We start from the raw sequence: 57,671 nt of genomic DNA, 5'->3' as shown, positions 1-57,671 counted from the left end.
CGCTGAGATCGCAGACGATTATGCAGCAAAATATCCGACCATTGTCAAGGCAATCCATCAGGAGAACGGAGGACACGGACAGGCGGTAAATACCGGAATCCGTAATGCCACAGGTCTCTATTTCAAGGTTGTTGACAGTGATGACTGGGTAAATCAGGATGCATATTATGAGATCCTTAAGACTCTTTATGAGCTGACACGTGGAGCGGAAACAGTAGATCTTCTGATCAGCAATTTTGTCTATGAGAAACAGGGAGCGACCCGCAAGAAAGTCATGCAGTACAGACACTGTTTCCCGACGAATCAGATTTTTGGATGGGACGAAGTGCGCCATATGAAAAAAGGTCAGTACCTTCTGATGCACTCCATGATCTACAGAACGAAACTTCTCCACGATTGTGGAATGGAGCTTCCGAAGCATACATTTTATGTAGATAACCTGTTTGCTTTTGAACCTCTTCCGTATGTGAAGAATCTTTATTATCTGGATGTGAACTTCTACAGATATTTTATCGGAAGAGATGATCAGTCTGTCAATGAGAAGGTCATGATCAAGAGAATCGATCAGCAGATACGTGTAAACAAGCTGATGGTAGATGCATATCTGAAAGCCAGTGTAAGCAACCGCAGGCTTCGCATGTACATGTTCAGTTATCTGGATATTATTACAACAGTTTCTTCTATTATGCTGGTAAGAGCCGGCACAGAGGAATGTCTGGAAAAGAGACAGGAACTTCAGGATTACATTAAAGACCAGAATATGGGACTTTACAGGAAACTGAGAAGAAGTCTTTTCGGAAGAGTATCCAACCTTCCGGGAAGAGGTGGAAGGAAGATGTTCGTGGCAGCATATAAGATCTGCCAGAAGTTCTATGGATTTAACTAGGAATAAAAAAAAGCAGCCCCGGAATTTCAGGGCTGCTTTTTTATAAATTCTGTTCCAGGTTCTGTTTCCGGTTCTTCTTATGAATATGGCTCATGGCACGCTGCTCATCATATTCTTCTACTCTCTGCGGATAGAAGAGAAGGTGTCCGAACAGTGCCAGTGTTGTTCCAAGACATACATCAATTACAGAATGCTGTTTGATGAACATGGTTGAAAGAACAATGAGAGTGGACAGGATCAGAGATCCTATCTGGATCCACTTCTTATTCTTTAATGCCTGGCAGTGGCGGATGGCGAAATAAACTGCAAGTGAGTTGAATACATGAATACTTGGCAGGATATTGGTCGGTGTATCTGTTTTATAGATACCTGCCACCAGCTGGGTGAAAATATTATTCCGGGGGAATACAGCCGGACGGAGATGCTGGATATTCGGGTAAATATAAGAAACTACCAGAAAAACTGTCATGCCCATCATCAGGTTGAAGATCAGCTGGAAATATTCTCTTTTATTTTTATTTAAAAACAGAAAATAGGCAACTGTAAGTATCACGTACGGAAACCACAGAAGGTACGGTATAATAAAGATCTCACAGAACGGAATCATATCGTCAAAAACAGTATGTACAATGTGGTAGGAATGTACAGGTCGCTGTTCCAGATAATTAAACAGGATAAGATATACGATAAAATAACTGAGGATCACAAAACCGTGCCTGTATTTTTTTATCTTACTCAACATAACGCTTCCTTTCTTGAAGTATGGCCGGGTGTAGCTCATTAGTCGGATTGTTTACGCTCCGGTTTGTTAAGTATCCACCTGCTACTATAACACAGGCATTATGATTTTTAAAGGTTTCTTTTCGATTGACACAGAAAATTCACGCTGGATTCCGCCGGATTCTCCGTCTTTATGCACAGGAAGAGGATAGTCACTTGTAATATGTACATCCCTGCACTTTAAAATATGTACGCCTTTGATCTTCGTATGTCCGCCCCAGAGTGCACTGGGCAGACAGAAAAGCATCTTGAACCTGGAAATGCCTGAAAGAACGATCACATCCAGAAGTCCGTCATCCGGTCTGGCATCAGGACAGAATTTAAAACCGCCTCCTTCGTATTTCTGGTTCATTGCAGTCGCAAACCATGTTTTCGGGAATATCCGTTCGCCCTCCGTATCTGTCTGTACTGTGACTGTAAAAGGAGTGAGGAATAGAAACTGTTTCAGTGCCACCATGAGGTAGGTAAGTTTCCCAAGATGAAGACGGTTGAGAAATTTTTTGCCAGGGGTGATAAGTACTTCCTGGCATATTGCTGCATCATAACCCATTCCTGCACTGATGCCGAAACGGTAGGCATGCGGCCCAAGCTGGATCTTCGGAACATCCATGGAAACAATACGTCTTTTATTTAATATGATGCGAAGTGCTTCTTCAGGGTTCCTGGGAAGCCCCATGCTCCGGCAGAAATCATTGCCTGAACCAGTAGGGATGAAGCCGAAGATCACACTGTCCAGATCTTCAATTCCTGTCAGAACCTCGTAAATAGTTCCGTCACCGCCAACAGTGACCAGTGTCGCCGGCTCATCCGGAGTTCCTGACGCGCTGATCTTACGTGCAAATTCTGTAGCGTGTCCCACATACTCTGTGAGATAATACTGATATGAAATCCCCTGACTCTCCATGATGCTGCGAAGATGGTTCCAGATCTCACGTCCCTGGCCCGATCTTGAATTGGGATTCACAATAAAAGAATACATATGAAAACCTCCAAACTGCTGTCAGCTTTATCATAACATTGAAGACAGCGTTTTACAAATTAAAAATTCTTAAAGAATTCTATATTTTACATAAATTTAACGATTTTCCACGCATGGATTTTACCAAGAAAAATTATACTGGGAAACAGTGAAAGAAAAAAGATTCGGAGGAAAATTATGATATATCTGGTAGAGGATGACGAGAGCATCCGTGAACTTGTTGTATACACGCTAAACAGTCAGGGCCTTGAGGCTCAGGGGTTTGAGCGGCCTTCACTTTTCTGGAAAGCAATGGAAAAGGAGCTGCCGTCACTGGTACTTCTGGACATTATGCTTCCGGAGGAGGACGGCCTTTCCATTCTTAAAAAGATCCGGATCCGTCCTGATGTGCGGAAGCTTCCGGTGATCATGCTCACTGCGAAAGGCAGCGAATTTGATACAGTGGTGGGGCTGGACAGCGGAGCAGACGATTATATTCCGAAGCCTTTCCGTATGATGGAGCTGATCTCCAGAGTTCGGGCACTGCTTAGAAGATCCGAGGATAACGGAGCTGAAGAATACCGGATGGGCAATCTTTATGTATGTCCGGGAAGACATGAGGTGACAGTTGACAGAGAACCTGTGAACCTGACTTTAAAAGAATATGAAATGCTTTGTCTTCTTTTAAAAAACAGCGGCACAGTGCTATCCAGGACTCAGCTTCTTAATCAGATCTGGGGATATGAGTTCGATGGAGAGAGCAGAACTGTGGATGTGCATATACGAACCCTTCGCCAGAAGCTTGGCACAGCCGGAGATATGGTGGAAACCATCCGGGGAGTAGGATATAAGATCAGCGGAAAAACTGCATAACAGGAAATAAAAGAAGAGCATTTCGACGGAAAAAAGGCCATGGCACTTTTCTGGACGAAGTGCTTTTTTCATGCTATAATAGGTGAACCCTGAAGCATATCTGAAAAATGCTTTAAAGAGCAAGAGGTGAAATATAAATATGAAATCATTAGTTATCGCGGAGAAGCCGTCCGTTGCCAGAGATATCGCCAGAGTTCTCCACTGTAATCAGAAAGGGAACGGAACCCTTGAGGGAAAGGATTATGTAGTGACCTGGGCACTGGGCCATCTGGTAACACTGGCTGATCCGGAGGAATACGATAAAAAATATACGAAATGGGAGCTTACAACCCTTCCCATGATGCCTGAGAAGATGAAGCTGGTGGTGATCCGCCAGACATCCAGGCAGTATAATGCAGTGAAGACACAGCTTTACAGGAAGGATATCGGAGAGATCATCATTGCCACAGATGCAGGCCGTGAGGGAGAACTGGTTGCCAGATGGATCCTTGCCAAGGCAGACTGCCATAAACCTATCAAACGTCTGTGGATCTCATCTGTAACGGACAAGGCAATCAGAGATGGATTCGCACACCTTAAGAATGGTCATGATTATGATAATCTCTACCGTGCTGCACAGGCAAGGGCAGAGGCAGACTGGCTGGTTGGAATGAATGGAACAAGAGCACTGACCTGCAAATATAATGCACAGCTTTCCTGTGGACGGGTGCAGACACCGACACTTGCCATGATCGCAAGGCGTGAGCAGGAGATACGGGAATTCAGGCCGGAAGATTATTACGGGATTATCTTACAGGCAGGGAATGTGTGCTGGACATGGAGAGACAAAAAGAGCGGAAGCCTCCGGACCTTTAAGAAAGAACGTGCACAGGAGATTCAGGCGAAAGCAGGAAAAAGCAGCCTCACAGTAACCAAAGTATCCAGAAAACCGAAGAAAACGTTTTCGCCGGGCCTTTATGATCTGACAACACTTCAGAGAGAAGCCAATCAGAAATATGGATTTTCCGCAAAGGAAACCTTAAATATCATGCAGAGACTGTATGAGAACCATAAGGTACTTACCTATCCGCGAACTGATTCCAGATATATAGGAAAAGATGTGGTTCCTACTATTAAGGAGCGTCTCCAGGCATGCGGAACAGGTCCTTACCGGAAACTTGCGGGAGCACTTGCCAATAAGCCGATTCAGGCCAATGCAGGTTTTGTAGATGATAAGAAGGTCAGCGACCATCATGCGATCATTCCTACAGAACAGTTTGTACAGCTGGACCATATGACCAATGAAGAACGAAAGATCTATGATATGGTCGTACGGAGGTTTTTAAGCGTGCTGTACCCACCGGCTGTATTCGAGCAGGTAAGCATGGAAGGAACAGCAGCAGGAGAGACTTTTGCAGCAAGTGGACGTATTGTGAAAAGTGCAGGATGGAGAGAAGTATACGAAGGCGGCTGGCAGGACGATGAGGAGGATGATTCCCGGGAAAAGCTGAAGGATCAGAAGCTTCCGGAGCTGAAAGAAGGAGAAAACCTTACAGTAGAATCAGCTTCACTTACTAACGGAAAAACGAAACCGCCGGCAAGATTTACGGAAGCAACTCTTCTTGGTGCTATGGAGAACCCGGTTCATTTTATGGAGAGCCACGACAAAAAGGCTGCCAGAACATTGGGGGAGACAGGTGGACTTGGAACTGTTGCAACAAGAGCTGATATCATTGAGAAGCTTTTTAACAGTTTTATGATGGAAAAAAGAGGAAATGATATATATATCACGTCCAAAGCGAAACAGCTTCTGGAACTTGTGCCTGAAGATCTGAAAAAACCTGAGCTTACAGCTGACTGGGAGATGAAGCTTTCCGATATTGCCAGCGGAAAACTCCGTCAGGATAAATTCCTCACAGGAATCCGTGAGTATGCCTGCGAGATCGTAGATGAGATCAAGAGCGGACAGGGAACTTTTCGCCATGATAATATGACAAACAAGAAATGCCCGAACTGCGGCAAACATCTTCTTGCAGTTAACGGCAAAAATGCCAGTATGCTGGTGTGTGAGGACAGAGAGTGCGGATACAGGGAGACTGTTTCCAGGACAACCAATGCGCGCTGCCCGAAATGCCACAAGCGTATGGAGATGCTTCTGAAAGGAAAAGAAGAGACCTTTGTGTGCAAGTGCGGATATAAGGAGAAACTTTCCTCTTTCCAGGCAAGAAGAGCCAGGGAAGGTGCAGGTGTTAATAAAAAGGATGTGCAGCGCTATCTTAAGAAGCAGCAGAAAGAGGCCAATGAGCCGGTGAATAACGCATTTGCACAGGCATTGTCCGGGATTAAACTGGATTAGATAACAGATAGAACATGTTCACGAAACAGCAGTCGAAGCCTGAAAAGCGCCGGCAATTCCGGAATAGTGCGATCAGGTGCATGCAGGACAGCAGAAAGAGAGGATTCGGATATGGGATTACAGGATGACAGAATGTCAGGAAACATTCAGGATATAGCAAGATTGATCACAAGACTTCTTCTTCAGGGAGATATGCCGCAGTATACACTTCCGGCAGCAGAAGCAGATTATACGGAAGCAGATCAGCTTTTTTCAAAAATCATAGGACTGGCAGACGAGGGAGATATCAACGGGGCAGAGAACGAGCTTCTTATGAACATGGAGGATGATGATCCGGAATATCTGGAACTTGCCCTTACATTTTATCTTTATCTCAATGATATGGACGGTGATTATCTGGATGACCATGATTATTCCAGAGAAGAGATCCTGGATGGTTTGAAGAGTCTTGCTGAAGACTGGGGAGTAACGGGCTTGGAGACCCTGGTGTAATGCGGCGGGAAGTTACGCTGGAGGAGATTTCCGACGGCCGTTTATACGAAGCAAATGACATGGTAAAAGCAGACTGCCAGGACTGCAAAGGATGTTTTGACTGCTGTACGGGAATGGGGGATTCTGTTGTGCTGGATCCTCTGGATGTATGGCGTTTAAGCCAGGGGCTTCATTTAAGTCCGGATCAGCTTCTTGCGGGAAAAATTGAGCTTGGCGTTACAGACGGGAATATTTTGCCACATCTTAAGATGACAGGAGCAGAGGAACGCTGCATATTTCTGGATGGAAACGGACGGTGCTCCATTCACAGCTTCCGTCCGGGTTTTTGCCGTTTGTTTCCGCTGGGAAGATACTATGAGGACGGCAACTTTAAATACATTCTTCAGATCCACGAGTGCAAAAAGACCAGCCGCAGTAAGATCAAGGTCCGGAAATGGGTAGATACACCGGATTTCAAAAATTATGAAAAATTTGTCTGCGATTGGCATTATTTTCTTCTGGATGTCCAGGAAGTTCTCTATGAGAGCGAGGACAGTGATCTGATCCGAAATCTGAACATGTATATTGTGAACCAGTTTTACCGGAAGCCTTATGATGAGAAGCGGGATTTTTATGAGCAGTTTTATGAGCGGCTTACAGCAGGTAAACAACTGCTCAGTCTGGGAGTATAATGCGTAGTTTGCTTTAATGCGGATATCTGCATATTATCCTGAAGATGTATGCAGAGTTTTTTATGCAGAGGAAAGAAAGGATTTTTTGACATATGAACTTAAATCAGCTCACATATTTTGTGACTCTTGCCCAGATCGAAAATTATACCAGAGCAGCCAAGAGGCTGGATATTACGCAGCCAAGTCTGAGCCATGCGATTTCCAATCTTGAAAAGGAGCTTAAGGTTCCCCTTTTTGAGCGTCACGGAAGAAATGTCACCATGACCAAATACGGGGAAATGTTTCTGAAATATGTGCAGGACTCCTTACATATCCTGAATCTTGGGGTGGAGAGGATACAGGAAGCGGCAAGGATTCCGGGAGGAAGTATTTCCATCGGGTACATCCATACCCAGGGACGCCGGTTTATCCCGGAGCTTGTCCGCGGATTTTTAAATGAACAGAAAGGAAAAAAGGTCGATTTTCATTTCCAGAATGCAGCTACAGGAACGCTGATCCGGGGGCTGAAGGAAGAAAAGTTTGATGTGATTTTCTGTTCCCGTGCTGAAGGAGAAAAAGAAATCAGCTTTGTGCCGGTAGCGGAAGAAAAGTTGGTGGCTGTAGTGCCGGAGAACCATGCCCTGGCAGGCAAAAATACAGTGACAATAGAAGAACTGGGACAATATCCACAGGTGACTTTTACTCCTACCAGCGGATTGTATTTTGTGGTACGGGAGCTTTTTGAAAAAGAGGGGATCGTACCGGAAACCGCTTTTGAAGTGGAAGAGGATGGTGCACTTGCAGGAATGGTGGCAGAAGGTTTTGGTGTGGGAATTGTGCCGGATGTGCCGGTGATCCATACCTTGCCTGTGAAGATCCTGAATATTGAGAATCTTCATTATCGCCGTTACATATATATGGGAATGCTGAAAAACAGGTATCAGGGCTCTCTTGTGGAGCAGTTCAGGGATTATATCTTCAGGCATTACCGGATCTATGAAGTGATACAGTAGAATCTCTGTGAAAAAATTCTCATGAAAAATCTCTGCTTCTGTAATGAGGCGGAGATTTTTTTGAACACAGATCCAGGAGTGATTACTAAAAACCATAAAAATAATCTATAGATCACATGTATAAATTCGATGAAAGTTTAGGTTGAGATAAAAATGGCCAGTTGGTATAATAAGAACAGACACTTAGTTTAAAGTGATAAAGCGATGACGGAAATCCGTGATAAAATGAACGAAGTAAAGGAGATATTATGAACCAGTTAGAAGTATTAAGAGAGAGCCTTGGACAGTGCGATGAGATCATCCTGGATGCACTGCTTATGAGAAACAGAATCGTTGAGGACATCATGGTATACAAGGAAGCTCATGATCTTCCTGTACTGCAGCCGGAGCAGGAGGCGAAGCAGAAGGGATGGCTGGAAGCCAGAATGGAAGGTAGACGCCATAAGAAAGAAGTAAACGATGTTTTTGCAAGCATCACACAGAACAGTAAGAGAATCCAGTCCAGAAATCTCTTTAATTACAACATTTTCCTTATCGGATTCATGGGCGCAGGTAAATCTACAATTTCTGACTACCTGAAGAATGCACTGGCTATGGATGTAGTTGAGATGGATCAGTGTATCGTGGAGAGACAGGGAATGAGCATTTCCGATATCTTTGAGACTTACGGAGAAGAGTATTTCCGTGAGCTTGAGACCAACCTTCTTATTGAGATGCAGTCCAGATCTAATGTTGTAGTATCCTGTGGCGGTGGTGTCCCGATGCGGGAGCGCAATGTTGCTGAGATGAAAAAAAATGGCCGTGTCGTACTCCTTACTGCAAAGCCGGAAACTATTCTGGAACGTGTAAAGGATAATCATGACCGTCCGTTACTTGAGAACAACAAAAATGTTTCATTTATCGCTGACCTGTTGGAGAAGCGTCGTGCGAAATACGAGGCAGCAGCAGACATCGTGATCCAGACAGACGGAAAGAGTGAACTTGAGATCTGTGAGGAGCTGATTCACAGACTTCGTGAGACAGATGCGAATAAATAATCGCTGATCATAAAGCAGAATATTTTTTATATATAAAAAAGGACAGGTGTCCGATAAACCGTACAGAGATAAGGCGGGAATCGGGCAGCTGTTCTTTTATTATCGGATACAAATCGTAAATATCCATTTGATAATGAAGCTTTCGGACAGCAGATGACTGATCTGCCGTCCGCTTAATTGGTCTTATAAAAGATTTCTTTTGAGGTAGTCTCGATCACAAACTTCTTAAACGATTCCACAACCGGCGGATGATAAACATCTTTCAGCATGGCCATATAAAAATTTCTCTGCCAGCTTGGTGAAACAAGAGGCAGGATCTTAAGATCCAGAGAATGAAGGATAGGGATATCCGGGGCAATGCAGATGCCGAAGTCATTGGCAACAAACCCTGCGGCAACCTGATCCTCATCAATCTCAAAAGCAACATCCGGGTACTGGCCGATGCTCTTAAACAGCTGGTCAATGATCTGGCGCAGGCCGCTTCGCTTCTTGAAGATGATCTGCTTGTATGGAAGCGTTTCCTCCAGATGTATCTCGGATTTCTCAGCAAGAGGATGTTCCGGTGGAACGATGACGACCAGATCCTGCTTGGCAACCGGAATAAATTCAATCAGCGGTTCGTCGTCAAATTTGGAACAGAAGCCGATATCGTATTTCTTCTCTTTCAGTCCGGTGAGGATATCACCGGTAAGTACCTTATCACAGAACAGATTGAAATTGATCTTTTTTTCTTTGTTGGCATTAAGAAAGCTGCGGATGATCTTCGGCATAAAGTCAACACCCAGAGTTCTGAGAAAAGCCACATCAATCTGTCCTTCTCCCTTTCCTGCAAGCTGGAGACCGTTTACAGAGGAATCCAGCCGGTTCAGGGTTTGTTCAACATCCTCCAGAAAAGACTTGCCATACTTGGTGAGAGAAACATTCCGTCCGTTTTTTTCAAATAATTTCACTCCAAGCTCTTCCTCCAGAGAAGAGATCGCGTGACTTAAGCTGGGCTGCGTGATGGCCAGAACGTCAGCAGCTTTTGTATAATGCTCCAGATGAGCCAGTGTCACGAAATAGCGAAGATGATACAGGTTCATTTTTCAATACTCCTTTCGTAAGTTTAGCTGAATGTTTTACTTCGGACAGATCCCAGGTAAGTCTGACAGACATAAGAGATTTGCCGGGCCGTATGCTGTGACGGTGGCAGTACGGCTGAATCTGTTTTATATAGTATAACATGATATATTGATAAAATCTATGAATTCTCCTGGTACAATCAATTTGTTTTGTATTTAACAAAGTTATATAATGCTTATAGAAAAAAGATACAAAATAATTAAAAAAAAACCAAAAAAATTATTTATATTTTCAGGAGGAATTACCATGTCAAAAGAATTTCCAATTACAATCAGTTCCTGGACACTTGGGGATCAGTGCAAATTTGAGGACCGTGTAAAAGCTGCCAAAGAGGCTGGCTATGAGGGAATCGGCCTGAGAGCAGAAACCTACGTAGATGCCCTGAATGAGGGACTTTTCGATGAGGATATCCTGGCGATCCTGGATAAATATGACATGAAGGTAACAGAGGTTGAGTACATCGTGCAGTGGGCAGAGGAGCATCGTTCCTATGAGCAGAAATATAAAGAACAGCTCTGCTTCCATATGTGTGAATTATTTAACGTAGAACAGATCAACTGCGGACTGATGGAGAACTATTCCGTAGAGTACACAGCACAGAAACTTCGTGAGCTTTGCCACAGAGCAGGCAAATACATCATCGGTGTTGAGCCAATGCCGTACAGCGGAATCCCGGATGTGAAAAAGGGCTGGGCTGTTGTAAAAGCTGCTGACTGCGAGAATGCAAAACTGATCCTTGATACATGGCACTGGGTAAGAGCAAACCAGCCGATCGAGCTTTCCGTACTTGAGGGAATCCCGGCAGACAAGATCGTATCCATCCAGATCAACGATGTATGGGAAAGACCATATGCAACAACGATCTTAAGAGATGAGTCCATGCATGACCGTCTTGCTCCTGGAACAGGAATCGGAACAACTGTGCCGTTCGTAAAAATGATCAAAGAAAAAGGCATCAGACCAAATGCTATCGGCGTAGAAGTTATCAGCGATGCAAACCTTGAAAAAGGTATTGAGTATGCTGCAAAACATACATATGAGAACACAAGGAAGGTACTGGAAGAGGCTTGGCCGGAAGTATTGTAATTAATATAAGAAACTAATATTTCAGACGAACCCCTGTTTCCGACGTCATACCGGTGACAGGGCGTTCCAGTGAGAGAAACAAAAAGATTGTTTCAGAGGAAAGGAGAACGCATATGAAATTCAATGCGATGTTTCAGCCGATCGAGATCGGTCCTATGACAGTAAAGAACCGTTTTGTTGTTCCTCCAATGGGAAATAACTTTGCAAACACAGACGGAACAATGAGTGAGCAGTCCGCTGCATATTACAGAGAAAGAGCAAAAGGCGGATTTGGTCTGATCACCATCGAGGCTACTGTAGTTCATAAGGGAGCAAAGGGCGGCCCGCGTAAACCATGTCTTTATGACGACTCTACTATCGAGAGCTTCCGCAAGGTCATCGATGGATGTCATGCAGAAGGTGCAAAGGTGTCTATCCAGCTTCAGAATGCAGGTCCTGAAGGAAATGCAAAGAACGCAGGAGCACCGATCACAGCAGCAACCAGTATCCCGTCAGTGTGCGGCCGTGATATTCCGAAGCAGCTTACAACTGAGGAAGTTTACGAGCTGATCAAAGGCTACGGAGAAGCTGCAAGAAGAGCAATGGAAGCAGGAGCAGATGCTGTTGAGATCCATATGGCACACGGCTATCTGGTAAGTACCTTCCTCTCTCCAAGAACAAACAAGAGAGTTGATGAGTTTGGCGGATGTTTTGAGAACCGTATGCGTTTTTCCCGTCTGATCATCGAGGAGGTTAAAAAAGCAACACAGGGAAAAATCGCAGTTCTTGCAAGAATCAACTGTGCGGACGAGGTCCCGGGTGGACTTGATGTTCACGACAGTGCAGCGATCGCAGCATATCTGGAAAGCTGTGGACTGGACGGGCTCCATGTATCCCGTGCTGTTCATATCAAGGATGAGTTTATGTGGGCACCGACCGTTATCCACGGTGGATTCTCCGCAGCAGAGGTTGAGGAGATCAAACGTGCGGTAAATATCCCGGTGATCACAGTTGGACGTTATACAGAGCCGCAGTTCGCAGAGCTGATGGTAAAAGAAGGAAGAGCAGACCTTGTAGCATTCGGACGTCAGAGCCTTGCAGATCCGGCTATGCCGAAGAAGGCACAGGAAGAGCGTCTTGAGGATATGACTCCTTGTATTGCCTGTCTTCAGGGCTGTGTTGCAAACATGTATGCAGGAAATCCGGTATGCTGTCTGACAAATCCGTTCCTGGGTCATGAGGCAGAGCCGCTTGAGAAAGCTGAGAATCCGAAGAAGGTTATGGTTATCGGTGGCGGTGTTGCAGGACTTTCCGCTGCATTTATCGCAAAAGAGAGAGGACATGAGGTAACACTTTATGAGGCAGGAGATGTTCTCGGCGGAAACATGAGACTTGCTGCATATCCGCCAGGAAAAGGTGATATCACAAACATGATCCGCAGCTACATCCATCGCTGCCAGAAGGATGGCGTTAAGATCGTGATGAACTGTGAGGTAACTCCGGAGATTATCAAAGAAGAGAAGCCGGACAGCGTGATCATCGCAACCGGTTCAAAGACTCTGATCCTTCCGATCGAGGGAATCGATAATCCGGCTATCATCCACGGCTCAGACCTTCTGGATGGCAAGAGAGCAGCAGGCAAAAAAGTTCTCGTTGTCGGCGGTGGAATGGTTGGATGCGAAACAGCTGCATTCTTAGGCGAGCAGGAGCATGATGTAACTGTTATCGAGTTCCGTGATACCGTAGGTGCAGATGTGATCCACGAGCACAGAGTATATCTGATGAAGGATTTCGAGGACTACGGAATCAAGGAGATCACCGGAGCAAAGGTATGCAAGTTCTATGAAGACGGTGTAGAATACGAGACCGCTGACGGAGTACGTCACGAGTCAAGAGGATATGATTCTGTAATCCTTTCCATGGGATTCCGTAACTACAATCCTCTGGAAGAGAAGATCAAGGATCTTGTGCCTGAGACACATGTGATCGGAGATGCTATCCGTGCAAGACGTGCACTGGATGCAACAAAAGAGGCTTATGAGGTAGCTTCCAGAATCTGATCTGCCAGTCGCTGATCGTATTGATACAAAAGAAAATAACTATCCGATAAACCGGACAGTATAAAAATTAAAAAGATGGCCCGACAGACATCGGAGAAAAATAATCCGGTGTCTGTCAGGGGGAAAATGCAGGAGGTAAAAGAAATGGAACAGAGAATTAAAGGAACAACTGGTTTACTTGCACTGATCGGAAGCCCGGTAGGACATTCCGGATCCCCGGCTATGTACAACTTCAGTTTTCAGTACCATAATCTGGATTATGCTTACATGGCATTCGATATCAAAGAGGATCAGGTTCCGGCAGCTCTTGATGCAATGCGTCTGTTCAAAATGAGAGGCTGCAACGTAACCATGCCTTGCAAAAACAAAGTAGCTCAGTGTGTAGACGAGCTTTCACCGGCAGCAAAGATCATCGGTGCTGTAAACACAATCGTAAATGAGGATGGAAAACTTGTTGGACATATCACAGATGGTATCGGATTTGTCCGCAACTTAAAAGAGCACGGTGTTGATGTAAAGGGTAAAAAGATGGTAGTCCTCGGAGCAGGTGGAGCAGCTACAGCCCTTACTGTACAGTGTGCCCTTGACGGAGCAGCATCTATCGCGATCTTTAACCCCAACGATCCATTCCTTGACAGAGCAAAAGGAACTGCTGAGAAGCTTGCAAAGGAAGTACCGGACTGCAAAGTAAGCGTATATTGCCTTGATGATCAGGATAAACTGAGAGAAGAGATCGCAAATGCAGACATCCTTGCAAACGGAACACTTGCAGGAATGAAGCCACACGATGACATCACACTGGTTGACAAATCCATGTTCCATAAAGATCTTGTTGTTGCTGACTGTGTATACAATCCGGCAGAGACAAAGATGGTAAAAGAAGCAAAAGAAGCAGGCGTGAAGCTTGCAGTAGGCGGAAAAGGAATGCTTCTGTGGCAGGGAGCTGAGTCTTATAAACTGTACACAGGACTTGAGATGCCGACAGATGAGTACCAGAAATTCCAGGCTGAGAACGAAGGGAAATAAGAAAAATGAGCCAGACAGGTAAGAAAAATTTAGTGATTACTTCTATCGCGCTGTATTTTACATATTTCATCCACGGAATCGGAGCTTCCATCATGGGCCAGTACAAGCCGGAGCTTGCAGCTCACTGGGGAGCAAAGACTTTAAGTGATGGAACCATGGATGTCAGCATGGTAGTATCTGTAATTGCCGCACTTGGACTTGGAAGACTGATCTCACTTCCGTTTTCAGGTCCCCTGTCCGACAAATTCGGACGCAGATTAAGCGGAATCATCGGCGTGATCTGTTATGCAGCATATTTTATGGGAATCGCATTTGCTCCGTCTATGGGAGTTGCCTACGCCTTTGCCATTGTAGGTGGTATCGCAAACTCCTTCCTGGACACCTGCGTAAGCCCGACATGTATGGAGATTTACGTAAATAATCCTTCTGTAGCGAACCTGTTTACAAAATTCTCCATGTGTATCAGCCAGTTTCTGCTTCCTTTCCTCATCGGATTTGTAGCAGCGGCGAATATGTCCTACAGAACCATCTTTATTGTTGCAGGTGCTGCGATCTTTATCGATGGAATCCTGATCCTGTTCCTGCCATTCCCGGAGAGAAATGCGAAAGGTACAGTAAAGAAAGAAAAAACAAAATTAAAGATCACTCCGGCAGCTTTTGCAGCAATCCTCATCGGATTCACAAGCTCATCTACATTCATGCTGTGGCTGAACTGCAACCAGGAGCTTGGAAAGCTTTATAACTTAAGTGATCCTTCCAAGATCCAGTCCTTCTATGCAGTAGGAACCTTTGCAGCAATCCTGTGTTCCTCTGTATTTATCAAAAAAGGACTGAAGGAGATTAATATCCTGATTATTTATCCGCTGATCTCTTTCATCATGCTGGGACTGTGCTACTTTATCCAGAATCCGACCATCTGCCTCATCGGTGGATTTGTGATCGGTTTTGCAGGCGCAGGCGGTGTGCTTCAGCTGGCTGTTTCCACAACTGCTGAGTTCTTCCCGGAGAACAAGGGAACCGCAACATCCATGGTCATGATCGCATCCAGCGTTGCGAACTACACCATTTTGACACTGGCTGGCTACATTACAAAGACTGCCGGAACCAGTGCTCCGAGAATGATCCTGCTTCTCAATATGGCAGTGACATTCGTTGGAATCCTTCTTGCACTGTTCGTTAAGATGAACCGTGGAAAAGAAGCTTGACTGAATCAAGGAAATCCCTTGGGGTGAATATCCGTTTGACTACAGTAAAAAAAGTGAATCATTGTATGGATACAGACAATGATGACTGAATCTGTGCAAAACAAAGTTCCAATTCGGGAACAATTCCCGGATTGGACTTTACCGTTTCTGAAAATGTTTGTTAATTAACAAACTTACAAAATAAAAGATACTATATATGTATTATCAAAAAAAACGATAAAGGAGAATCGTTATGGCACGTGCAGCAAGACAGCGAAGAGAAAACGAACTGCCCTACATTCCGTTTGGGCCATTTCAGATTCGTTTTCCGTTTATTCACTATAAAATAGAGTCCGTAGAGTTTATCCAGGGCCTGATCCTCGGGGTTACGGCACTGGCGGCGGTTCCTTATCTGGAACAGTATCTGGGACTGCCTTATGAGCTGGCATGGAGCTGTGTGATCATAGAGACCATGCTGTATATGCTACACAGCTTACTTGGTGATCCGGTTGTACCGGGATGGATCACACCGACCCTTCCGCTGACTATCGTATTCCTGGAAGGCTTCCCTATGGGAAAAGAACGTATCCAGGCAATGATCGCCCTGCAGATGCTGGTTGGTCTTGTGTTCATATTTATGGGCATCACCAAGCTTGCGGATAAATTTGTCCATGCAGTACCAAATTCTGTTAAGGGTGGTATCCTTCTTGCAGCGCCGGTGACGGTTATGGCAGGACAGCTGGGAGAGGGCGGCAACATGCATAAGTATCCGCTGGCGATCGTTGCCGGTGTAGGCCTTCTGATCCTGATCAGCTTTTCAGATAAATATCAGGAGAAGAGAAGGAACAACAAATTCCTGGATCTTGTTGCCAGGTATGGAAATCTTTTCCCATATCTGATCGCCATGGTGGTAGGTCTTCTTGTAGGAGAGCTGGATGCGCCCGGTTTGGAACTGGGAACCTTTATCAAGATCCCGCAGTTCAAAGAGATCATCTCACAGGTAAGTATCTTTGGTGTGGGAATCCCGCCGGTCTCCATGTTTGTCAAAGCGCTTCCTCTGGCGCTTGTATGTTATGTTATCGCATTTGGTGATTTTGTTACCACAGAGACACTGGTTACAGAGGCGCGCCAATCCAGAGATGATGAGTATATTGATTTCAATTCCAGCCGTTCCAACCTGGTCAGCGGAATCAGGAACCTGATCCTTTCCGTCATTGCGCCGTTTCCTCCGCTTTCCGGTCCGTTATGGGTTGGAATGACAGTATCTGTTTCCATTCGTTACAAAGAGGGAAAGAAAGCTATGAAGTCTCTGATCGGCGGTATGGCATCCTTCCGTATTGCAACGTTTTTAAGTGTGCTGATCATTCCGGTTGTAAGTTTCTTCCGTCCGATCTTCGGAGTCGGTTCATCCATCACTTTGATGTTCCAGGCCTTTGTCTGTGCAAGGATCGGTATGGATTACTGCAGAACAGACCGTGACAAGATGATCGCAGGTGTTATGGCAGCTGTGCTTGCAACCCAGGGAACTGCATGGGCATCCGCGTGGGCCCTGGCTGTAGGCTTCGGTCTGAATATCTTCCTTTCAAACTGGGACCCCAGAAAGAAAGAGGAGAATGCAATCGAGGATAAAAATTGCTCAGAGGAATAACAAAGATATAAAAAACAGAAAAAGAAGAAGTGTGCCGGATGGGTCAGCACACTTCTTCTTTTTGTCATGAGATTTGTTGTTTTTAATTATTATTTAATAGATTTGCTATTATGGGATTAAAATTGCAAAAATTTGTTACATCATTGGGTTTAAAAATTGGTTTATAATTCACGTTCTGTTACAAAAATCTACTGTAGATCCTTTTTATGGGAGGTCACAGGATCACAGGCTTTTGTGGATAATGTCAAGAACCTGTTCAAGTTCGTTAACATTGATCTGTCCCGGTGCGGAAGCTTTGGTAGCTGCACCGAAGGTAAGGGCGGAACCGAAGGTTTCGCCGGCGAGACGACTGACAACACCTGTACCTGCCATGGACATGGTAATGATCGGGCGGTCGGCGAACTGCTCGGACATTTCCAGCGTGGCACTTAAGAGTGTAAGCACGTCCTGCTTGTTTCTTGGCATAACAGCCATTTTCGGGATATCTGCGCCATAGTCCTGCATCATGCGGAGACGGCGCACGATCTCATCCTTCTCAGGAGTTGCGTCAAAATCATGGTTGGAAGCGATGACCTTTACGCCATAGCTGTGTGCTTCCCGGATCATGCTTTTTACGATCTCCTCACCTGTGAAGGCTTCTACATCAATGAGATCTACATAGCCGCTTTTTGCGACAGCCATGTTGAGTGCTTTGTAAGCTTCGTTGGAGATCGCTTTTTCTCCGCCTTCCTTTGAAGTACGGAAGGTGAAGAGAATCGGAGTGTCCTTTAAAATGGTCTTGAGATCTTTTGCCACATCCAGAACCTTGTCTGTGTCAAAAACGTCCTCAAACCAGTCAACACGCCATTCCACAACGTCTACGGGGATCCTTGCGAAGGTCCCTGCCTCAAGGAGAATATCATCCTTTGTCTGTCCCACGATCGGGACACAGATCTTCGGTCTTCCCTCTCCGAGTGTGATATTTCTTACCTGAACTGTTTTCATAATGGTCCTTTCTGATACGACAGGAACAGATAGCAGTTTAGTCGTCGTATCTGATGTTAAGAATCTCTTTCATATGCTCGATCGGCATCGGTTCGCCGGTCCACAGTTCAAATGCAGCGGAGCCCTGGAAAAGCATCATGCCAAGGCCGTTCATTGTCTTGCAGCCAACTTCCTTTGCCATAGAACGCATAGCAGTTTCAAGAGGGGAGTAAGGCACGTCAACAACGATAAGCTCCGGGCGGAAGTAAGACTTGTCCGGAACAACGGACTGACCTTCCAGCGGTTTCATTCCAACACCTGTCGCATTTACGAAAATATAACTGTCAGCCATTTCTTTTTTCAGCTGGTCAAGATCTGCCAGATCATAGAGAACAGCATGGCTTGAAGTTCTGGTGTTGATCTTTTCTACCGTAGATACCGCACGGTCCCAGAATTCATCTTTGCGGTTGAAGATCACGATCTCGCCTACACCGTCAAGTGCTGCCTGGATCTCGATAGCAGTTGCGGCACCACCTGCACCTACGATGGTCATTTTCTTTCCGATGGCGTCGATGTTATTGTCTTTCAGTGCTGCCATAAATCCGATACCGTCTGTGATATGGCCTGTAAGATGACCATGATCATTAACGATGGTGTTTACAGCACCGCACATTTCTGCTGCCGGTGAAAGCTCGTCAAGGTACTGGCCTACCAGAGTTTTGTTCGGCATGGAAACGTTGGAACCTCTCATTTTCAGAGTACGGATGGCTTTTACAGCATCCTCGATCTCGTCTGCACCAACCTCAAATGCAAGATATGCATAATCATAGCCAAGCTTTGCAAAAGCTTCATTCTGCATGGCAGGAGAGCTGGAATGGCGGATCGGATATGCCATAAGACCAATCAGTTCGGTATGTCCTGTGATTCTTTCTGACATGGTAATAACTCCTCTCATTGGTAAAATCTGGATGAAGATTTGTCTTTTTTAAACCTCCCGCCACATAGGTCTGAAGAAGCTGCGGACATTCTCCGGACGACTGCGGGGGAGGAAGACGTGGAAAAACTATGTTACGGATCACCGAGTGAACTGTAACAGATTTATATACACTTTCCGGCAGAAGGATTGAAATACTCCCGGAAAGGGTATAGCGGAAAAATATTAAAGGTATCCCTTCTGCTCAAGAATGGTAAGGATATTGCGTCCTTCCTGGGTACCGTCAATGATTCGTCTTGCTCTCTGGCTGTCGCCGATGTTCATGATCTCAACATCCTCAGAAGAAAATTCCTCTGTGAGGTTCTGGTAAAGCTGTCCCTGAGCTCTCATTCCGAGACATACGAAGCCGTATTCAAATGGAAGCTCATAAGGCTCACCTTCGCCCCTGACAAGGAAGGAAGAATCCTTAACCTCAAGGAGAGCAGTTTTTGTAAGCTGATGTACATTGTGTTTTTTCATCATGGTCTTTGTGTCATTTTTGCTTACCGGGTCAAGATCACGTCCGATCTGATCCATCATCTCAACGATAGAGATGTCTGCGTTTCTGTCAGCAAAAAATTCCACAACATCAAGACCTACAGCACCGCCGCCTACAACAACAACCTTTTTGCCTTCCAGATCCTTCGGAAAATCATTAATGTGGCTGATCATACCAAGAATAGAATAAATATTATAGTCTTCGTTGTCAATACGATCCTTCAGTCCTGCAATCGGAGGCAGAAGCGGAGCGGAGCCTGTGGAGCTTACAATGATATTCGGATGGAACTTGCGGATGTTTTCCGGTGTTCCTTCTGTGTTTTTGAAGATGTAAAGATTATCAAGCTGTTCTGCACGATGCATGAGATAGTGCGGGAAATCAGCAAGACGGTTCTTTGCAGGGATCTTTGAGATCAGAGATGCAAGTCCGCCAAGTTCATTGCCTTTTTCCAGAAGGAAGGTATTGCATCCAACCTCTGCGGCTGTACAGGCAGCTTCCAGTCCGGCAGTGCCGCCGCCGATAACGACCACGTTGCAGTTTTTATTTATATGTTTTTTCTTATATATATCGCCCTCAAGAACAGATGGGTTTACAGTACAGCGGATCGGACGGTTTACACCGATACGGTTTCCGGCACAGCCAACGTTGCAGGAGATACATTTACGGAGGTCGCACTCATGACCTGTGGCAACCTTGTTTACCCATGCAGGGTCTGCGATCAGACCACGGCCCATACCGATCAGGTCTGCGTCACCGTCAGCCAGGATACGCTCAGCAACCTTCGGGTCACGGACATTACCCATGGAGATACATGGCTTGTTGAATTTTTCTTTTACGGCCTTTGCCATGTAGGAACGCCATCCGTCCGGGAGATAATTTGCATCGATCTGGTACTGGATGGAACCGTTAAGTCCGCAGGAAACATCGAAGATATCAACCTCTTCCTGAAGATAATCCAGGTATTCCAGAGTATCCTCCAGTGTATTTCCGCCCTCCATCAGCTCATCCGCACTGAGACGGAGCATGATCGGGAAAAAAGGTCCTACCTGTTTTCTTACCTCATCGATGACCATACGGCAGAAGCGGGTACGGTTCTCAACAGATCCGCCGAACTCATCGGTACGCTTGTTTGTGATCGGGGAGAGGAACTGACTGATCAGATAGGAGTGTCCTGCATGGATCTCTACTGCGTCAAAGCCGGCTGTCTGTGCACGTTTTGCAGCCTCACCGTATTTTTTTACGATGTGAAGGATCTCATCTTTGGAAAGAGGACGCGGGATCTCGCCGCCTTCTTTGGATGGAACGTCAGATGCGGAAACCGGCTGCATGTTGATCCTGGAAGAAACAGCGGAAGCTCCGGCATGGTTGATCTGAATCGCGATCTTTGTTCCGTATCTATGAATATTTTCACAGAATTTGAAAAGACGTGGCAGGTAGTTGTCATGATCGATACGCAGCTGTGTGGTTCCGTTGGAGCCCTGCGGGGAATCGATGCTTGCGTTTTCTACGATGATGAGACCTGTGCCACCCTTTGCACGCTGCTCATAATAATTGATATGAAGAAAACTCATTTCGCCGTTCTGTTCACCGTAGTTGGTGCCCATCGGCATCATAACAATACGGTTCTTGATAGTCATATTTTTAACGGTTAATGGGGAAAAAATATGCGGATAATCATTCTTCATCTGGAAAAACCTCCCTGGTTATTTTAAATAGAATCGTTTGTTTGTGTTAATTATATAACAGAATAATCTATAAAACTAATTCATAATACGGGTGATATAATAAAAATAATCTATAGATTTTTGCATATCATCTTTCAGGCTGCAGGTACTTGCATGCTTATAATATGAAAAAAAGATGTAGAAAGCTGACTGGTTACAGAGAACGGAGTGAACGGTAACAACAGTAACGCTAACTGGGAAATGGTACCGGATCCAGGGGTTTACATATATGATTTTAACGTGTTATCATAGTAAATAAAAAAGATACAGAAAACGGAGAAACGGGCAGGCTGAAACGGATCAAATGTAAGAATGTATTTCCGTGTTCTGTAAAAAGACAGGAGACAGATAAAATGGAATTCTGGGATATTTACGATGCAGATAAGAAACCGACAGGACGAACTATGAAGCGCAATGACTGGTGTTTAAAGGACGGAGAATATCATCTGACAGTCTTAGGTGTGGTAGCAAGACCGGACAAAACTTTCCTTATTACCAAGCGTGTGATGACGAAAGCCTGGGCTCCGGGCTGGTGGGAGGTTTCCGGCGGTGCAGCCCAGGCAGGAGAGGCTTCCCGTGATGCAGTACTCCGTGAGGTGAAAGAGGAGACTGGACTGGACGCCAGTGAGGCAGAGGGTGGATACCTTTTTACATATAAAAGAGAGAATCCGGGGGAAGGAGATAATTACTTTGTGGATGTGTACCGTTTTGTCATGGATGTGGAGGATAAGGATCTGAAGCTTCAGACAGAGGAGACAGACGGATATATGTTTGCAACCCTGGAGCAGATCAGGACATTTGCCGCAGAGGGGAAATTTCTGCATTATGACAGCATTAAGAAGGCGTTTGAGTTCTGAGCAAAATTCTGACTGGTTTTCGAACTGGATATGAAAATGAATGTTGTTTTTTGTGGATTTTGATTTTAAAAAACGTTGTTTTTTGCCTTGTTTTCGAAGAATTGTATTGACATTAAGATGTGCAGATAGTAAAATTTAATGTAGGGAAATTATAAGCCGGATATAAAAAAATCCGGCTTATCGAATAGTCAAGCGGATAAAGCAAGTCCCACCTGCTGCCTGTTGTTTTTTACAGAGGCAGGGGGATTCCTTGATTCGCTTAAATTGATTAATGAATCAGGAAGATAAATACGAAATTTTGAAAGCGAGGAATCATCAATGGCGGATGAACATAGAGATCAGATCAGAATCGTACAGGAGACCGTAGCCGGTAAGGAGATTACATTTGCTCATATCATGGGTGGTCCGGCACCTATCATATATCAGAAGCTAGGACTGAATCCGCAGGTGGATTATGGATCATCTGCAATTGGTATCATGAACATGACACCTTCCGAGTCTGCTGTGATCGCATCCGATATTGCTGTGAAGAGCGGTAATGTGTATCTTGGATTTGCAGACCGTTTTACAGGAACACTGATCATAACAGGAGAGATTTCCGATGTGCAGACTGCAATGGAGGAGATCGTGGATTATTTCCGTGATACGCTTGGATATGTAGTCTGCAAGATTACCAAGAGATAAGGAAGTGTATCATGGAAGAACGGATAACAAAGGAAGAACTGCTGGAGCGGTTGTTTCATGATGATTATGAAAATCTTAAGGGAAAAAGACTTCGGCTGACCCGTGTGCGGGTACCTGGAAAAGAGCTTTCCTTTGCGCATGTTTTTACACCAAGTGATAAATCAGTCTATGAGAATCTTGCATTACATATCGGTGTCCATGAAGGCGAGGACCACAGAGGAGATGCCATCGGTATGGTCAGAGTCACACCCTGGGAGGCTATTGTAGTTGCGGCAGATGTTGCAGTGAAGGCAGCTCATGTGGAAGTTGGATTTATGGACCGTTTCTGCGGGACACTGATCCTGACAGGCGGTTTTACGGAAGTGATGACAGCTGTGGAGGAAGTGGTGCGGTTTTTCCATGAGACATTGAAATTCAATGTCTGTAAGATCCACAGAAGCTAGAGCAGGACGGGATAAAAAAATGAAAAAAATTTTTCTGATGGGTCGAAGTGAAGCCGGCAAAACATCTCTGACACAGGCTCTTAAAGGGGAAGAGCTTCATTATCATAAGACCCAGTATACCAATACAAATGAAGATACCATTGATTCACCGGGAGAATATGCGGAATCCAAGCATTTCAGCGTAGGACTGGCCTGCTTTTCCTTTGAGGCGGATGTGATCGCTATCGTGCAGGCAGCCAATGAGCCATTTAACCTGTTCAGTGACGGCAGCAGGAACTTTCTCCTGCGGCCGCTGATCGGGATCATCACCAAAGTAGATTCTCCCCATGCCAACATTCCCATGGTCAGACAGTGGATGGAGAACATGGGATGTGAGAGGATCTTTATGGTAAATAACAAGACCAGGGAAGGTATCAGCGAGCTGATGGATTATCTGCAGGATGATCTCCCGAAGCTTACGCTTGAACAGGCGAAATTCAAGCAGAGCATTGGCCTTAACGAATGGGATCCCATGCCGGAAGGGGTGGAGTATCCGGAGAAGATACGGTAAAATAGTAATATTCACGAAAAATGAATAAAAATACAAAATTCAAATGGAAAAAGTAGCAATTTCTCCGGAACTGTGATATACTGTGATCGTTTGGAAGATTAGTGGACTGAAATGTAAGATCCCCAGAGCATGAAGCATAAAGAGGGCAGAAACGGGGCTCGCAGATATATGGTAGAAGAGCTGTATGTCGAGAACACCGGGTATCCGTATCTGACTTCATGTTCTGGGGATTTTTTATATTCTGTACGCGGATTTTCCGAATGTATGCAAAAGAAAAACAATAAGAAGGACAGGAGAGGAAAAGATGTTTGAATTATTTGAAAATCTGACCAACTGGCTCTGGGGACTGCCGTTGCTGATCACGATCCTCGCTACAGGCGTATATCTGACAGTACGTTCCGGTTTCTTCCAGTTCCGCCATTTTGGTTACATTGTGAAAAACATGTTCAGTAAAGAACGCCGTCAGGAAGGCGGAGATGACGGAAAGAGCCTGACACCGTTCCAGGCTATTTCCATTGCTATCGGCGGCACCGTTGGAGTATCCAATATGTCCGGTGTTGCAACGGCTATTGCAACAGGAGGACCTGGGGCATTATTCTGGCTCTGGATCGCAGCGCTTCTTGCCATGGTCATCAAGATGGCAGAGGTAACACTTGCTGTATACTACAGAGAGAAACAGCCAAACGGTGAGTACCAGGGAGGCCCGACCTACTACATGCAGAAGGGTCTTGGCGGAGAGAAAAAGCTTCCCTTCTGGAAACTTTTTGCAGTACTGTTCGGCGGCTGTATTTTCATGACATGGTTCATTACCTTGCAGAATTATACAGTATCAGAGGCTGTCGGAAGTACCTTCCACCTGCCGTACATCGTACCGTCACTTTTGTATGTGGCAGCGATCTATCTGATCATCATCGGCGGTGTAAAGAAAGTCGGCGTGATCTCTTCCTATATGACACCGATCATGTGCATGCTTTATATTGTAGGCTCTCTCGCAATATTGGTAGTGAATTTTGACAAGCTGCCGGAAACCTTTGGACTGATCTTCAAGGGTGCATTTACAACACAGGCGGCAGTCGGTGGATTTATGGGAGCCGGTGTTGCAACAGCAATGCGTCTTGGCTTTGCCCGTTCTGTATACAGCAACGAGGCAGGCTGGGGAACATCTCCTATGATCCATGCTTCCGCAAAGACAGACCATCCTGTAAAACAGGGACTGATGGGAGCATTTGAGGTATTTGCAGACACCATCGTAGTCTGCTCCATGACAGGTCTTGTTGTTATCATCACCGGCTACTGGAATTCAGGACTTCAGGGATCAGAGCTGACACTGACAGCATTTGAGTCCGGAATGGGCTCTGTTGCGAGAGCGCTGATCGCGATCAGTATTTTCCTTTTCGGACTGACAACATCAACCGGATGGTTCACCTACTACAGCGTGATCCTGAAGCACTGGCTGAAAAATAATCAGAAGGTTCTGAAGATTGCAGAGAAGATTTTTATCCTTGGAACACCATTATGGGGTCTTCTGGTCACAGTGCTTACTCTTTACGGAAACGGAACACCGGCACAGCTGTGGGTAATTGCAGACTTTACAACCGTATTCCCTACATTTGTAAATGTTGCCACATTATTTATCTTAAGTGGTACCTTCTTTAAACTGCTGAAGGATTACAAGGCGCGTTACATGGGAATCGGAAAAGTAGACAAGGATATGGCACTTTTCTACGAGGATAAAAAAGGAAAAGAGGAAAAATAAACAGTGGATACGATTTTTTTTAACGGATGTATAAGAACACTGGATAACAGTGAAAAAGTGGCAGAGGCTGTGGGAATCGAAAATGGCCGGATCGTTTTTGTGGGAACTGATAAAGAAGCGGAAGCTTTTTCCTGCAAAAAGCGGATCGACCTTAAGGGAAGGCTGATGCTGCCCGGTTTTGTGGATACACATATGCATATGCTGCATTATGCATTTGTGGAAAGATCTGTAAAACTGTTTGACTGCACAAGTGTTGAGGAAATGCTTGCCGCAGCAAAAAAAAGACTGGAGGAGAGCAAAGGTCAGAAGCTGACCTGGCTCTACTGCAGAGGCTGGAATGAGGAGCATTTTGATAAGCCACGCTATCCGCACAAGGATGAGCTGGATGCGCTCTCAACGGAAATCCCCATCATTATGGTGCGTGTCTGCGGGCATGTGGCTGTGTGCAACAGCTGTGGTCTGGAGCTTCTGAAAAAAATCCCGGAGTTTCCGGAGATTGAGAAGGAAGTTGATCTGGATACCGGACTTCTGAAGGAGAATGCGGTACAGTTTTATTCTTCCGTATTGGAAGCACCATCCCAGGAAGAAGTGGAAGGCTACATCAGATACAGTGCGAAGAAGCTGAATGAATGTGGATTTACAGGTGTACAGTCCGATGATCTTGCCTCCCTTCCGGGAAAAAACTGGCGTCGGATCATGGCCTCCTACAAGGCACTGGATGCCAGAGGAGAGCTGAGTATCCGCCATTATGAGCAGTGCCTTTTTGAGCGGGCGGAGGATGCGAAGGCTTTTATCGAGGAAGGATATCGTACCGGGCAGAGGGGAGATCACTTTACGATCGGGCCGATGAAGCTGATCCAGGATGGTTCCCTTGGTGCAAGAACAGCGGCCATGAATGAGCCTTACGAGGATGCACCGGGAAATACGGGGATCATCACATTCAGTCAGGATGAGCTTGACGATCTGTTTGCTTTTTTTGACAGGCATCAGATGCAGGCAGCGGTACACTGTATCGGCGATCGTGCCATGGATATGGTCATTGAGGCAGTTGCGAAATCTCCTTACCGGAAGGATAATAAAAAGGGCAGACATGGTATCGTACATTGCCAGATCACCAATCCGCGTATTTTGCAGGGGATGAAAGACCAGGATCTCTTGGCATATATCCAGCCGGTATTTATCGATCTGGATATGAACACAGTGGAACCTGCCATCGGTGCACACCGTATGGATAAGGTGTATGCATGGAAGAGTATGCTGGATATGGGAATCCATGCAAGTGGTGGTTCCGATGCACCGGTGGTAAGCTTTGATGCCATGGAGAATATTTATTTTGCAGTCACCCGCAAAAATATCAGCGGTCAGCCACAGGAAGGCTGGATCCCATCCGAAAAAATGTCCGTAGATGAAGCGGTGAAGCTTTTTACAAAAAACGCAGCTTACGCTTCCTATACAGAAGAAGAGAACGGAACCATCGAAGTGGGTAAAAATGCGGACTTCGTAGTTATCGAGAAGGATATCTATGAGATCGACCCGAATGAGATTAAGACCACGAAAGTGGATATGACGGTTCTTGGCGGTGAGATCGTTTTTGAGAGAAATACAGAAAAATAATGAAATAAAAATCAGAGTCTGACGGAACGGTCGGCCTCTGATTTTTTTACAGGCGAAGAATAAAGAAGTGGAAAAAGCAGGAGAAATAGATGAAGAGATATGCTATGATAGAATCATAACCTGACATGATGAAGGGGGAAAGCAAATGGATGTAGCTACCATGGTTGCAATCAATAATCTGAACATGATCAATATGATGACTATGCTGCAGGAAGCAAACAATATCGTGATCATGAATGAAAATGGAAAGGAATGGAAAGATATGGACGGATCATTATTAGAGCAGTATATGGGAAGAGAATGTGTGGTAAGCCTGTTTAACGAGGTCGGCGCGATCAAAGGAAAGCTGATGGCAGCAGATGCCCAGTGGGTGCAAGTGGATACTGTAAAGAAAGGAACACAGCTGATCAACCGGAATATGATCCGTAATATTACGTTTGATAAATGTGGAGGTGGATGGAGATGAATTTCTCTATTACAAACTGCCGAAGATTACCATTGTGCTCATAAAAGGAACCACAGCAGACAGGAAGGGATCGTTAATATAATGTGAGATAAAGAATGGTATGCAAAACGTGATCCAAAAACAGACGAACTTATGAAAATCGCAAAGATATATGTGACTGTATATTATGCGGAAAAAGGTGAACAGAAGCTGCATCATTTTAAGAAGTCAATGGATATTGGAAATGGACATGGCGGTATTGTAAGTCAGTTGAAGTATGACAATGAAATGAAGCTTACAGATGAGTATTGGATCAATTACCAGAAAGGCAAAGGAAGTGAAGAGTTCCAAAAGTATATGGAAGATCTGACAGATATGCAGAATCATGTACTTCCATATCTGCAGAGCTTTTGTAATCTGGAAGAAAAAGGTGTGAAGGAGAGAAGAGAACTGCAGATGGCAGAAAGAAATGAAGGAAGAGCAGATGAGCGGGGAACAAGCACCGAAGCGAATGCTGTGGTTAAGGATGCGGGAAAAGAAGATAGAAAACTGACACAGCAGAAGCAGGCGGTAGCTGGAAAAGATAAGACGGAGAGAGGGGCTGATCGGGGTGTAAGGACGGTGTAGAATAAGCATAACGAGTCGGAGGTCACGGATGACAACGTGGCTTCCGGCTTTTTTGGTCCTGAATGATTTCTGCTTCAAACTTTTATGTGACAAACATAACTGTCTGTGTTATTATAAAAATGATATAAGCGAAAATGACTTTTGCGGAAACGAAAGTATCTTTATATTTTTTTATCCGTATACTTCCTATAATGGGAATGAATACTTGCAAAATTGATTACTAATATTTTTTCATTATTACAGGTACAATAAGAACATGTAATAGCGGAAATGAGGTATAGTTACTTGCAGGTAGAGAAGTATATTGCGGATAAAATAACATCTTTATGTGAAAAGCGTGATATCAGTAAATACAGATTATCGCAACTGTCGGGAATTTCCCAGTCGTCACTGGGAAGGATCATGGCGCAGGAAAACCTGCCGTCGCTGGTCACACTTGAAAAAATATGTGCAGCTTTGGGCGTGACATTATCGCAGTTTTTTCAGGAAGGTAATTCAGAGAATCTGACAGAAGAGCAGAAAGAAATTTTAAGGATATGGAACGATCTGAATACAAATGAGCAGGAAACAGTAATGTCAATGCTGCGTGGACTTCGGAAGTAGAAGAACAGTTCGAGTATATGTATCGGCTGTTCTTTTTTTGTTTTTGAACGTTAAAACGGTAATTTTTTTCTTGTGCATAGTAGAACGTTAAAGTATAATAAAATTAGTTTTTTTTGGCATAAGTTTAAAAGCTATGTCTATAATAAGGAAATCGGCAAACCAGATGAAAGTCTGGGACGCAAAGCTACAGGGCCTGTAAAATGGCAGCCAGTTGCATAAAATGAGGTGCACTGTCTGTCTGACGGTGCTTTTTTACGGTGTTATTTCATAGGCGTAACAATAATGATTTTATCAGGAAAGAATGAGGAAAATAAAAGTATGAAAAAGGCAAAACGTTGTCTGATTGCAGTGGTGTCAGGTGTACTTGTAGCATCTGCTGTCTTGTCTGGATGTGGACAGTCAAAGAAAGAAGTATCTAAAAATGATGATCATCTTACCGTTTATCTGTGGGAAAATCGTTTGATGAAAAATATTGCACCCTATATCCATGAACAGTTTCCTGATCAGGATATTGAATTTATTATTGGTAACAATGATACCGATTTATACAGTTATTTTAAAGAACATGATGAATTACCGGATATCATAACAGTACGTCGATTCTCTGGAACAGATGCACAGGACTTACAGCCTTATCTTATGGATTTTGCTTCTTATGATGTTGTTTCCAAGTATTATTCTTATGCGGTGCAATATTATAAGAATGAGGAGGATGAAATCCAGTGGCTGCCAATCTGTGGTATTCCGCAGACGATCATTGCCAACAAAACACTGTTTGATCAGTATGGCGTAAAGATTCCAGAAAATTATGAGGAATATGTACAGGCCTGTCAGCAGTTTTATGATAATGGCATAAAACCGTATTCCATGGATCTTGGTGAAGACTGGTCTAATAATGAGATCATCCAGGCGGCGGCAATCGGTGAGTTCACAAGCCTGGATGGTATTGAATGGCGAAACGGTGCAGAGACTGCATCGGATGAAGTAAAGTTTGATGATGCATTATGGAAACGTATTTTTTCAGAAACCAGCCAGTTTCTGAAAGACTCGCACTTTGGTAAAGAAGATATCAATATTGACGTCGATACAGGAATCCAGATGTTTGTCGAGGGAAAATCAGCAATGTTTCATGGACATCCGACGGTTATGCAGCAGCTGCAGAAACAGATGGATGCGGAGCTGACCCGTATTCCTTATTTTTCACAGACATCGGATGAATCCTATGTGTACATGACTCCGTCCTTAAACATTGCATTTAACAAAAACCTGGAAAAAGACCGGGAGAAACTGGATACTGCACTGGATGTGCTGGATTGTATGATTTCAGAAGAGGGGCAAAAACTGATTGCGGATGGAAGCGGTGTTATTTCATTGAATACAGATGTTCCAACCATGATGCAGGATGTGCCTGGACTGGAAGAGGAAATTAACAATAATGCTGTTTATATCCGATATTCCGCTCAAAAATCATTTGATGCAAGTCTTGAGGCTGTTCACGGATTACTGTCAGGGGAAATGGATGAAACACAGGCTTATGATACTTTGCGCAGTGTAATGAATCGTAAAGATCCAGAAGAAAAAGCAACGGTGAATTTTGAAAATGAATATTCCATTTCACTGAACGATAGAAATGGCCGTGATGCAGCATCTTCCATTTTAACTACGATCAGAGAAGAAAATGATGCACAGCTGGCTCTGGCACCATATTATTATTTCACTTCCTCTATGTATAAAGGAGAATGCACCAGCAGCCGGGTTGGCATGATGACAGCGAAGAGTTCAGATACAGCATTATATGTTACAAAAATTAATGGTAAACAGGTTTATGAACTCGTGGAAAATTATTTTGCTGATGCTGATGAGAATTTTTATGTAACCAATAAATACGAATTACCAATTGCATCCGGTATGAAAATGATCGTCAGTCAAGAGGAAAGTGGATTTTCGTTAAAGGACTTAACAGTTAATGATAAGAAAATAGACAAAGAAAAGGAATACTCTATTCTTCTTACAGACACCACAATGTCTGTTTTGACAAAAATAAATCCGAAATGTGAGATTGAACAGCTTAAAGATACAACATTATCAAGTGCATGGACCGAAGCAATGTCAAAAGGACAGCAGCCGTCAGCACCGGAAGACTATATAGAGGTTGAACAGTAAAAGTGGAGATAGAACAAGCGGTAAATAAAAGAAAAAAAATAACAAGGCTGTTGCTTATACTACTTATTATTCTTTTAAGCTTAGTTTTTATAAAGTATCTTATAAGTAAGTCTAATAAGTATATCAGCGAAAATGGAAAAAGCAGTATGGGAGCTGTTGTTGAACAGATACAGCAGACCTATGATCTTCAAGTGAGTGGGTACTACAGCCAGCTGCAGTTGGTTGAGGAATTTTTACTTCATGAGAGAGAGCTGTCTCTTGAAACGGATGTGAACAAAAGTTTCTTTGAAGCATGGGAAAAAGAATCGGAAAGTACACTTATATTCCTTCAGGAAAATGGTCAGGCAATATCAGCAGATGGAACAAAAATGCGGATTGATATGCCAAGTAAATTTCTGCTGGACTTAAAGAATGGATACAATATTGGAAAACTGGTGCGTCTTGATTATGATCAGAAGAAAAAAGACGGTTATCTGGTTGCGATCCCATGTCAGGAATACACGATCAATGGGGAAACTTATACGGCAATTGGAACTGTGTATGATCATTCGAAACTGGATTCCATGTTAAAACTGAAAGGTTATGATGGGAAAGCATATTTGTTCATGCTGGATCATGACGGAAATATTACGTATACGAACCTGAGTGGTGATAAATACCAGCGTAATTATTCTTTGTTAAAACATTTAAAAGGGGAACAGGCTATTACAGAAGAAGAGGCTGATTTGTTCAAAAAGAAGTTTGATAACGGAGAATCCGGAGTTGCACTTTTGGGAAAACAGGACCCCTATTATCTGGGGTATTGCCCGATCGAAAGCAACAACACCATTTTGGTATGTATTGTGGCAAAGGGAGTTATTGACAATGTGCTGATGGATTACCAGAAAACGGTGCTGTTTACAACAATACTCATGGCAGGTTTTATACTTTTACTTTTTGCCGGATTATTCTACAGTATTTCCAGACTTAGTCTTGCAGATCAAAAAGCAGAATATGAAAAAAGAAATAATGAACTTCATTTACAAACAATGAAGGAAATGGAAGTAGTCAATCAAAAACTGAAAAAGGCAAAGAACGCTGCAACAGAGGCTTTACAGACAGCTGAAAATGCAAATAAGGCGAAAACGGATTTCCTGTCTAATATGTCACATGATATTCGTACTCCTATGAATGCAATCATTGGTATCACATCTTTGATCAGACATGATGCAGGTAATAAAGCAAAAGTTATAGAGTATGCAGATAAAATAGATATTTCATCACAGCATCTGTTGGGAATTATCAATGACGTTCTGGATATGAGCAAGATTGAGGCAGGAAAAACAGTCTTCAAGTATTCTGACTTTTCTATTCTGGATTTTGTACAGGAGCTTGACACTATGTTTCATTCTCAAATATATGAAAAGAAGCAGACGCTTACAATCATAAAAGAAAATATTCAGCATGAGTGGGTGAATGGGGATCAGGTTCATTTGATGCAGATTTTCAGTAATCTGCTGTCTAATGCCATAAAATATACGCAGGAAGGTGGAAAAATTCAGCTTCTGGTAGAAGAATGTGAGACAAATTCATCTGTCTATGCAAAGTACCGTTTCTTAGTTAGCGATAATGGCTTGGGAATATCGGCAGATTTCAAAGAGATAATCTTTGATCCGTTTACCCGCGCTGAAAATTCTGTGACGAATAAGATACAGGGAACCGGACTTGGAATGGCGATTACCAGAAATCTGGTTGAAGCAATGGGAGGCACCATTGATGTGGAGAGTGAACTGGGGCAGGGAAGCTGTTTTGAGGTTCTCATGGATCTGAAAATTGCAGAGGATAGAACGGTTGCTCTGGCGGTACAGGAAGAAACCGATGAGCAGGATGGAAATATTCTGCAGGGAATGAGGTTCCTGTGTGCAGAAGATAATGAGATAAATGCGGAAATCTTGACGGAATTGTTAAAGATTGAAGGTGCGGAATGTACCATCTGTGAAAATGGCGAAGAGATTTTGAAAGCATTTGAACAGTCTGCTCCAGGTGATTATGACATGATCCTGATGGACATACAGATGCCTGTTATGAATGGCTATGAGGCGACGAAGGAAATCCGCAGAAGTTCCCATGAACTGGCAAAGACGATTCCGATCATTGCCATGACTGCGAATGCATTTTCAGAGGACATTCAGCATTCTCTGGCAGCCGGTATGAATGCACATGTTTCAAAACCGGTTGAGATGACGGTACTGGAGAAGACGATCAGAAGCATAAAATCCGGCGGGGGGGCACCGAACCGCAGGGCATTGAACAGTGACAAATGGTTTTGATACAGTAGTGTAATTTTATTAAATCAGAAGGTTGACAAAGAGATGTATAGAGAAATATATTTGACAGACAGACAGACAGACAGACAGACAGACAGACAGACAGACAGGAGATTTAATATGATTTCGAGAGCAAAGAAATATGTGGCAGTATTACTGGCTTTTGTATGCGTGTGTATGATATTTTCTCCCCAGACTGCATATGCAGCCGAGGACAGTTCGCAGCATGAAATTGTCAAAGTCGGTTTCTTTGCCATGGATGGTTATCATGTGATGGATGAAGAAGGCAACCGCAGTGGGTATGGCTATGATTTTCTTCGGCTGATGGCCCGTTATTGGGATGTAGATTACGAATATGTCGGATATGATAAGAGCTGGGATGATATGCAGCAGATGCTTGAAGATGGCGAGATTGATATGGTAACATCTCCCCGCAAAACACCGGAAAGAGAAGAAAAGTTTGATTTTTCACGTCCGATCGGAACCAATAATGGGATTCTGACCGTCCGCAGTAACAACAGCACGATTGTGGATGGCAATTACAGTACTTACAACGGTATGCGTGTGGCACTTTTGAACGGAAGCTCACGAGATAAAGAGCTTGCGGATTTTGCAGGCAATAAAGGATTTACATATGATCCATTTTATTTTAATACGACAGCAGAGATGGAGGAAGCTCTTCTGAGCGGAAATGTTGATGCTATTGCTGCCACTTCTATGAGAAAAACAAACAATGAGCGTATCGTGGATAAATTTGACAGCAGCGATTTCTATGTCATTGTTAAAAAAGGCAATACAGAATTGCTGAATGAGATCAATTATGCAATCGACCAGATGAATGCAGTTGAGGGTGACTGGAAAACGACACTTTATAATAAAAATTATGAAAGCATAGAAACTAAGAATCTGGAATATACCAAGAAAGAAAAAAGCATTATTTCACAGTATTCCAAGGACAACCCGCTTCATGTTCTGTGTGATCCGACCCGTTATCCATATTCTTATAATGAAAATGGTGAGATGAAGGGTATTATCCCGGATTACTTCCGGAAAATTGCAGACTATGCCGGGATTTCCTATGAGTTTCTTACACCTGCTACCAGAGATGAGTATATTGCTTATCAGAAAAATACGGAAACCACAGATATGAGCATCGATGCACGCCTGGAAACAGATAATTATGCTGAGACGAAAAAATGGGGGATTACTGCACCTTTCATTACGATGCAGCTGGCAAGGGTGACACGGCGTGACTTTGATGGAAAAATTAATGTTGTTACTACTGTTGACCAGACAGCATCAAAGTCAATTGAAGATGCAATGGCACCCGGTGCAGAAAAACTGATGTGCAGTACCCGACAGGAAATGATGGAAGCTGTCCGTAAGGGTAAAGCAGATGCTGCCTTCGTCTACTATTACATGGCACAGGCGTTTGTGAACAGTGACACTACGGGCACCATGACATATACTCTGCTGGAACAGCCTACATTCACCTACCGCATGGTAATTTCATCAACTGAGAACCATGCGCTGGCTGGTATTCTGACGAAAGCAATGTATGCCATGCCCAAAAATCTTGTTGAAGATCTTGCAGCAAAGTATACCACATACAAAGCAACAGAGCTGACATCTGTTGACTGGATCCGTCTGCATCCTGTTGTTACTGTTTTGGTTCTTCTTATTTTTGGATGGCTGCTGACTATTATGGCTGTGACAATGGTGCGTCTCAGTGCAAGAAAAAAAGCTCAGAAGGCGGACCAGGAGAAAGCTGAGAAAATGGCGGAACTGGTAGAGCATGCACAGGCTGCAAACAAGGCAAAAACAGCATTTCTGTCACATATGTCCCATGATATGAGGACACCGATGAATGCAATCATAGGATTTACCGGTATTGCAATGAAAAACAATCCGTCAGACGAAGTGAAAAATTGTCTGGAAAAGATTGACGAAAGCTCAGAGCATTTACTGTCGCTGATCAATGATATATTAGATATGACCCGCATCGAAAGTGGAAAAGTGAATTACAATCCGGTACCGGCGGATGTGAAAAACATTACAGATTCTGTATTGGATATTATAAAAGGCTTTCTTACGAACAGGGATATCAACTTTAAGATTCAGCGTGAAGAAGCAAAGATTCCAAATGTACTTGCGGATCCTGCACGCCTGCGTGATGTGCTGGTCAATATTCTGAGCAATGCCGTGAAATTCACTCCGGATGGAGGGACGATTACATTTGAAGCCCGGTGTCAGGAAAAGGGCGAGGATGGATATATAAATATGCGTTACCGCATTTCGGATACTGGTATTGGCATGAGTGAGGAATTTATAAAAGAAGTTTTTGAGGAATTTGCACAGGAAGATTCCGGTGTGAGAACGCAGTACCATGGAGTTGGACTGGGGATGGCTATCGTAAAGAAGTATGTAGATATGATGGGTGGGACCATTTCCGTGCAGAGTAAAAAGCATGAGGGAACCACATTTACTGTGGATATTCCTTTGGAAATTACAGATAAGGAATGTAATAAGTCAGACACAGGTTTTTCTGAAAAGGTAAATCTTACAGGTGTGAATGTCCTTCTTGCAGAGGATAATGAACTGAATGCAGAGATTGCTGCCGTGCAGTTGGAAGAGTTCGGGATGAATGTAGAAAGAGCTGTGGATGGAAAGAATGCTGTTGAGATTTTCAGAAATCATCCGGAAGGCACATTTGATGTAATCCTGATGGATATCATGATGCCTGAAATGAACGGTTATGAAGCGGCAAAAGCAATCAGGGCAATGAATGACAGACCGGATGGAAAAAACATTCCTATTATAGCAATGACAGCTAATTCATTTGCAGAAGATGTTCAGGCATCACTGGATGCAGGAATGAACGCACATTTGTCAAAGCCGATTGTGATTGATGAAGTTATAAAAATGATTTTAAGGTATGTATATAATTGATTAGCAGAGGTTCATGAATTAGTGGAATACAATTGACAGGAGGACTAAAATATGACAATGCGAGAGTGATATGAAGCTATTGGAGGAAACTATGAAGATGTCCTGGGACGCCTTCACAGCGAAGCACTGATTCGGAGATTTACATTAAAGTTCCTTGAAGATCAGAGTTATCTACAGTTAAAACAGGCATTGTAAAATAAAAATTATGAAGATGCTTTCCGCGGTGCACACACACTGAAAGGGGTGTGTCAGAATCTTTCCTTTGACCGGCTGTATGAGGTTAGTCATGAGTTGACAGAACTTTTGAGAGATAGAACCGGAGAGCAGCCGGGGATACCGGAAGCAATGGAAAAAGTAACAGAAGTATATGAGATGACAATTGAAGAAATAAAGAAGGGAATGTAGCATTAAGCGATGCGACATGACTTTCTGCCTTGAATCAAGTGCTTGGAACTTCATAAAAACCGTATGTATAAAGGAAAGTAAAAATATGGATAAAAGGCAAAGAGTACTGATTGTTGATGATGCAAAGCTCAATAGGGATATATTGAAGGAGATTCTCGGAGAAACTTATAATTATCTGGAAGCCGAAAATGGAAATCAGGCAGTCCAGATGCTAGGAGAAAATATTGGAATTGATCTGATGTTTTTAGGATAAAAAGCGGGAATCCTCGGCAATTCAATTACCGAGATGAAAGCGTAAACTGTGCATATCTGCACTCATAATAAATAGAAATAACAAAACGGTTTTCGTTCAATTTTCTCCTATAAAAGCTTTCTATAAAAGCCCTTTCTATAAAAAGCTGTATCCAGCATTATAAAAAAGAAAATATGTTCGATATTTCGTTGCGGAATTTTTGATATCATGGTACACTAAAGAAAATCTTATACATTACCGCACTTGTGTGTGCAATATTAATTACCATATGGTATGGTCGGTAAAATACCGGCGGAAGATATTAAATGCGGAGGTCGAGGCATATCTGCAGAAACTGGTGCAGGAGATCGCAGAAGATAAGGGCTTTACGGTCCATCTGTTTGAATGTGGGGAAGGAGACCATGTACACTGTTTTGTGTCAGCCCCTCCGAAATTATCCATAACTGCGATCGTGAAATACCTGAAGGGGATCTTCGGCAGGAAACTTTTCGAACGTTTTCTGGAAATAAGGAACCAGCTTTGGAAAGGGGAGCTGTGGAACCATTCCTATTATGTGGAAACGGTCGGATCTGTATCGGAAGAAAATATCCGCAGGTATATCGAACATCAGAGCAAAGCTTACTGATACGATGGAGGAGAGGAAATGCTGCTGTCAAAGAAAACATCCATAAAGGTCAGCCGGGAATATGCGAATCTCATCGGGCATATGTGCTATGCAGCATCCAAGCTCTGGAATGTCTGTAATTACGAGCGTCAGCATTACAAAGAAACCGGGATGGAGCAGTATCCGGACTGGTATTATCAGAAAAAAGCCCATAAAGAGGATCTGTGGTATAAACAGCTCCCGTCCCAGACCGCCCAGGAAGTCTGTAAGCTGCTGGACAAGGCATGGAAATCTTTTTATGCCCTGAAAAGATCCGGAGGGATCGAGACTCCCAGACCGCCGCGGTTTAAGCAGAAAAGTATCCCCATTACCTATATGCAGATGGGGATCGCGCATGAAAGGGATATGGGCAGAGTCCGCCTTTCCATTCCAAAGGCATTAAAAAAATATATGGAAGAAACGTATCAGATCCATGAAAGATTTCTTTACCTTGAAAATAAGATCTTCAGGGACATGGATCAGATCAAACAGATACAGATCTATCCGCCAGAGAAGGGAAATTGTAAAATCATAGTTGTTTATGAGATCCCTGACCAGGAAGAACTTCCACAGAACGGACATGAACTGTCTATTGATCTGGGGCTTCACAACCTTATGACGTGTTATGATTCTGGAAATGGGAAGACGTTTATCCTGGGCAGGAAGTACCTTGCGCTGGAAAGATATTTCCATAAAGAGATCGCAAGGGTGCAGGCCCGGTGGTATGGGCAGCAGTTCGGAAAGGGAGTAAAACATCCGGTCACATCAAAACATATCAGGAAGTTATATAAGAGAAAACAAGACTCAGTAACGGACTATCTGCACAAGGTCACAAGGTATCTTGCAGAATACTGCCGGGAACGAGGGATCACGTGTGTTGTTGCAGGGGATATCCGGAACATCCGGAGAGAAAAAGACCTTGGACACAGGACAAACCAGAAGTTTCACAGTCTGCCGTATAACAGGATCTATATCATGCTGGAATATAAGCTGAAAAGATATGGGATCCGTTTCGTAAAGCAGGAAGAAAGTTATACCAGCCAGTGCAGCCCACTGTCACCGGAAGTGGGGAAAAGATATGCAGAACCGTCCAACCGGAAAGAGAGAGGACTGTACAGGGATGGAAACAGAGTTTATAACGCAGATGCCGTAGGGGCATATAATATCCTGAGAAAATATCACTCCGTATGCGGAGTGAAAAAAGAACTGTCCGTAACCGGACTGAAAACACCGGAAATAATAAAAGTAGCTGTATAGCTCTAAAGAGCAGGCAGTAGTGGTGTCATGGATACACCCTGAAAAAAGGCGGTATCCCGCCTTGATTCAGATGCTCTGGTAACTCAGTTGCCGAGTAATTCACCTCATACATTAACTATATTTCATTTTCAGGCAAATTTCAATGTTAAATATTGATTTTGCCTTTTTGTTGTACCTAAAATTCAATAAGACATCCTATCTTGTTCACATCCTACGCTTTTTTATCACATCCAAATCTTTTTATTAATATTTTTCATCAAAGCAATGTTGCCAAATAGCTTAAGTTAATGACATTGGGAGTGAACAGTAACCGAAACATTGTACAACCTTTACAAATTCGTCCATTATCATTGCTATTTTTTGGTAAAAAGAGTATACTTTAAAGCACTAAACACCAGGAGTATAAAATTATGAACACACACTCATCCGGATATTACAGCATAGACAAAGACTATAATATCCTAAGCTATAACGACACTGCCAAACAACTGTACCCCAATCTCCAGCCGGGAGTGAAATGCTATAAGGCACTTATGGGGCTTGATTCCCCATGCCCGCCCTGCCCTGTAGCACTGGGGATACAGGGGCCAAAGACCTACCTGGATCCGATCCGTCATATTTATGAGACAGTTGATGCAGTAGAGACTGTACAGCCCGACGGTAGCAGAGGACATGCACTTGTATTCAGCACAGTAGCCGAAGGAGAAAGCCTGTCAAAGTCCATTCCCACAGGTGAGAACTCTCTCCGTCTGCTGGGTGCCATCAACCTGCTTGCTTCTGACTACATGTCTGTTTATGGCGTAAACCGGGAAACCGGGAAAATCTCCGTATATCGTTCCAGATTTACTGATGCTTTTGCGGATATTAAAGATAATGCAGACTATAAGCTGTCATTTAATTTTCTCATCCAGAAATATATTCATCCGGATGAGCGTTCCTATGTGTCCATACACCTGAATTATGAAACCCTGCTGGAAAGACTTTCTCAGGAAGCCTCTTTCAAATTCCATTTCAGGGTTGTCACAGATACTGTCCATTACTATTATCTGCTCATTGCCAGAAACGGAAACGCCGATGACTATCGGGATTTCGTAATTGCAGTGGCCTGTGAAGACAATGATGTGACAGCACGCAAAATCTATGAAAATCAGCTCCACTCTCTTCTGGCATCCATTACCCATGCTGCCGGCTACTTTCATCTCGACCTTACAGATGATAAGATTCTGAAGATCGGAGGCACTTCTGCCCTGGCCTATAAGATAGATGCTGACGCTTCCATTGACCATTTTATTGCAGAGACTGCTGTTTTTATACCGGTATTAAAGGACAGAAACGATTTCATCAACGCATTTTGCCGCAGTTCCCTGATGAAAAGCTACGAGGACGGTCAGGTAGAGGTCACCAGAGTTTCCCGCTGTCTCTACGATGACAATATAACCAGGCTTTCCAAATATGTGACAAGACTGCTGCTCAATCCTTCCAATAACCATCTGGAAGCAATCCTCTACGGTGAGGATGTCACCAGAACACAGGAAGCCTATGAGACACAGGTAAGTATTGTCCAGACACTGAGCAGCAACTACCTGAACGTATACCTGATCAATCCCAGAGAAAAAACGCTCTCTGTGATCAAGCAGGAAGACCGCGATGTCCCTGCTCCGGACAAAAAACACAACAATACATACCCCTATGATCTTTTCCTCTCAGACTATATCCGGCAGCGTGTATATCCGGATGACCGTACAATGCTGGAAGAATCACTGGAACTGGATAATGTAATGAGTGTTTTGTCCGGTCAGTCCGAATACAAGGGGAATTACCGGATAAATGACAGGGATGGTATCCATTACTATCAGTTCCGCTTTATCAAAAACGAAGACTCCGGTATCATTGTTCTGGGATTTTTGAATGTGGACGATGTGGTGGAATCAGAAATCAGACACCAGAAGCTTCTCAAAGAAGCTCTTGATACTGCCGAACGTGCCAATGCAGAGAAATCCAATTTTCTTTCCCGTATGTCCCACGATATGCGTACGCCGTTGAATGGGATCATTGGTCTGCTGGAAATTGATAAAAAGCACGAAAATGATATCGGATTCCTGAAAAGTAATCGTGAAAAAGCATTCATTTCAGCCAGTCATCTGCTCTCTCTTATCAATGATGTACTGGATATGTCCAAGATCGAGGAGGGCGGACTTGTACTCAACCATGAACCTTTTGATCTGATCAGATATGAAAAAGAGACACAGATGCTGATTGATATGCAGGCACAGAAAAACGGCATTGATTTCACCGTTCATATCGCACCGGAGATATACGAACATCCCTTTGTATACGGCAGCCCTCTGCACCTCCGTCGTGCCATGATGAATATTTACAGTAACTGTATCAAATACAACAGAGAAAATGGGGCAATCCATACGGAGATCCATGCTCTCCCTTCCCATGATCATAAGCTGGTCTGCAGATGGACGATCTCTGATACGGGAATCGGCATCAACAAAGAATATCTGGAGAAGATCTTTGAACCCTTTACTCAGGAGAATATGGATGCCCGAAGTGTATATCATGGCACCGGACTGGGTATGAGCATTGCCAAAGCGCTATTTGAACAGATGGGTGGTACCATTGAGATTTCCAGTACTCCGGGTATCGGAAGTACTTTTGTGATCACTTTGCCATTTGAAGAGGCAGAAGAAACGGATATCTCTTCTGAGCCAGAATCTGAGCGAAACTCCATTCAGGGCATAAAGATCCTGCTGGCAGAGGATAATGAAATAAACAGAGAAGTGGCACAGGTACTCCTTGAAGAGGAAGGTGCTGTGGTAACTGCAGTATCCAATGGTAGGGAAGCTGTAAAACTTTTCTCCCGTCACCCCGAGGGGACATTTGATGTGATACTTATGGATATTATGATGCCTCTGATGGACGGATACGAGGCCACACGCCAGATCCGGAAGCTTGACAGGACGGATGCTTCTTCCATTCCCATCATCGCACTGACCGCTAATGCTTTTGCAGAGGATGTACGCCATGCACTGGACTGTGGTATGAACGCACATCTGTCCAAACCACTGGATGTAAAAAAAATGATCCATACGATTGCCTGTTACTGTTCAAGGGTATGCATAAGTCATTGTAAAAAGTGACGAATTTTTATTTTTTTATATTGTGGATAATCATGTTCAGCAGAAAAAACTGTGTTTATAGTTTTTTCTGCTGTTCCTTTTGACAGAGTGTCCAGGATATTTGGATAAAGAAAACCGATGGCTTTAACTGTTTCCCAGTTTACACCATCGGTTTTCTTAAGTCCAGTTAGCCCTTGAACAGTAACGATTGCGCGGATGAGAAGGAAGCTGCGGCAGATTTTATGAAGCTGTGCAGTAAGTAAACAATAATGATAAAGGGTGAGAAGTTCAAAAAAGCTTCTCACCCTTTTGGATTATTTAGCAGCCGAATAATTCGGCTGTTTTTTTCATGCGCTCTGCGATCGGAACGCCGAAGGGGCAGCGGGATTCGCAGGCCTGACATCCGATACATTCAGAAGCTTTATGTTTCAGAAGCTCGTAATGAGACTGGATGGTTGCAGGCACGGAAGGCTGCATGGTAGCCAGATCATAGAATTTATTGATCATTGCGATATCCAGGTCAGATACGCAGGGCTTGCAGTGTCCACAGTAGGTACATTCTCCGCGGTAGGAATGCAGTGGTGCATTGGCCAGTATGGATGCATAGTCCTTTTCCTCTTCGGAAGCATTTTCATAAGCAGTGGCAGCATCGATCTGTTCCTTTGTGTCATATCCGCACATAATGGAACAGACAGCAGGACGTGTCAGCGCATAGTGGATACACTGGATCGGTGTAAGGGTTACTCCAAACGGAGAGCGTTTTTCATCAAAAAGCCGGCCTCCGGCAAAGCCCTTCATAACGGTGATTCCCACATCATTCTGTTCGCAGACATTATATAAATGTGCACGGTCCGGATCAATTCCCTTGAGCTGGGAGTCAAATTCCTCTGCAAACATGGTATCGATATTTTCACTGGCAGGAAGCATGTCAAAAGCAGGATTGATGCTGAAAAGAATCATCTCCACATATCCGGATTCGGCTGCTTTGACTGCTACTTTCGGATTATGGGAGCTCATGCCGATGTGACGGATCACACCTTTGTCCTTTAATTCCATGATATAGTCCAGATAATCGGAATGCTGGATCTGTTCCCATTCCTCCTCAGAATCAACATAGTGGATCATTCCAAGATCAATATAATCCGTCTGCAGACGTTTTAACAGATCCTCAAATGCAGGGCGGACATATTTCATATCTCTGGTACGAAAATACTGTTCATCCTTCCAGGTGGAACCAATATGTCCCTGGATAAACCACTGACTGCGGTTATCCTTGATTCCTTTTCCGATGATATCTCTGGATTTAGGGTCCGCCATCCAGCAGTCCAGAATGTTGATTCCTTTTGAGGAGGCATAGTGGATCAGTTCAATGCTTTCCTCCTCCGGATGCCGCTCCAGCCATTCGCCGCCGAAGCCGATCTCGCTTACCTGGAGATCTGTTTTTCCTAATCTGCGGGTTTTCATTATCGAATTCCTCCTTATGTACAAGAATATTTTTATTGTACCATAAAAGTAAGAATTCAGAAAGTATTGTAAGAGTTGACTTAATATGCTTTTGAGGCATAAATGAGCTATGATGATAAGGTATTTGATATAGACAGCAATCGCGATCTATAATATAGATACACAAAACATAAAGACAGAGAAAGGAAAGCAGAAATGGAGCAGAAAACATTACTTTTTACAGATCAGAAAATAAAAGAGATGATCATTCCACTTTTTCTGGAACAACTGCTGCTGTTTTCAGTTGGCTTTTCTGTTGTGATAATGCTGTTTGTATTGGTGGGAAACCGGTGGATGCTGCAGCTTCTGTTTGGAAAGGTAGAGGCTCCTGTAATGGATGCCTGTGTGACTTATCTTCGAATCTCTGCCTATTCTTATCCGGCTCTGGCGATATACAATGCCGGTGCAGCTGTGTATCGAAGCCTTGGAAAGACAAATGTGACCATTGGTAATCTGGCTGGTACTGATCCACAATGTTTTCAATGCGACAGCATATCCTTTTTCGGGTGCCTTAAGTAACGGACTGCGCTCAGCAGGGGATGTGAAGTTTACCATGTATGTTTCAATCATCTCCACGATCGTAGTGCGGCTCTTTTTATCCTGGCTTCTCGGCATCGTATTTGACATGGGAGTGATTGGTATTGCACTTGCAATGGTAAGTGACTGGATCGTCAGAGCCGTGATCTTCCTGTGGAGACAGAAATCCGGAAAGTGGAAAAATTTCCAGGTGATCTGAGGCAGGAAAAGAATAATATGTGTGGAAGATATGAGGCATATATTACCGTAAGGATTGTATTTAGTTGGATAAATCAGGTATAATAACAAAATATAAATGAAAAAATAAGGGGAACAAAAAAATGAGTTTGTTATTAGGAATCATATATCTTTCATTTATCAGCCTTGGACTTCCGGACGCGCTTCTTGGAGCGGCATGGCCGGATATGTATCCGGAATTCCAGGTTCCGGTATCTTACGCGGGAATGATATCCATGATCATTGCGTTTGGAACGATCATTTCCAGTCTGCAGAGTGACCGTCTTACGAAGAAATTCGGGACAGGCAAAGTAACTGCAGTAAGTGTAGGAATCACAGCTTTTGCACTGTGGGGATTTTCAATCAGCCACAGTTTCTGGATGCTGTGTTTATGGGCGATACCGTATGGACTTGGCGCAGGAAGTGTAGATGCCTCTCTGAACAACTATGTGGCTTTACATTATGCAAGTAAGCATATGAGCTGGCTGCATTGCATGTGGGGCGTTGGCGCGACACTGGGACCGTACATTATGGGAGCAGTGCTTACCGGAGGTGCGACCTGGAACAGTGGATACCGGATCATATCTCTGCTGCAGATCGTACTCACAGCTGTTCTTGTATTCAGCTTTCCAAAATGGAAGAAACAGAGTGGATCAGAAGAGGAACAGGCAAAAAGCAAGTCTCTTTCACTTCGTGAGATCATTGCCATTCCAGGGGCAAAGGCAATCATGCTTTGTTTTTTCTGCTATTGTGCAGTGGAGCAGACAACAATGCTCTGGGCGAGCAGCTATCTGAACCTGGCAAAAGGTGTGGATGCAGAAACAGCCGCTTCTTTTGCGGGAATGTTCTGCATTGGTATTACGATCGGACGTGGTATCAATGGTTTTATTGCCATGAAGCTTAAAGATGCACAGATGATCCGGATGGGACAGGCAATTATTTTTGCGGGAATCCTGATCATGCTGCTTCCTTTTGGAAAAACCGCTTCTCTGATTGGATTTTCCCTGATCGGACTTGGCTGTGCGCCGGTATATCCATGTATCATTCATTCCACACCGGAACATTTTGGAGCGGAACGTTCCCAGGCAATCATTGGGGTGCAGATGGCAAGTGCTTACATAGGAACCTGTCTGATGCCGCCACTGTTTGGTCTGATCGCAAATCACATATCTATCCGGTTATTGCCGGTATATCTGCTGATCCTGCTTGTGTTAATGACATATATGCATGAATTATTGAACAGGAGGAAATAATTTTATGGTAAAAATAATCTCAGACAGTACCTGTGATCTTTCACCGGATCTTTTACAAAAGTATGATATTGATATTCTGCCGCTTCACATTCTGCTTGGAGATAAGGAATACAGGGACGGCAGGGATATCACTCCGGATGAGATCTTTGCGTGGTCCGATGCGAATAAGACAACTCCGAAGACTTCTGCACCGTCGCTTATGGATGCGGTGGAGATGTTGAAGCCTTATGTCAGTGAACAGAGAGAGGTTATCTGCTTTTCCATTTCCTCTGGTATGTCCACATCCGGGAATGTTATGCGGCTGGCAGCAGAAGAGCTGGAGGCCTCCGATCTTGTGACAGTGATCGATTCGGCAAATCTTTCTACAGGAATCGGTCTTCTCGTTATTGAAGCAGCGATCATGGCGCAGGAAGGAAAAACTGCCGGAGAGATCACAGCAGTAATCGAAGAGTTGAAGCCAAAAGTACGCGCAAGTTTTGTGGTGGATACGCTGGTATATCTTTATCGTGGCGGGCGCTGCAATGCTGTTTCTGCCATGGCAGGAAGTGTTCTGAAGCTGCATCCCAAGATCGTTGTGGAAAATGGTGCAATGGATGCTTACAAGAAATATCGTGGAAAACTTTCAAAGGTGATTACAGCGTATGTGAAAGATATGGGAGAAGAACTGAAGGCTGCCCGTCCTGACCGCGTCTTTATTACACATTCCGGTTGTGACAGAGAAGTTGTGGAAGCAGTACGCACATATCTTGAAAATCTTGAAGTTTTTAAAGAAGTCCTTGAAACACGTGCAGGCGGAGTTATTTCCTGCCATTGCGGACCTGGTACTCTGGGCGTGCTGTTTATTTCGCAATAGAGTCAAAGCCTGAAAATAATAAGGAAGGTAGAAGGTGTGGTTCATACAAAGAAGATAATCAAGGAAACATTCTGGGAAATACTGGAAGAAAAGCCGTACAATAAGATCACGGTGCAGGATATTGTAAATCGCTGTCAGGTTAACCGAAATACATTTTATTATCATTTTCAGGATATTCCGACATTGATGATAGATTCTATCGAGGATTGGATGGCGGATGTAATTCAAAAATACGGAACACTTGAATCGCCGGCAGATTGTCCCACCTATATGGCACAGGAGTGCATGAAAAGAAAAAAAGCCTTTTTACATCTGTTCCGTTCTGTGCAGAAAGATATATTTTTATCCAGATTAAACGAAATGGGCTATGATATCATCCGTACATATGTAGACAGAATCGAGGAATGTGAGCAGATTTCAAAAGAAGAAAAGGAAGTACTGATCAAGTCCTATAATGTATATTTGTGGGAAGCCTGTTAGACTGGCTGGTTCTGGTGGTAAGCCATCATCATCAGTAATGGATTCATAGTTTGCACTGGTATAACAACAGGAAATGCCATAGATCAGTTTTTTTTCACGGAGAAGAGACATAGCTTTTGTTACTTTCTGATAGACACCACCACCACGGCGTCCATCCGTTGCCTCTTCAAAGCCTTCAAGAGAAATAGCAGGAACAAAATTTCCTACCCGGAGCATTTCGTCAGCAAAGTCCTCATCAATGAGAGTAGCATTTGTGAAGCATGAAAATACGCAGTCAGAATGCTTTTCGCAGAGATGGATCAGGTCTTTTTTTCGTACAAGCGGTTCGCCACAGATATAGATGTACATGTAGACACCGAGCTTTTTTCCTTTGACCAGCCAACCAGTGTAGCATTAATAAAGAAATTGACAGCAAGAGTTTTGGCAACCTTAGGGTCAACATCTGTAAAAATTTTGCGGATATAGGAATAATAAGGATGTTCCGGGTTTTCGATTGATTCACGGATCGTTTTTCGCTGGGAAGGAAATCCACCTTTGTAAAAAATTAGTTATTTTGATAGCTGTTTCTCATTCAGATAATGATAGTCAGGCAGCTGGGCGGTATGTTTTACAATGTAATGGCGCATACATCCTTCGGCCAGAAGTGCACAGCCTGCAAAGAAAAGTGTATTTTTCAGGATCACTATAACGCCAAAAGCGCCGGACACCAGAATATAGCCGGTACATGCAATTTTTATCTGCTTCAGAAATATCACCTCGTTCGTTCAATGAATATGTGGACATATTAAGGCAGAAGTCCAGGATGGACAATGGACAAATGGGACTGGGATATCTGAAAACCAGACATGAAGAGATGATTTGTCTATATTTACCAGGTTTACAACTAAAGAATGTAAACCATAGTTTAAAACTCAAGTTGACAATTCTTTCCGGTTGTGATATAAAAAGAAAGTCATAACACATAATCTTTACGGGAAGAGGAGACATTATTATGAATCAGTCTTATGCAGAAAGCTCTGCTTCAGAGCGAAAGTTTACAACCAGAGAGATGGTGCTGGTTGGTATGTTTGCAGCAGTTCTGGCAGTAATCTCACAGATATCACTGCCAATGCCGACAGGTGTTCCGATCACGATTCAGGTATTCGGTGTGGCACTTGTAGGAGCAGTGCTTGGTTCCAGACTTGGAACAACGGCAACGGTGGTTTACGTTCTCTTAGGTGCGATCGGTCTTCCGATCTTTGCCAATTTTACCGGCGGAATCAGCAGTATTGTAGGCGTTACCGGAGGTTATATCTGGGCATGGCCATTTATGACATGGCTTAGCGGAATCCGTCCGAAAACAGATAATAAGACAAAAAATCTGGCAATTTCCATCGGTTTTTCCCTGATCGGTCTTCTGATCGTTGAGACTATCGGTGGTTTACAGTGGCATTTTGTTGGCGGATCTATGAGTATTCCGGCCATTGCGGTATATTCCTTAACTGCATTCATTCCAAAAGATATCGTGATCACGGTTCTTGCAGTATTACTTGCCATTCCGATCCGAAAAGGAATCAACAATGCAGGAAACAGATAAGAAACAACATATTAAGATTCATGGCGTCGGACTTGATAAAGAAGGACGATGTAAGCATTACCACACCAGCCTTGATATAGCCGCATTACTCTGCGCACAATGCAGAAAATATTATGCATGCTATTCCTGTCATGACGAAATTGAAGATCATCCCTTTGCAGCGACAGCACCGGAAGAAGAGTATCCGGTTCTCTGTGGAAACTGTAGGAGGAAGCTTACCCGCAAGGAATATAAGCAAGGCAGCTGCCCTTACTGCCATGCCGGTTTTAATCCACGGTGCAGTTTACATGAGAATATTTATTTTTCCTGTGGGGAATAGAAAAAATTACGGAGAAAGAATCAGGAGCATACGGAATTTTGGAAAAAAGTTCTGTATGCTCTTTTTGTTTATCTTAAAAAAGAACGGATTTAGGAAGAGACAGGGTAGATTTTATACAGGCGCAGAGAAAAGAAAAATGATAAAATTCTCAGAAGGAGCGGACCGGAAAGGACGCCGAATAATAAAAGACAGGAGAGAAGATCAAGATGAATAAATATGATAGATTTTATCCGGGAAGGGTTTGGCTGGATACAGAAGGAAAAAGAATACAGGCTCACGGTGGATCCGTGATCTTTATTGACGGAGTTTATTACTGGTACGGTGAAAATAAAGAAAAAACAGTACCTGGAAGCGGAATCTGGCACTGGGGTGTAAGATGCTATGCTTCCAGAGATCTGTACAACTGGGAGGATAAAGGACTGATCATTCCTCCGGAGCCGGATGATATCCATTCTTCTCTTCATCCATCCAGATGCATGGACAGGCCTCATATTATCTATAACAGAGGCACCGGAAAATATGTGTGCTGGTTAAAGATCATGAATCCTGATGAGACACAGACTTCAACAGTCCTTACTGCAGATCACTTTCTGGGACCTTATATCAAGGTAAGAGAAGGACTGAAGCCTTTGAACATGAGCGCAGGAGACTTTGATCTGGCAGTGGCGCCGGACGGAAAAGCATATTATTATTTTGAGCGTGTACACAGTGAAACCATTTGCGCAGACCTGACAGAGGACTATACAGATGTGACAGGATATTATTCCACACATTTCCCAAGACCTTATCCACCTTATGTCAGGGAGGCAACTGCTCATTTCAGTAGAAAAGGAAAACACTATCTCCTGACATCGGGAACCACTTCTTATTATCCGAATCCTTCAGAAATTGCCATTGCCGATACCTGGCATGGTCCGTACAGGGTACTTGGAAATCCGCATCCGGAGGACAAAAGCAACACATCTTATCATTCCCAGATTTCTTCTGTATTTAAGGTACAGGGGAAAAAGGATCTTTATATTGCATGTGCGGATCGATGGCTGCCCCGGCAGATGGATGCCAGATATGAGGAGTATTCCAGAATGTTTGAGGCAATCTTTAATCCGGATATTTCCGTTGAAGAACGTCAGAAGCTGTTAGCCAGGGAACCCCTTCCGGAGGATAACACATCTATTGCGGATTATGTATGGCTTCCGCTGCGTTTTGACGGAGAGATGGTGTATATCGACTGGAAAGAGGAATGGAGTCTGGACGATTATGAATAAATAAGACTGCTGGCGAATGGCTGCAAAAAATATTACCAGGGAAAATTCTCTGCTCTCTTTTTCAGGAACTCCTTCCTGTATTGCTGAGGAGAAATTCCCTGGTATTCTTTGAATACACGATAAAAGTGATCAGCACTGTTGTAGCCTGTTTTTTCGGAGATCTCTTCTATGGACAGATCGGTTTTTTCCAGATATTCCAGAGCTTCTTTCATTTTCAGTGTTTTAATAAGCTGTGTGAAATTTTTGCCCGTGTTTTCTTTGATGATCTTGGAGAGATAAGGGACAGAATAGTGAAAACGCTCTGCAAGTATGGGAAGAGTAACCGTTTTGTAATGACTCTGAATGTAGCGGACAATGGGAATATGATCCGGGCCGGACTTGTAATAGGAAAACTGCTGGTAGATGTGGTAGGAGCGGAGGACATAGACAAACAGCAGATTGATCCAGTAAATATTGCATCGTTCCACATAATTGTCATACCGGAAATTCTCCAGAAACAGTTTCTTTACAAGATCTTTGATCTCACAGGAAGCATCAGTTTTGATCAGCAGATAATTGGCCTCCTCGGAGGAGGACAGGATCTTGCGGAAAAAATCTGACAGGATGTCATCAGAGGAAAGCAGAGGAAAAAACAGTTTGCTGAAAGTGCTTTCCTTAATATAGATCGGAAATATGTAGGAATCTTTGTTAAGAAGAGTTACATTGTGCCGGGTAAATGGAGAGAGAATGCAGAAATCACCTTCCGTCAGAATCTGCTGTTCATCCAGAAAGGTAAGTTCACACTGACCACGGTAAACGTAGTCGATCTCAAAGCAGTCGTGGAGATGAATAAAATCCTTGCATCCCCAGAACTGGTAAACGACAGTGAGCCCTGCGTTCGGAGGAACAATATCAAAACGCTCCGGAATATGCAGGATCTTATCCGAAAAATAGAAATATAGTTTCCGGATCTCTTTCAAAAAGTCATCGTCTTCCAGACGGATCAGACTGGATGTATCTATGGTACCCGGAAATTCCTTAAGGTAATGCTTCTGGGTGTAGATCTGGTGAAGAATAAAAGGAAAATCAGGGGCTTCTCCTGTGGAACGATGGTATTCCTCTATATGGTCCTGAATCTCTCCGATGGAAATATAAAAATTCATAGGATTCCTTTCTTTATAGTATGGTTATCGTTATCATATTCTATGGAAAATTCTATCACAGGCCGCTTGTAAAGGAAATAATAAAATGTATAAAATATTAAAAAAGGTCGGATTTCAAAAGAAAGATAATAGATCATATAGGGGCAGATAACCGTTTCGGCTGATAGAATAGAACTATCAAAAGAGAAAGATGAGGAGGTCCGAAATGGAACAAAAAATGAAAGCAACCGATAAATTAAGCTGGCTGGAAAAGATATCCTTCTCCGGCGGTGAGATGGGAACAAACCTGCTGTTTACAGTTATGAGTGCATATCTGCTGGTTTACTATACCAATTATGCTCATGTAAATGCGGCAATAGTAGGAACCATTATGTTTGTGTCAAAGATCTTTGATGCGATTTCAGATGTGGCAATGGGATATGTGGAAGAAAGATTTGCAAAGCCAGGAGCAAAGGCAAGACCATGGCTGAAAAGAATGGCACTGCCATATGCCATTTCCGCAATCATTCTTTTTACTGTGCCGGATTTTACAAGCACGGTAGCTCAGGGAATTTATGTATTTATTACTTATAATCTGTTCTGTACGATCTACACAATGATCGTTATTCCGTATAACTCTCTTCAGGCGCTGATCACACAGGATAAGGATGATCGAAAGACAACAGGAGTTCTCCGGTCAATCTTTTCTACTATAGCATCTACGATCGTGAATTCCTTTACAATGATCTTTATAGGATGGGCCGGAAATACAAAGCTGAGCTGGACCATTGTTATCGGTGTATATGCTGTCATTGCGCTGATCGTATACAGTCTTTGCTATGTCAACACAACAGAAAGAGTTAATGCTGAGGAAGACCAGCATGGACAGGATGACAAAAAGCTTGGTTTTGTGGAAAGTCTTTTCAATGTAATGAAAAATAAATACTGGCGTATCCTTACAGTAAACGGTATTTTTTCAAGTGCTGTAATTTCCCTGAACATGGGCTCTATGTTCTTTTATCTGGCCTATGTCTGCGGAAAGCCACAGTCTGTTGCAATCGTAGGAATGTTACTGTCCATGCCGATGCTGGTACTGATCCCGCTGTCAGCACCGATCGTTGCAAAATGTGGAATGAAAAACAGTCTGGTAGCAGGTGTCCTGATCATGACAGTGGGAAGAATTATCGTCGGAGTAAGCGGAGAAAGCTCTTTGATGATGATCTATGTGGGAACCTTTATTTTTGCTCTGGGCTGCAGCACACAGTGGTGTTCTTATCCGCTTCTCTGCTATACCGTAGAATATGGACAGTGGAAAACAGGCGTCCGTCAGGAAGGTATGATCATGTCTGCAAACAGTTTTGGTTCCAAATGTGGTACCGCGCTTGGTACTGCACTGTGCGGCTGGGTACTTGCCTGGGCAGGATATAACGGAGCTGCGGAGGTTCAGACTGCATCAGCACTGACAGGAATTAAGATCGTCTATGTTTATCTGCCTGTTATCTTAAATATTCTTTCTGCAGTGATCTTAAGCTTTTATAAACTGGAAAAAGAATACTCAACAATTGTTAAAGAACTGGAAGAGAGAAAGGCTGTTGGAAAGTAACTATGTTTGAAAAATTATTTGATACTGTTATAGAAAATATGCTTGGCAGGATGACGTTGGAGGAGAAGGCCTACGCCCTGACCCCACTGGATAATCAGTACTGTTCCATTCCATCTCAGGACTTCTATGGCCCTACGCCTCAGGATGTTCCCGGAGGGGGACAAGATAACTGGCCTGCCGGAAAGCCGGTTCCGGGAGAGGATGGCAGACCTGCGGATGGAAAGTATCATCCTGTTGCTTTTCCGTCCAATTCTGCTGTGGCAATGAGCTGGGATAAAAAGCTGGCTTATGATGTGGGAGTGAAATGGGCACAGGAAGCCAAGGCCAGTCCGGAAAAGATAAATATCCTTAATCGTCCGGGAATGAATCTGAAGCGTTCACCACTGTGTGGACGGAATTACGATTATCTCAGCGAAGATCCGGTACAGACAGGAATTCTGGCGGCAGAATATGTAAAAGGAATACAGAGTCAGGGAATCGGTGCCTGCCCCAAGCATTTTCTTGCCAATAATCAGGAATTTGACAGAATGAATACAGACTCTGTAATTTCGGAGAGAGTGCTCCATGAGGTATATCTTCGTCCCTGGAAAAAAATGATCCAGGAAGCACAGCCCTGGATGATCATGACTTCCTATAATAAAGTTAATGGAGAGTGGGTCAATTCCAGTAAAGAGTGTATGAAGCTTCTGAGAGAAGAGATTGGTTATGAAGGCGTAGTGGTTTCGGATTTCCTTGCTATTCATCATAATAAGGTTGCAGCTCACAGAAACCAGATGGATATTGAGCTTGCCGCCCAGGAAATTCATACGAAAGAAATCGTGGAAGCGGTAAAAAATGGTGAGATAAAAGAAGAAGAGCTTGACCAGATCATCCGCCGTCAGCTTCGGATGGCACTGTATGCCCTGAAACAGGAAAATACGCAGGAAGCAGATCTGGAAGCTTTTCACAGGGAATCCATAGAAATTGCAGAGCAATGTATGACACTGCTGAAAAATGAGGATATTCTGCCGGTTACCGCATCCTGTACAGACAGACTTATTGTTGCAGGAGAACTGGCAGAAAAGCCTAATATAACAGGCAGCGGAAGTGGATATATGAATGGTTATATGGTGGAAAATCCCTTAAAAAATATATGCACACTTGCAGAAAAAGCAGGTATTCAGACCGAATATATTCCAGGATACAGAATGGCTGATAAGATCCTGCCACTGGGGAAAAAAGAGGCAGGTCAGAGCTGTGACCTGCAGATACCCCAAATATGCCAGAGTGATCTGGTGCTTGCTTTTGTGGGGGCACCGTATGGCCATGAATCAGAAAGCTATGACCGGCCGGATATCTGTCTGCCGGAAGAACAGAGGGACATGCTGGACAGCCTGACAAAACAGACGGATAATATAGTTATTGTTCTTTCCGGCGGAAGTGTCTATGATATGACTCCCTGGAAGGACAAGGTAAAGGGAATCCTTTTTGCTGGATTTGCAGGAGAAGGTGCCGGCGCTGCTGTTGCCAATATTCTGTTTGGAAAAAGTGAGCCGGGAGGAAGATTGACAGAAACATTTCCAATAGATTTCGCACATACACCTGCGTATTTTGACTTTACAGGGAAAATGATGGAAATGCCACATGTAAATTACTCGGAAGGTCTTCTTACCGGATACCGCTGGTATGATACAAGACATCTTCCGGTACTGTATCCTTTTGGATACGGACTTAGCTATACGACGTTTTCCTACACGGAACCGGTTGTAGATAAAGCAGTTATGACGCCGGAGGATACACTGACTGTGAGCCTGGATGTCACCAATACAGGAAAACGGGCAGGAAGCCAGGTGATACAGCTTTATATCCATGAACAGGGCGGACTATTTGCCAGACCGGAAAAGGAGCTGAGAGATTTTGCAAAAGTATTTCTGCAGCCGGGAGAAACGAAAACAGTGAAATTTACTTTATCAGGAGAGGATTTTGCTGTATACAGTGATGTACTGCATAAATGGGGAGTACAGTCAGACCGATATGAGATTCTTCTGAACACTTCTGCACAGGATTCCATAGCCAGGGTATCTGTAGATATTATCCGAGGAGATCAGATGTATTATTTTACTGAAATGTCACCACTGGTACAGTTCATAAATTGCCCGGCTTTCCACGAGTATCTGAAACAGAATGAACCGCAGTGGAAACAGGATTTCTTTGATCTGGAGAAAACAGAATTTCTCGTTCTGATGCTGCCATTACCATTCTACAGAGTTTCAGAGCCTCTTCAGGGAGAACCATTTTTCACTGCAGAGAAGATTTCAGAGATCATTGAGCTGTGTAATCAATATGTGAGGAGAGAGAATAACACACAGCAGAGGTAGGAGATTATGAATAAAATAGAAGAGACTCTCAGGAATTTTACGAATAGAAAAGAGATAGCAGGTGCGGCGGTTCTGGTTCGAAAGGAAGGAAGAATCGTAGAAGACTTTTCTTATGGATATGGAGATATAGAAAAAAAAGTGCCGGTGGATAGAAAGACAATGTTTCGTCTGGCATCCATGACGAAACCGGTAACTGCAATTGCAGTGATGCAGCTGGTTGAAACAGGCAAGCTGGGACTTTATGATCAGATAAAAGATTACATTCCAGCGTTTGCCGGACAGAAGGTATGCAGAGAGAAGGTTGGAGATCTGATCTACACTCCGGATCCCAACAGTCCGACAGGACAGAGTATCAATGAAGAAAAGCTCAGAAATATACAATATGTAAGAGCTGACCGGGATATTACCGTATTTGATCTTCTTAATCACAGCAGTGGACTAGGGATGGGACCTGTGGGGGATACTCTTGTAAAGCGTGTGATAAAACCGGAAGATAATGTCTGGGAACGTGCTGTAAAATATGCAGAGCTTCCACTGGATTTTCAGCCAGGGACGGCCAGTGGCTACAGTGCTATGGCCGGGTTTGAAGTTTTGGCAGCTATTGTAGAAAAAGTATCAGGGGAAGCTTATGACCGGTATCTGGATAAACACATTTTTGAACCTCTTGGAATAAGAGATATTACATATAGACCATCCATGGAACAGAGGAAAAGAATGCCAAGGCTTTATGAGTACTCACAGGGAACATTGACTGATGTATCAGATACAGATGAGGGCTGGAGTCAGATGAGCCCGATAAAAAATACGTGTGTTTCCGGAGCAGCAGGACTGATTGGAAGTATGGAGGAATATGAGAAATTAGCACATATGCTCTTACAGAAAGGAACACTGGACGGTATACAGATTCTGAAATCTGAAACAGTGGAAATGATGGCCGGAAAAGGAATAAGCCATAAGAGCGAAATGATTCCTGGTGTATACTGGGGGCTTGGAATGGCGGTTGTGGATAAACCACAAACAGTACATCTTTCAAGGAGCAGAGGTAGTTTTGGATGGAGCGGTGCCTTTGGAACCCATTTTTTTGTGGATCCGGTTAATGATCTGGAGATGGTACTTGGAATTAATCGTTCAAATATTGGCGGAGCCGCCTCGGTGGTTTCGTTTGCTATAGAGGATGCAGTTCGAGAGACATTCTTGTAAAAGTGATGGAGTATACAGAATTTTGAAAAAAGTTCTGTATGCTCTTTTTATTTGCATAAAATCTGATATACTTTATTTAAAGTTAGGAATAACTAACTAGCAGAACAGGAAAGACTAAGTTGCTGCTTTAAACGATATGTTTTTACTTTATATGAAATAAAACGGAGGGATAAATAAATGGATGTAAATGTTTTCTACGGGATCCTGATTCCGTTTCTGGGAACTTCGGCAGGAGCAGCCTGCGTATTCTTTATGAAGAAAAATCTGAATGAACAGGTACAGCGGGCCCTTACCGGTTTTGCGGCGGGAGTCATGGTTGCAGCGTCGGTGTGGAGTCTTCTGATTCCGGCGATCGAACAGTCTGCCGACATGGGGAAGCTTTCTTTTGTACTGGCAGTGTTGGGACTGTGGGCAGGGGTGCTGTTTCTGCTTTTGCTGGATCATGTGATTCTGCATCTTCATCAGAACAGTGATCAGGCCGAAGGCCCTAAGAGTAAGCAGCAGAAAACCACCATGCCGCTGCGGTCTGAGGGAATGGGAAAGGGAAAAGCTTTTGTGGGTGGAATGTTGTCCGGAATTGTAGAGCCGATCGGAGCGATTCTCACGATTCTGGCAGCTGGACTTATTGTTCCTGCACTGCCCTATCTTTTGAGTTTTGCGGCAGGAGCCATGTTGTATGTGGTAGTAGAAGAGCTGATTCCGGAAATGTCCACAGGAGAACACTCCAATGTAGGAACGATCTTTTTTGCGGTTGGATTTTCCCTGATGATGGTGCTGGATGTGGCACTGGGATAATGAAATTTTTCGAAATTTTTCGATCGTGTGAAAAAATTCTTGACTTGGAGTTGACTCCAGGTTGTATCCTGATATCAGGAGGTGTGCTATGACGATCAAAGAAGTATCAGAGAAATATGGGATTTCACAGGATACTCTTCGATACTATGAACGTGTGCAGGTAATACCGGCAGTTACCAGGACGTCCGGCGGGATCCGGGATTATCAGGAAGAGGATCTTAAATGGGTGGAGCTTGCAGTCTGCATGAGAAATGCAGGACTGCCGATTGAGAGCCTAATCGAATATCAGAAGCTTTTTCAGGCAGGAGATGGGACAATTCCTGCAAGGGATATCATCAAAAATATTATAAAGAGTTGCTGAAATCTTTGGATTTTCCTGATATTCATTTCCACCAGTTGCGAAATACCTATACCACGATTTTGCTGAAAAATAGCTTTAATGCGAAGGGAGTTTCACATTTATTGGGACATTCCAAGGAAATCATTTCTGTAGATGTTTATGGAGATACAGCACAGATTATAGAAGACTGTTTGTATGCATTGGAGCCATATATTGAAGAAGTGATTCCAAAAGAGCGGGAAAATCAGTATTTTGATTATTCGGAAATGAAAGAAATAGATT

Annotated in this window: 50 protein-coding genes, 6 pseudogenes and 1 riboswitch (2 of these 57 cut by a window edge); of the genes and pseudogenes, 45 read left to right on the top strand and 11 right to left on the bottom strand. The window is 43.7% G+C overall.

The window, feature by feature from the left end; translation table 11 throughout:
• A protein-coding gene (locus tag HFM85_RS04590) for a glycosyltransferase family 2 protein (RefSeq protein WP_173737373.1) crosses the window boundary here: on the top strand, positions 1-886 show its 3' portion. The gene continues 131 nt to the left of window position 1, outside the view; the window shows 886 of its 1,017 coding nt (coding positions 132-1,017); the start codon falls outside the window, past its left edge; the stop codon is at positions 884-886.
• Between the two features lie 40 nt (positions 887-926).
• Here HFM85_RS04590 and HFM85_RS04585 read toward each other — a convergent pair whose 3' ends face one another.
• Positions 927-1,628, bottom strand: coding sequence for a phosphatase PAP2 family protein (locus HFM85_RS04585; protein WP_173737372.1), 702 nt, complete (start codon positions 1,626-1,628; stop codon positions 927-929).
• An 84-nt stretch (positions 1,629-1,712) separates the two neighbouring features.
• Positions 1,713-2,645 (bottom strand): diacylglycerol/lipid kinase family protein, encoded by a 933-nt coding sequence (locus HFM85_RS04580; protein ID WP_173737371.1) that lies wholly within the window; start codon positions 2,643-2,645, stop codon positions 1,713-1,715.
• Between the two features lie 177 nt (positions 2,646-2,822).
• Here HFM85_RS04580 and HFM85_RS04575 point away from each other — a divergent pair, with 177 nt between their 5' ends.
• The 6 genes from HFM85_RS04575 (at position 2,823) to HFM85_RS04550 (ending at position 9,024) form a co-directional block, all read left to right on the top strand.
• The gene (locus tag HFM85_RS04575; protein WP_119239611.1) at positions 2,823-3,497 is read left to right on the top strand and encodes a response regulator transcription factor; all 675 of its coding nucleotides are present in this window, start codon (positions 2,823-2,825) and stop codon (positions 3,495-3,497) included.
• Between the two features lie 139 nt (positions 3,498-3,636).
• The gene (locus tag HFM85_RS04570) at positions 3,637-5,832 is read left to right on the top strand and encodes a DNA topoisomerase III (RefSeq protein ID WP_173737370.1); all 2,196 of its coding nucleotides are present in this window, start codon (positions 3,637-3,639) and stop codon (positions 5,830-5,832) included.
• 111 nt (positions 5,833-5,943) lie between these two features.
• A complete protein-coding gene (locus HFM85_RS04565; protein ID WP_173737369.1) occupies positions 5,944-6,324 on the top strand; it encodes a DUF6483 family protein in 381 nt (126 codons plus the stop codon).
• Entirely contained in the window at positions 6,324-6,995 is a 672-nt protein-coding gene (locus HFM85_RS04560; protein WP_173737368.1) for a YkgJ family cysteine cluster protein, read from the top strand. The genes HFM85_RS04565 and HFM85_RS04560 overlap by 1 nt, the downstream gene beginning before the upstream one ends.
• Before the next feature lie 92 nt (positions 6,996-7,087).
• On the top strand, positions 7,088-7,987 hold the full coding sequence (locus tag HFM85_RS04555; protein WP_173737367.1) for a LysR family transcriptional regulator: 900 nt from the start codon (positions 7,088-7,090) through the stop codon (positions 7,985-7,987).
• Between the two features lie 248 nt (positions 7,988-8,235).
• The gene (locus HFM85_RS04550) at positions 8,236-9,024 is read left to right on the top strand and encodes a shikimate kinase (RefSeq protein WP_119239614.1); all 789 of its coding nucleotides are present in this window, start codon (positions 8,236-8,238) and stop codon (positions 9,022-9,024) included.
• A 173-nt stretch (positions 9,025-9,197) separates the two neighbouring features.
• Here HFM85_RS04550 and HFM85_RS04545 read toward each other — a convergent pair whose 3' ends face one another.
• Entirely contained in the window at positions 9,198-10,106 is a 909-nt protein-coding gene (locus HFM85_RS04545; RefSeq protein WP_173737366.1) for a LysR family transcriptional regulator, read from the bottom strand.
• A 286-nt stretch (positions 10,107-10,392) separates the two neighbouring features.
• On the opposite strand from HFM85_RS04545, the gene HFM85_RS04540 reads away from it, so the two are divergent.
• From HFM85_RS04540 to HFM85_RS04520, 5 genes are all read left to right on the top strand, one after another.
• Positions 10,393-11,232 (top strand): sugar phosphate isomerase/epimerase family protein, encoded by an 840-nt coding sequence (locus HFM85_RS04540; RefSeq protein WP_173737365.1) that lies wholly within the window; start codon positions 10,393-10,395, stop codon positions 11,230-11,232.
• Between the two features lie 113 nt (positions 11,233-11,345).
• On the top strand, positions 11,346-13,271 hold the full coding sequence (locus HFM85_RS04535; protein WP_173737364.1) for an FAD-dependent oxidoreductase: 1,926 nt from the start codon (positions 11,346-11,348) through the stop codon (positions 13,269-13,271).
• A gap of 144 nt (positions 13,272-13,415) precedes the next feature.
• Positions 13,416-14,297, top strand: coding sequence for a shikimate dehydrogenase (aroE, locus tag HFM85_RS04530; RefSeq protein ID WP_173737363.1), 882 nt, complete (start codon positions 13,416-13,418; stop codon positions 14,295-14,297).
• 5 nt (positions 14,298-14,302) lie between these two features.
• Positions 14,303-15,502: an MFS transporter gene (locus HFM85_RS04525; RefSeq protein WP_173737362.1), complete on the top strand. Its 1,200-nt coding sequence runs from the start codon at positions 14,303-14,305 to the stop codon at positions 15,500-15,502.
• A 232-nt stretch (positions 15,503-15,734) separates the two neighbouring features.
• Positions 15,735-17,129 (top strand): SulP family inorganic anion transporter, encoded by a 1,395-nt coding sequence (locus HFM85_RS04520; RefSeq protein ID WP_173737361.1) that lies wholly within the window; start codon positions 15,735-15,737, stop codon positions 17,127-17,129.
• 222 nt (positions 17,130-17,351) lie between these two features.
• On the opposite strand, the gene aroD is transcribed toward HFM85_RS04520, so the two are convergent.
• From aroD to HFM85_RS04505, 3 genes are all read right to left on the bottom strand, one after another.
• Positions 17,352-18,113, bottom strand: a complete 762-nt coding sequence (gene aroD / locus HFM85_RS04515; protein ID WP_118513071.1) for a type I 3-dehydroquinate dehydratase — start codon at positions 18,111-18,113, stop codon at positions 17,352-17,354.
• A gap of 37 nt (positions 18,114-18,150) precedes the next feature.
• On the bottom strand, positions 18,151-19,029 hold the full coding sequence (locus HFM85_RS04510) for a shikimate dehydrogenase (protein WP_118608570.1): 879 nt from the start codon (positions 19,027-19,029) through the stop codon (positions 18,151-18,153).
• Positions 19,030-19,251: 222 nt separating this feature from the next.
• Positions 19,252-21,249: an oxidoreductase gene (locus HFM85_RS04505; RefSeq protein ID WP_173737360.1), complete on the bottom strand. Its 1,998-nt coding sequence runs from the start codon at positions 21,247-21,249 to the stop codon at positions 19,252-19,254.
• 392 nt (positions 21,250-21,641) lie between these two features.
• Between HFM85_RS04505 and HFM85_RS04500 the strand changes: the two genes are divergently transcribed.
• From HFM85_RS04500 to HFM85_RS04420, 17 genes and pseudogenes are all read left to right on the top strand, one after another.
• Positions 21,642-22,145: an NUDIX hydrolase gene (locus HFM85_RS04500; protein ID WP_119239622.1), complete on the top strand. Its 504-nt coding sequence runs from the start codon at positions 21,642-21,644 to the stop codon at positions 22,143-22,145.
• Positions 22,146-22,463: 318 nt separating this feature from the next.
• Positions 22,464-22,829 carry a BMC domain-containing protein gene (locus tag HFM85_RS04495; protein ID WP_119239623.1) on the top strand — a complete coding sequence of 122 codons (366 nt, stop codon included), beginning with the start codon at positions 22,464-22,466 and terminating at the stop codon, positions 22,827-22,829.
• An 11-nt stretch (positions 22,830-22,840) separates the two neighbouring features.
• Complete coding sequence (locus HFM85_RS04490) at positions 22,841-23,272, top strand: BMC domain-containing protein (protein ID WP_173737359.1); 432 nt, start codon at positions 22,841-22,843, stop codon at positions 23,270-23,272.
• A gap of 19 nt (positions 23,273-23,291) precedes the next feature.
• Complete coding sequence (locus HFM85_RS04485; RefSeq protein ID WP_173737358.1) at positions 23,292-23,822, top strand: EutP/PduV family microcompartment system protein; 531 nt, start codon at positions 23,292-23,294, stop codon at positions 23,820-23,822.
• A gap of 304 nt (positions 23,823-24,126) precedes the next feature.
• A complete protein-coding gene (locus HFM85_RS04480; RefSeq protein ID WP_173737357.1) occupies positions 24,127-25,578 on the top strand; it encodes an alanine/glycine:cation symporter family protein in 1,452 nt (483 codons plus the stop codon).
• A 3-nt stretch (positions 25,579-25,581) separates the two neighbouring features.
• The gene (locus HFM85_RS04475) at positions 25,582-27,192 is read left to right on the top strand and encodes an amidohydrolase (protein WP_173737356.1); all 1,611 of its coding nucleotides are present in this window, start codon (positions 25,582-25,584) and stop codon (positions 27,190-27,192) included.
• 145 nt (positions 27,193-27,337) lie between these two features.
• Complete coding sequence (locus tag HFM85_RS04470; protein ID WP_173737355.1) at positions 27,338-27,658, top strand: hypothetical protein; 321 nt, start codon at positions 27,338-27,340, stop codon at positions 27,656-27,658.
• Between the two features lie 99 nt (positions 27,659-27,757).
• Positions 27,758-28,264, top strand: a pseudogene (locus tag HFM85_RS04465) (LPD25 domain-containing protein); the annotation flags it as partial.
• 270 nt (positions 28,265-28,534) lie between these two features.
• A complete protein-coding gene (locus HFM85_RS04460) occupies positions 28,535-28,867 on the top strand; it encodes a helix-turn-helix domain-containing protein (RefSeq protein WP_173737354.1) in 333 nt (110 codons plus the stop codon).
• Positions 28,868-29,010: 143 nt separating this feature from the next.
• Positions 29,011-29,086: riboswitch (cyclic di-GMP riboswitch) on the top strand.
• Between the two features lie 99 nt (positions 29,087-29,185).
• A complete protein-coding gene (locus HFM85_RS04455; RefSeq protein ID WP_173737353.1) occupies positions 29,186-31,030 on the top strand; it encodes an ABC transporter substrate-binding protein in 1,845 nt (614 codons plus the stop codon).
• Positions 31,031-31,176: 146 nt separating this feature from the next.
• Complete coding sequence (locus HFM85_RS04450) at positions 31,177-33,339, top strand: ATP-binding protein (protein ID WP_173737352.1); 2,163 nt, start codon at positions 31,177-31,179, stop codon at positions 33,337-33,339.
• A 42-nt stretch (positions 33,340-33,381) separates the two neighbouring features.
• Entirely contained in the window at positions 33,382-36,285 is a 2,904-nt protein-coding gene (locus HFM85_RS04445; protein WP_244093410.1) for a hybrid sensor histidine kinase/response regulator, read from the top strand.
• A gap of 213 nt (positions 36,286-36,498) precedes the next feature.
• Positions 36,499-36,690, top strand: a pseudogene (locus HFM85_RS16510) (Hpt domain-containing protein); the annotation flags it as partial.
• 85 nt (positions 36,691-36,775) lie between these two features.
• Positions 36,776-36,937: pseudogene (locus tag HFM85_RS04435) on the top strand (two-component system response regulator); the annotation flags it as partial.
• A gap of 208 nt (positions 36,938-37,145) precedes the next feature.
• Complete coding sequence (gene tnpA / locus HFM85_RS04430) at positions 37,146-37,568, top strand: IS200/IS605 family transposase (RefSeq protein ID WP_456298180.1); 423 nt, start codon at positions 37,146-37,148, stop codon at positions 37,566-37,568.
• Positions 37,569-37,586: 18 nt separating this feature from the next.
• Entirely contained in the window at positions 37,587-38,843 is a 1,257-nt protein-coding gene (locus HFM85_RS04425; protein WP_243873813.1) for an RNA-guided endonuclease InsQ/TnpB family protein, read from the top strand.
• Positions 38,844-39,253: 410 nt separating this feature from the next.
• Complete coding sequence (locus HFM85_RS04420) at positions 39,254-41,992, top strand: response regulator (RefSeq protein WP_173737349.1); 2,739 nt, start codon at positions 39,254-39,256, stop codon at positions 41,990-41,992.
• Here HFM85_RS04420 and HFM85_RS04415 read toward each other — a convergent pair.
• Together HFM85_RS04415 and HFM85_RS04410 are read right to left on the bottom strand one after the other, a co-directional pair.
• Positions 41,977-42,276 (bottom strand): hypothetical protein, encoded by a 300-nt coding sequence (locus tag HFM85_RS04415; protein WP_173737348.1) that lies wholly within the window; start codon positions 42,274-42,276, stop codon positions 41,977-41,979. The genes HFM85_RS04420 and HFM85_RS04415 overlap by 16 nt on opposite strands.
• Before the next feature lie 13 nt (positions 42,277-42,289).
• Positions 42,290-43,435: an aldo/keto reductase gene (locus tag HFM85_RS04410; protein ID WP_119239637.1), complete on the bottom strand. Its 1,146-nt coding sequence runs from the start codon at positions 43,433-43,435 to the stop codon at positions 42,290-42,292.
• Positions 43,436-43,630: 195 nt separating this feature from the next.
• On the opposite strand from HFM85_RS04410, the gene HFM85_RS16200 reads away from it, so the two are divergent.
• The 5 genes from HFM85_RS16200 to HFM85_RS04390 all read left to right on the top strand — a co-directional run bounded on the left by HFM85_RS16200 (position 43,631) and on the right by HFM85_RS04390 (position 46,813).
• Positions 43,631-43,993, top strand: coding sequence for an MATE family efflux transporter (locus tag HFM85_RS16200; protein ID WP_243873812.1), 363 nt, complete (start codon positions 43,631-43,633; stop codon positions 43,991-43,993).
• A gap of 34 nt (positions 43,994-44,027) precedes the next feature.
• Entirely contained in the window at positions 44,028-44,210 is a 183-nt protein-coding gene (locus tag HFM85_RS16190; RefSeq protein WP_243873818.1) for a hypothetical protein, read from the top strand.
• 121 nt (positions 44,211-44,331) lie between these two features.
• Positions 44,332-45,480, top strand: a complete 1,149-nt coding sequence (locus HFM85_RS04400; RefSeq protein ID WP_173737347.1) for an MFS transporter — start codon at positions 44,332-44,334, stop codon at positions 45,478-45,480.
• A gap of 4 nt (positions 45,481-45,484) precedes the next feature.
• A complete protein-coding gene (locus HFM85_RS04395) occupies positions 45,485-46,333 on the top strand; it encodes a DegV family protein (RefSeq protein ID WP_173737346.1) in 849 nt (282 codons plus the stop codon).
• Positions 46,334-46,369: 36 nt separating this feature from the next.
• A complete protein-coding gene (locus HFM85_RS04390; protein ID WP_173737345.1) occupies positions 46,370-46,813 on the top strand; it encodes a TetR family transcriptional regulator in 444 nt (147 codons plus the stop codon).
• Here the strand turns inward: HFM85_RS04390 and HFM85_RS16060 are convergent.
• Both HFM85_RS16060 and HFM85_RS04380 read right to left on the bottom strand, forming a co-directional pair.
• Positions 46,751-47,161: a radical SAM protein gene (locus HFM85_RS16060; RefSeq protein WP_243873811.1), complete on the bottom strand. Its 411-nt coding sequence runs from the start codon at positions 47,159-47,161 to the stop codon at positions 46,751-46,753. The two genes, HFM85_RS04390 and HFM85_RS16060, sit on opposite strands and share 63 nt — an antisense overlap.
• A 200-nt stretch (positions 47,162-47,361) precedes the next feature.
• The gene (locus HFM85_RS04380; protein WP_173737344.1) at positions 47,362-47,568 is read right to left on the bottom strand and encodes a hypothetical protein; all 207 of its coding nucleotides are present in this window, start codon (positions 47,566-47,568) and stop codon (positions 47,362-47,364) included.
• A 236-nt stretch (positions 47,569-47,804) separates the two neighbouring features.
• Here HFM85_RS04380 and HFM85_RS04375 point away from each other — a divergent pair, with 236 nt between their 5' ends.
• The 4 genes and pseudogenes from HFM85_RS04375 (at position 47,805) to HFM85_RS04365 (ending at position 49,973) form a co-directional block, all read left to right on the top strand.
• Positions 47,805-48,389: a biotin transporter BioY gene (locus tag HFM85_RS04375; RefSeq protein ID WP_119239640.1), complete on the top strand. Its 585-nt coding sequence runs from the start codon at positions 47,805-47,807 to the stop codon at positions 48,387-48,389.
• Positions 48,373-48,546: pseudogene (locus HFM85_RS16650) on the top strand (CHY zinc finger protein); the annotation flags it as partial. The gene HFM85_RS04375 and the pseudogene HFM85_RS16650, both read left to right, overlap by 17 nt.
• Before the next feature lie 37 nt (positions 48,547-48,583).
• Positions 48,584-48,922, top strand: a complete 339-nt coding sequence (locus HFM85_RS16505) for a hypothetical protein (RefSeq protein ID WP_330596694.1) — start codon at positions 48,584-48,586, stop codon at positions 48,920-48,922.
• Positions 48,915-49,973 carry a family 43 glycosylhydrolase gene (locus tag HFM85_RS04365; RefSeq protein ID WP_173737342.1) on the top strand — a complete coding sequence of 353 codons (1,059 nt, stop codon included), beginning with the start codon at positions 48,915-48,917 and terminating at the stop codon, positions 49,971-49,973. Before HFM85_RS16505 ends, HFM85_RS04365 begins: the two co-directional genes overlap by 8 nt.
• A gap of 32 nt (positions 49,974-50,005) precedes the next feature.
• Here HFM85_RS04365 and HFM85_RS04360 read toward each other — a convergent pair whose 3' ends face one another.
• Positions 50,006-51,115, bottom strand: a complete 1,110-nt coding sequence (locus tag HFM85_RS04360) for an AraC family transcriptional regulator (protein ID WP_173737341.1) — start codon at positions 51,113-51,115, stop codon at positions 50,006-50,008.
• A 205-nt stretch (positions 51,116-51,320) separates the two neighbouring features.
• Here HFM85_RS04360 and HFM85_RS04355 point away from each other — a divergent pair, with 205 nt between their 5' ends.
• The 7 genes and pseudogenes from HFM85_RS04355 to HFM85_RS16180 all read left to right on the top strand — a co-directional run.
• Positions 51,321-52,697, top strand: a complete 1,377-nt coding sequence (locus tag HFM85_RS04355) for an MFS transporter (protein WP_173737340.1) — start codon at positions 51,321-51,323, stop codon at positions 52,695-52,697.
• A gap of 2 nt (positions 52,698-52,699) precedes the next feature.
• The gene (locus tag HFM85_RS04350; RefSeq protein WP_119239645.1) at positions 52,700-55,054 is read left to right on the top strand and encodes a beta-glucosidase; all 2,355 of its coding nucleotides are present in this window, start codon (positions 52,700-52,702) and stop codon (positions 55,052-55,054) included.
• Positions 55,055-55,060: 6 nt separating this feature from the next.
• Positions 55,061-56,254 (top strand): serine hydrolase domain-containing protein, encoded by a 1,194-nt coding sequence (locus tag HFM85_RS04345; protein ID WP_173737339.1) that lies wholly within the window; start codon positions 55,061-55,063, stop codon positions 56,252-56,254.
• A gap of 177 nt (positions 56,255-56,431) precedes the next feature.
• Positions 56,432-57,049 carry a ZIP family metal transporter gene (locus tag HFM85_RS04340; RefSeq protein WP_173737338.1) on the top strand — a complete coding sequence of 206 codons (618 nt, stop codon included), beginning with the start codon at positions 56,432-56,434 and terminating at the stop codon, positions 57,047-57,049.
• Positions 57,050-57,137: 88 nt separating this feature from the next.
• A pseudogene (locus tag HFM85_RS04335) lies at positions 57,138-57,377 on the top strand (MerR family transcriptional regulator); the annotation flags it as partial.
• 26 nt (positions 57,378-57,403) lie between these two features.
• Positions 57,404-57,469, top strand: a pseudogene (locus tag HFM85_RS16645) (hypothetical protein); the annotation flags it as partial.
• Between the two features lie 42 nt (positions 57,470-57,511).
• Positions 57,512-57,671: the 5' portion of a hypothetical protein gene (locus HFM85_RS16180; RefSeq protein ID WP_243097245.1), read on the top strand. 32 nt of this gene lie beyond the right edge of the window; 160 of the gene's 192 nt are visible here — the first part of the coding sequence; the start codon lies at positions 57,512-57,514; its stop codon lies beyond the right edge, outside the window.

The sequence above is a fragment of the Blautia schinkii genome (genome assembly GCF_013304825.1).
GTDB classification, from domain to species: Bacteria; Bacillota; Clostridia; order Lachnospirales; family Lachnospiraceae; genus Blautia_A; species Blautia_A schinkii_B.
Note: the sequence above shows the minus strand (reverse complement) of the source record. Positions and strands in the feature narration are given on the sequence as shown.

What these genes read in the sequence shown, in the direction of transcription:
- HFM85_RS04585 (WP_173737372.1), bottom strand. Translation starts at nt 1,628, where the DNA reads ATGTTGAGTAAGATAAAAAAATACAGGCACGGTTTTGTGATCCTCAGT.
- HFM85_RS04580 (WP_173737371.1), bottom strand. Translation starts at nt 2,645, where the DNA reads ATGTATTCTTTTATTGTGAATCCCAATTCAAGATCGGGCCAGGGACGT.
- HFM85_RS04575 (WP_119239611.1), top strand. Translation starts at nt 2,823, where the DNA reads ATGATATATCTGGTAGAGGATGACGAGAGCATCCGTGAACTTGTTGTA.
- HFM85_RS04570 (WP_173737370.1), top strand. Translation starts at nt 3,637, where the DNA reads ATGAAATCATTAGTTATCGCGGAGAAGCCGTCCGTTGCCAGAGATATC.
- HFM85_RS04565 (WP_173737369.1), top strand. Translation starts at nt 5,944, where the DNA reads ATGGGATTACAGGATGACAGAATGTCAGGAAACATTCAGGATATAGCA.
- HFM85_RS04560 (WP_173737368.1), top strand. Translation starts at nt 6,324, where the DNA reads ATGCGGCGGGAAGTTACGCTGGAGGAGATTTCCGACGGCCGTTTATAC.
- HFM85_RS04555 (WP_173737367.1), top strand. Translation starts at nt 7,088, where the DNA reads ATGAACTTAAATCAGCTCACATATTTTGTGACTCTTGCCCAGATCGAA.
- HFM85_RS04550 (WP_119239614.1), top strand. Translation starts at nt 8,236, where the DNA reads ATGAACCAGTTAGAAGTATTAAGAGAGAGCCTTGGACAGTGCGATGAG.
- HFM85_RS04545 (WP_173737366.1), bottom strand. Translation starts at nt 10,106, where the DNA reads ATGAACCTGTATCATCTTCGCTATTTCGTGACACTGGCTCATCTGGAG.
- HFM85_RS04540 (WP_173737365.1), top strand. Translation starts at nt 10,393, where the DNA reads ATGTCAAAAGAATTTCCAATTACAATCAGTTCCTGGACACTTGGGGAT.
- HFM85_RS04535 (WP_173737364.1), top strand. Translation starts at nt 11,346, where the DNA reads ATGAAATTCAATGCGATGTTTCAGCCGATCGAGATCGGTCCTATGACA.
- aroE (WP_173737363.1), top strand. Translation starts at nt 13,416, where the DNA reads ATGGAACAGAGAATTAAAGGAACAACTGGTTTACTTGCACTGATCGGA.
- HFM85_RS04525 (WP_173737362.1), top strand. Translation starts at nt 14,303, where the DNA reads ATGAGCCAGACAGGTAAGAAAAATTTAGTGATTACTTCTATCGCGCTG.
- HFM85_RS04520 (WP_173737361.1), top strand. Translation starts at nt 15,735, where the DNA reads ATGGCACGTGCAGCAAGACAGCGAAGAGAAAACGAACTGCCCTACATT.
- aroD (WP_118513071.1), bottom strand. Translation starts at nt 18,113, where the DNA reads ATGAAAACAGTTCAGGTAAGAAATATCACACTCGGAGAGGGAAGACCG.
- HFM85_RS04510 (WP_118608570.1), bottom strand. Translation starts at nt 19,029, where the DNA reads ATGTCAGAAAGAATCACAGGACATACCGAACTGATTGGTCTTATGGCA.
- HFM85_RS04505 (WP_173737360.1), bottom strand. Translation starts at nt 21,249, where the DNA reads ATGAAGAATGATTATCCGCATATTTTTTCCCCATTAACCGTTAAAAAT.
- HFM85_RS04500 (WP_119239622.1), top strand. Translation starts at nt 21,642, where the DNA reads ATGGAATTCTGGGATATTTACGATGCAGATAAGAAACCGACAGGACGA.
- HFM85_RS04495 (WP_119239623.1), top strand. Translation starts at nt 22,464, where the DNA reads ATGGCGGATGAACATAGAGATCAGATCAGAATCGTACAGGAGACCGTA.
- HFM85_RS04490 (WP_173737359.1), top strand. Translation starts at nt 22,841, where the DNA reads ATGGAAGAACGGATAACAAAGGAAGAACTGCTGGAGCGGTTGTTTCAT.
- HFM85_RS04485 (WP_173737358.1), top strand. Translation starts at nt 23,292, where the DNA reads ATGAAAAAAATTTTTCTGATGGGTCGAAGTGAAGCCGGCAAAACATCT.
- HFM85_RS04480 (WP_173737357.1), top strand. Translation starts at nt 24,127, where the DNA reads ATGTTTGAATTATTTGAAAATCTGACCAACTGGCTCTGGGGACTGCCG.
- HFM85_RS04470 (WP_173737355.1), top strand. Translation starts at nt 27,338, where the DNA reads ATGGATGTAGCTACCATGGTTGCAATCAATAATCTGAACATGATCAAT.
- HFM85_RS04460 (WP_173737354.1), top strand. Translation starts at nt 28,535, where the DNA reads ATGAGGTATAGTTACTTGCAGGTAGAGAAGTATATTGCGGATAAAATA.
- HFM85_RS04455 (WP_173737353.1), top strand. Translation starts at nt 29,186, where the DNA reads ATGAAAAAGGCAAAACGTTGTCTGATTGCAGTGGTGTCAGGTGTACTT.
- HFM85_RS04450 (WP_173737352.1), top strand. Translation starts at nt 31,177, where the DNA reads ATGGGAGCTGTTGTTGAACAGATACAGCAGACCTATGATCTTCAAGTG.
- HFM85_RS04445 (WP_244093410.1), top strand. Translation starts at nt 33,382, where the DNA reads ATGTATAGAGAAATATATTTGACAGACAGACAGACAGACAGACAGACA.
- HFM85_RS04425 (WP_243873813.1), top strand. Translation starts at nt 37,587, where the DNA reads ATGCTGCTGTCAAAGAAAACATCCATAAAGGTCAGCCGGGAATATGCG.
- HFM85_RS04420 (WP_173737349.1), top strand. Translation starts at nt 39,254, where the DNA reads ATGAACACACACTCATCCGGATATTACAGCATAGACAAAGACTATAAT.
- HFM85_RS04410 (WP_119239637.1), bottom strand. Translation starts at nt 43,435, where the DNA reads ATGAAAACCCGCAGATTAGGAAAAACAGATCTCCAGGTAAGCGAGATC.
- HFM85_RS16200 (WP_243873812.1), top strand. Translation starts at nt 43,631, where the DNA reads ATGGAGCAGAAAACATTACTTTTTACAGATCAGAAAATAAAAGAGATG.
- HFM85_RS16190 (WP_243873818.1), top strand. Translation starts at nt 44,028, where the DNA reads ATGTATGTTTCAATCATCTCCACGATCGTAGTGCGGCTCTTTTTATCC.
- HFM85_RS04400 (WP_173737347.1), top strand. Translation starts at nt 44,332, where the DNA reads ATGAGTTTGTTATTAGGAATCATATATCTTTCATTTATCAGCCTTGGA.
- HFM85_RS04395 (WP_173737346.1), top strand. Translation starts at nt 45,485, where the DNA reads ATGGTAAAAATAATCTCAGACAGTACCTGTGATCTTTCACCGGATCTT.
- HFM85_RS16060 (WP_243873811.1), bottom strand. Translation starts at nt 47,161, where the DNA reads ATGTACATCTATATCTGTGGCGAACCGCTTGTACGAAAAAAAGACCTG.
- HFM85_RS04375 (WP_119239640.1), top strand. Translation starts at nt 47,805, where the DNA reads ATGAATCAGTCTTATGCAGAAAGCTCTGCTTCAGAGCGAAAGTTTACA.
- HFM85_RS04365 (WP_173737342.1), top strand. Translation starts at nt 48,915, where the DNA reads ATGAATAAATATGATAGATTTTATCCGGGAAGGGTTTGGCTGGATACA.
- HFM85_RS04360 (WP_173737341.1), bottom strand. Translation starts at nt 51,115, where the DNA reads ATGAATTTTTATATTTCCATCGGAGAGATTCAGGACCATATAGAGGAA.
- HFM85_RS04355 (WP_173737340.1), top strand. Translation starts at nt 51,321, where the DNA reads ATGGAACAAAAAATGAAAGCAACCGATAAATTAAGCTGGCTGGAAAAG.
- HFM85_RS04350 (WP_119239645.1), top strand. Translation starts at nt 52,700, where the DNA reads ATGTTTGAAAAATTATTTGATACTGTTATAGAAAATATGCTTGGCAGG.
- HFM85_RS04345 (WP_173737339.1), top strand. Translation starts at nt 55,061, where the DNA reads ATGAATAAAATAGAAGAGACTCTCAGGAATTTTACGAATAGAAAAGAG.
- HFM85_RS04340 (WP_173737338.1), top strand. Translation starts at nt 56,432, where the DNA reads ATGGATGTAAATGTTTTCTACGGGATCCTGATTCCGTTTCTGGGAACT.